Annotated in this window: 60 protein-coding genes and 1 other RNA gene (1 of these 61 running past the window's edge); 31 read left to right on the top strand and 30 right to left on the bottom strand. The window is 68.0% G+C overall.

Annotated features, from left to right (window positions below):
• From H512_RS0116250 to ilvD, 3 genes are all read left to right on the top strand, one after another.
• On the top strand, positions 1-452 hold the 3' portion of the coding sequence (locus H512_RS0116250; RefSeq protein ID WP_084798544.1) for a dihydrodipicolinate synthase family protein. Its footprint begins 454 nt before the window's first position; the window shows 452 of its 906 coding nt (coding positions 455-906); its start codon lies off the left edge, out of view; the stop codon is at positions 450-452.
• 180 nt (positions 453-632) lie between these two features.
• The gene (locus tag H512_RS0116245; RefSeq protein WP_245585433.1) at positions 633-1,916 is read left to right on the top strand and encodes an MFS transporter; all 1,284 of its coding nucleotides are present in this window, start codon (positions 633-635) and stop codon (positions 1,914-1,916) included.
• Between the two features lie 103 nt (positions 1,917-2,019).
• A complete protein-coding gene (ilvD, locus tag H512_RS0116240; RefSeq protein WP_026784341.1) occupies positions 2,020-3,732 on the top strand; it encodes a dihydroxy-acid dehydratase in 1,713 nt (570 codons plus the stop codon).
• Between the two features lie 89 nt (positions 3,733-3,821).
• Here the strand turns inward: ilvD and H512_RS0116235 are convergent, their stop codons facing one another.
• The 4 genes from H512_RS0116235 to H512_RS0116220 form a co-directional block, all read right to left on the bottom strand.
• Entirely contained in the window at positions 3,822-4,571 is a 750-nt protein-coding gene (locus H512_RS0116235; protein ID WP_026784340.1) for an IclR family transcriptional regulator, read from the bottom strand.
• A 219-nt stretch (positions 4,572-4,790) separates the two neighbouring features.
• Positions 4,791-6,755 (bottom strand): excinuclease ABC subunit UvrC, encoded by a 1,965-nt coding sequence (gene uvrC, locus H512_RS0116230; RefSeq protein WP_053239961.1) that lies wholly within the window; start codon positions 6,753-6,755, stop codon positions 4,791-4,793.
• A 147-nt stretch (positions 6,756-6,902) separates the two neighbouring features.
• Positions 6,903-7,403, bottom strand: coding sequence for a type III secretion system chaperone family protein (locus tag H512_RS0116225; RefSeq protein ID WP_026784338.1), 501 nt, complete (start codon positions 7,401-7,403; stop codon positions 6,903-6,905).
• A gap of 284 nt (positions 7,404-7,687) precedes the next feature.
• Positions 7,688-7,975: an accessory factor UbiK family protein gene (locus tag H512_RS0116220; protein WP_026784337.1), complete on the bottom strand. Its 288-nt coding sequence runs from the start codon at positions 7,973-7,975 to the stop codon at positions 7,688-7,690.
• 319 nt (positions 7,976-8,294) lie between these two features.
• Between H512_RS0116220 and lgt the strand changes: the two genes are divergently transcribed.
• The 5 genes from lgt (at position 8,295) to H512_RS0116195 (ending at position 12,904) form a co-directional block, all read left to right on the top strand.
• Positions 8,295-9,143 (top strand): prolipoprotein diacylglyceryl transferase, encoded by an 849-nt coding sequence (gene lgt, locus H512_RS0116215; protein ID WP_026784336.1) that lies wholly within the window; start codon positions 8,295-8,297, stop codon positions 9,141-9,143.
• Positions 9,140-10,213, top strand: coding sequence for a class I SAM-dependent methyltransferase (locus tag H512_RS0116210; protein WP_026784335.1), 1,074 nt, complete (start codon positions 9,140-9,142; stop codon positions 10,211-10,213). The genes lgt and H512_RS0116210 overlap by 4 nt, the downstream gene beginning before the upstream one ends.
• Positions 10,214-10,309: 96 nt before the next feature.
• A complete protein-coding gene (gene pgeF / locus H512_RS0116205; protein WP_026784334.1) occupies positions 10,310-11,080 on the top strand; it encodes a peptidoglycan editing factor PgeF in 771 nt (256 codons plus the stop codon).
• A gap of 108 nt (positions 11,081-11,188) precedes the next feature.
• Positions 11,189-11,821, top strand: coding sequence for a hypothetical protein (locus H512_RS24460; protein ID WP_053239960.1), 633 nt, complete (start codon positions 11,189-11,191; stop codon positions 11,819-11,821).
• Positions 11,822-11,971: 150 nt separating this feature from the next.
• A complete protein-coding gene (locus H512_RS0116195) occupies positions 11,972-12,904 on the top strand; it encodes a ribose-phosphate pyrophosphokinase (protein ID WP_026784333.1) in 933 nt (310 codons plus the stop codon).
• A gap of 69 nt (positions 12,905-12,973) precedes the next feature.
• Here the strand turns inward: H512_RS0116195 and H512_RS0116190 are convergent, their stop codons facing one another.
• Both H512_RS0116190 and H512_RS0116185 read right to left on the bottom strand, forming a co-directional pair.
• Complete coding sequence (locus tag H512_RS0116190; protein ID WP_026784332.1) at positions 12,974-14,185, bottom strand: AGE family epimerase/isomerase; 1,212 nt, start codon at positions 14,183-14,185, stop codon at positions 12,974-12,976.
• A gap of 100 nt (positions 14,186-14,285) precedes the next feature.
• Positions 14,286-14,798: a hypothetical protein gene (locus tag H512_RS0116185; protein WP_156899538.1), complete on the bottom strand. Its 513-nt coding sequence runs from the start codon at positions 14,796-14,798 to the stop codon at positions 14,286-14,288.
• A 276-nt stretch (positions 14,799-15,074) separates the two neighbouring features.
• On the opposite strand from H512_RS0116185, the gene H512_RS0116180 reads away from it, so the two are divergent.
• The 4 genes from H512_RS0116180 to H512_RS27080 all read left to right on the top strand — a co-directional run bounded on the left by H512_RS0116180 (position 15,075) and on the right by H512_RS27080 (position 18,064).
• Complete coding sequence (locus H512_RS0116180; protein WP_026784330.1) at positions 15,075-15,689, top strand: 50S ribosomal protein L25/general stress protein Ctc; 615 nt, start codon at positions 15,075-15,077, stop codon at positions 15,687-15,689.
• 75 nt (positions 15,690-15,764) lie between these two features.
• Positions 15,765-16,475 (top strand): aminoacyl-tRNA hydrolase, encoded by a 711-nt coding sequence (gene pth, locus H512_RS24455; RefSeq protein ID WP_053239959.1) that lies wholly within the window; start codon positions 15,765-15,767, stop codon positions 16,473-16,475.
• A gap of 91 nt (positions 16,476-16,566) precedes the next feature.
• Entirely contained in the window at positions 16,567-17,661 is a 1,095-nt protein-coding gene (gene ychF / locus H512_RS0116170) for a redox-regulated ATPase YchF (protein ID WP_026784329.1), read from the top strand.
• A 229-nt stretch (positions 17,662-17,890) separates the two neighbouring features.
• Positions 17,891-18,064 (top strand): hypothetical protein, encoded by a 174-nt coding sequence (locus H512_RS27080; protein ID WP_156899537.1) that lies wholly within the window; start codon positions 17,891-17,893, stop codon positions 18,062-18,064.
• A 99-nt stretch (positions 18,065-18,163) separates the two neighbouring features.
• Here the strand turns inward: H512_RS27080 and fliJ are convergent, their stop codons facing one another.
• Positions 18,164-18,574: a flagellar export protein FliJ gene (gene fliJ / locus H512_RS0116160; protein ID WP_026784328.1), complete on the bottom strand. Its 411-nt coding sequence runs from the start codon at positions 18,572-18,574 to the stop codon at positions 18,164-18,166.
• A 6-nt stretch (positions 18,575-18,580) separates the two neighbouring features.
• Entirely contained in the window at positions 18,581-19,933 is a 1,353-nt protein-coding gene (gene fliI / locus H512_RS24450; protein ID WP_036792194.1) for a flagellar protein export ATPase FliI, read from the bottom strand.
• Between the two features lie 400 nt (positions 19,934-20,333).
• Here fliI and ctrA point away from each other — a divergent pair, with 400 nt between their 5' ends.
• Positions 20,334-21,029: a response regulator transcription factor CtrA gene (gene ctrA, locus H512_RS0116150; protein WP_026784327.1), complete on the top strand. Its 696-nt coding sequence runs from the start codon at positions 20,334-20,336 to the stop codon at positions 21,027-21,029.
• 125 nt (positions 21,030-21,154) lie between these two features.
• Here the strand turns inward: ctrA and H512_RS0116145 are convergent, their stop codons facing one another.
• Both H512_RS0116145 and cutA read right to left on the bottom strand, forming a co-directional pair.
• Complete coding sequence (locus tag H512_RS0116145) at positions 21,155-21,439, bottom strand: hypothetical protein (RefSeq protein ID WP_026784326.1); 285 nt, start codon at positions 21,437-21,439, stop codon at positions 21,155-21,157.
• A 263-nt stretch (positions 21,440-21,702) separates the two neighbouring features.
• Positions 21,703-22,077, bottom strand: coding sequence for a divalent-cation tolerance protein CutA (cutA, locus tag H512_RS24445; RefSeq protein ID WP_053239958.1), 375 nt, complete (start codon positions 22,075-22,077; stop codon positions 21,703-21,705).
• 209 nt (positions 22,078-22,286) lie between these two features.
• Here cutA and H512_RS0116135 point away from each other — a divergent pair, with 209 nt between their 5' ends.
• Positions 22,287-23,072: an NAD kinase gene (locus tag H512_RS0116135; RefSeq protein ID WP_156899536.1), complete on the top strand. Its 786-nt coding sequence runs from the start codon at positions 22,287-22,289 to the stop codon at positions 23,070-23,072.
• An 84-nt stretch (positions 23,073-23,156) separates the two neighbouring features.
• Positions 23,157-23,699 (top strand): Hpt domain-containing protein, encoded by a 543-nt coding sequence (locus tag H512_RS24440; protein ID WP_156899535.1) that lies wholly within the window; start codon positions 23,157-23,159, stop codon positions 23,697-23,699.
• Between the two features lie 40 nt (positions 23,700-23,739).
• On the opposite strand, the gene H512_RS24435 is transcribed toward H512_RS24440, so the two are convergent.
• The 4 genes from H512_RS24435 to H512_RS25925 all read right to left on the bottom strand — a co-directional run bounded on the left by H512_RS24435 (position 23,740) and on the right by H512_RS25925 (position 26,799).
• Positions 23,740-24,885: a DUF2336 domain-containing protein gene (locus H512_RS24435; RefSeq protein ID WP_036792212.1), complete on the bottom strand. Its 1,146-nt coding sequence runs from the start codon at positions 24,883-24,885 to the stop codon at positions 23,740-23,742.
• Positions 24,886-25,054: 169 nt separating this feature from the next.
• A complete protein-coding gene (locus H512_RS0116120) occupies positions 25,055-25,492 on the bottom strand; it encodes a YqaA family protein (RefSeq protein ID WP_026784324.1) in 438 nt (145 codons plus the stop codon).
• Positions 25,493-25,519: 27 nt separating this feature from the next.
• Entirely contained in the window at positions 25,520-25,642 is a 123-nt protein-coding gene (locus H512_RS27775; protein WP_281170363.1) for a hypothetical protein, read from the bottom strand.
• Between the two features lie 23 nt (positions 25,643-25,665).
• On the bottom strand, positions 25,666-26,799 hold the full coding sequence (locus H512_RS25925; protein WP_053239956.1) for a hypothetical protein: 1,134 nt from the start codon (positions 26,797-26,799) through the stop codon (positions 25,666-25,668).
• A 196-nt stretch (positions 26,800-26,995) separates the two neighbouring features.
• Here H512_RS25925 and H512_RS25920 point away from each other — a divergent pair, with 196 nt between their 5' ends.
• Both H512_RS25920 and H512_RS0116100 read left to right on the top strand, forming a co-directional pair.
• Complete coding sequence (locus H512_RS25920; RefSeq protein WP_156899533.1) at positions 26,996-27,469, top strand: hypothetical protein; 474 nt, start codon at positions 26,996-26,998, stop codon at positions 27,467-27,469.
• Between the two features lie 108 nt (positions 27,470-27,577).
• Entirely contained in the window at positions 27,578-28,882 is a 1,305-nt protein-coding gene (locus tag H512_RS0116100; RefSeq protein ID WP_026784322.1) for a hemolysin family protein, read from the top strand.
• 188 nt (positions 28,883-29,070) lie between these two features.
• On the opposite strand, the gene H512_RS24420 is transcribed toward H512_RS0116100, so the two are convergent.
• Complete coding sequence (locus H512_RS24420) at positions 29,071-29,508, bottom strand: MarR family transcriptional regulator (RefSeq protein WP_053239955.1); 438 nt, start codon at positions 29,506-29,508, stop codon at positions 29,071-29,073.
• Between the two features lie 409 nt (positions 29,509-29,917).
• Between H512_RS24420 and H512_RS27075 the strand changes: the two genes are divergently transcribed.
• From H512_RS27075 to H512_RS0116080, 3 genes are read left to right on the top strand one after another with little or no spacing between them, the layout of a single operon-like run.
• The gene (locus H512_RS27075; RefSeq protein ID WP_156899532.1) at positions 29,918-30,088 is read left to right on the top strand and encodes a hypothetical protein; all 171 of its coding nucleotides are present in this window, start codon (positions 29,918-29,920) and stop codon (positions 30,086-30,088) included.
• Positions 30,085-30,861 carry a metal ABC transporter ATP-binding protein gene (locus tag H512_RS0116085; protein WP_245585432.1) on the top strand — a complete coding sequence of 259 codons (777 nt, stop codon included), beginning with the start codon at positions 30,085-30,087 and terminating at the stop codon, positions 30,859-30,861. Before H512_RS27075 ends, H512_RS0116085 begins: the two co-directional genes overlap by 4 nt.
• The gene (locus tag H512_RS0116080) at positions 30,858-31,727 is read left to right on the top strand and encodes a metal ABC transporter permease (protein WP_026784320.1); all 870 of its coding nucleotides are present in this window, start codon (positions 30,858-30,860) and stop codon (positions 31,725-31,727) included. Before H512_RS0116085 ends, H512_RS0116080 begins: the two co-directional genes overlap by 4 nt.
• 27 nt (positions 31,728-31,754) lie before the next feature.
• On the opposite strand, the gene H512_RS25915 is transcribed toward H512_RS0116080, so the two are convergent.
• Positions 31,755-32,558, bottom strand: coding sequence for a hypothetical protein (locus tag H512_RS25915; protein ID WP_026784319.1), 804 nt, complete (start codon positions 32,556-32,558; stop codon positions 31,755-31,757).
• A gap of 147 nt (positions 32,559-32,705) precedes the next feature.
• The gene (locus tag H512_RS0116070; RefSeq protein ID WP_053239954.1) at positions 32,706-33,281 is read right to left on the bottom strand and encodes a DUF1134 domain-containing protein; all 576 of its coding nucleotides are present in this window, start codon (positions 33,279-33,281) and stop codon (positions 32,706-32,708) included.
• A 163-nt stretch (positions 33,282-33,444) separates the two neighbouring features.
• On the opposite strand from H512_RS0116070, the gene H512_RS24410 reads away from it, so the two are divergent.
• From H512_RS24410 to H512_RS0116035, 7 genes are all read left to right on the top strand, one after another.
• Positions 33,445-33,909 (top strand): YHS domain-containing (seleno)protein, encoded by a 465-nt coding sequence (locus tag H512_RS24410; RefSeq protein ID WP_156899531.1) that lies wholly within the window; start codon positions 33,445-33,447, stop codon positions 33,907-33,909.
• Between the two features lie 123 nt (positions 33,910-34,032).
• On the top strand, positions 34,033-34,698 hold the full coding sequence (gene chpT, locus H512_RS0116060; RefSeq protein ID WP_026784317.1) for a histidine phosphotransferase ChpT: 666 nt from the start codon (positions 34,033-34,035) through the stop codon (positions 34,696-34,698).
• A gap of 233 nt (positions 34,699-34,931) precedes the next feature.
• A complete protein-coding gene (locus H512_RS0116055) occupies positions 34,932-37,685 on the top strand; it encodes a hybrid sensor histidine kinase/response regulator (protein ID WP_026784316.1) in 2,754 nt (917 codons plus the stop codon).
• On the top strand, positions 37,682-38,173 hold the full coding sequence (locus tag H512_RS0116050; protein ID WP_026784315.1) for a chemotaxis protein CheW: 492 nt from the start codon (positions 37,682-37,684) through the stop codon (positions 38,171-38,173). The genes H512_RS0116055 and H512_RS0116050 overlap by 4 nt, the downstream gene beginning before the upstream one ends.
• Positions 38,174-38,214: 41 nt before the next feature.
• Positions 38,215-38,580 carry a response regulator gene (locus tag H512_RS0116045; protein WP_026784314.1) on the top strand — a complete coding sequence of 122 codons (366 nt, stop codon included), beginning with the start codon at positions 38,215-38,217 and terminating at the stop codon, positions 38,578-38,580.
• A 37-nt stretch (positions 38,581-38,617) separates the two neighbouring features.
• A complete protein-coding gene (locus tag H512_RS0116040) occupies positions 38,618-39,796 on the top strand; it encodes a protein-glutamate methylesterase/protein-glutamine glutaminase (protein ID WP_026784313.1) in 1,179 nt (392 codons plus the stop codon).
• Positions 39,793-40,665, top strand: coding sequence for a CheR family methyltransferase (locus H512_RS0116035; RefSeq protein ID WP_026784312.1), 873 nt, complete (start codon positions 39,793-39,795; stop codon positions 40,663-40,665). The genes H512_RS0116040 and H512_RS0116035 overlap by 4 nt, the downstream gene beginning before the upstream one ends.
• 92 nt (positions 40,666-40,757) lie before the next feature.
• Here the strand turns inward: H512_RS0116035 and H512_RS0116030 are convergent, their stop codons facing one another.
• The gene (locus tag H512_RS0116030) at positions 40,758-41,327 is read right to left on the bottom strand and encodes a nitroreductase family protein (RefSeq protein WP_026784311.1); all 570 of its coding nucleotides are present in this window, start codon (positions 41,325-41,327) and stop codon (positions 40,758-40,760) included.
• A 254-nt stretch (positions 41,328-41,581) separates the two neighbouring features.
• On the opposite strand from H512_RS0116030, the gene H512_RS24405 reads away from it, so the two are divergent.
• Positions 41,582-42,625 (top strand): hypothetical protein, encoded by a 1,044-nt coding sequence (locus H512_RS24405; protein WP_053239952.1) that lies wholly within the window; start codon positions 41,582-41,584, stop codon positions 42,623-42,625.
• A gap of 241 nt (positions 42,626-42,866) precedes the next feature.
• Here the strand turns inward: H512_RS24405 and H512_RS0116020 are convergent, their stop codons facing one another.
• The 3 genes from H512_RS0116020 to ruvC form a co-directional block, all read right to left on the bottom strand.
• Positions 42,867-43,706 carry an SDR family NAD(P)-dependent oxidoreductase gene (locus H512_RS0116020; RefSeq protein ID WP_026784310.1) on the bottom strand — a complete coding sequence of 280 codons (840 nt, stop codon included), beginning with the start codon at positions 43,704-43,706 and terminating at the stop codon, positions 42,867-42,869.
• 85 nt (positions 43,707-43,791) lie between these two features.
• A complete protein-coding gene (ruvA, locus tag H512_RS0116015) occupies positions 43,792-44,409 on the bottom strand; it encodes a Holliday junction branch migration protein RuvA (protein ID WP_026784309.1) in 618 nt (205 codons plus the stop codon).
• A gap of 13 nt (positions 44,410-44,422) precedes the next feature.
• Entirely contained in the window at positions 44,423-44,938 is a 516-nt protein-coding gene (gene ruvC, locus H512_RS0116010) for a crossover junction endodeoxyribonuclease RuvC (protein ID WP_026784308.1), read from the bottom strand.
• Between the two features lie 406 nt (positions 44,939-45,344).
• Here ruvC and H512_RS0116005 point away from each other — a divergent pair, with 406 nt between their 5' ends.
• Positions 45,345-45,962 carry a DUF1062 domain-containing protein gene (locus H512_RS0116005; protein WP_026784307.1) on the top strand — a complete coding sequence of 206 codons (618 nt, stop codon included), beginning with the start codon at positions 45,345-45,347 and terminating at the stop codon, positions 45,960-45,962.
• Positions 45,963-46,020: 58 nt separating this feature from the next.
• Here H512_RS0116005 and H512_RS0116000 read toward each other — a convergent pair whose 3' ends face one another.
• The 9 genes from H512_RS0116000 to H512_RS0115965 form a co-directional block, all read right to left on the bottom strand.
• Positions 46,021-47,085: an alkene reductase gene (locus tag H512_RS0116000; protein WP_026784306.1), complete on the bottom strand. Its 1,065-nt coding sequence runs from the start codon at positions 47,083-47,085 to the stop codon at positions 46,021-46,023.
• Between the two features lie 129 nt (positions 47,086-47,214).
• A complete protein-coding gene (locus H512_RS24400; RefSeq protein WP_036792191.1) occupies positions 47,215-47,670 on the bottom strand; it encodes a GFA family protein in 456 nt (151 codons plus the stop codon).
• Between the two features lie 274 nt (positions 47,671-47,944).
• A complete protein-coding gene (locus tag H512_RS0115990) occupies positions 47,945-48,691 on the bottom strand; it encodes a YebC/PmpR family DNA-binding transcriptional regulator (RefSeq protein WP_026784304.1) in 747 nt (248 codons plus the stop codon).
• A 129-nt stretch (positions 48,692-48,820) separates the two neighbouring features.
• Positions 48,821-49,639: a TIGR00282 family metallophosphoesterase gene (locus H512_RS0115985; RefSeq protein ID WP_026784303.1), complete on the bottom strand. Its 819-nt coding sequence runs from the start codon at positions 49,637-49,639 to the stop codon at positions 48,821-48,823.
• Between the two features lie 29 nt (positions 49,640-49,668).
• Positions 49,669-50,268: a 5-formyltetrahydrofolate cyclo-ligase gene (locus H512_RS0115980; RefSeq protein ID WP_026784302.1), complete on the bottom strand. Its 600-nt coding sequence runs from the start codon at positions 50,266-50,268 to the stop codon at positions 49,669-49,671.
• A gap of 43 nt (positions 50,269-50,311) precedes the next feature.
• Positions 50,312-50,469, bottom strand: a non-coding RNA gene (gene ssrS / locus H512_RS26455) — 6S RNA.
• Positions 50,470-50,616: 147 nt separating this feature from the next.
• Positions 50,617-50,808 carry a hypothetical protein gene (locus H512_RS0115975; protein ID WP_156899530.1) on the bottom strand — a complete coding sequence of 64 codons (192 nt, stop codon included), beginning with the start codon at positions 50,806-50,808 and terminating at the stop codon, positions 50,617-50,619.
• 194 nt (positions 50,809-51,002) lie between these two features.
• Positions 51,003-51,356: a cell division protein ZapA gene (locus H512_RS0115970; protein WP_026784300.1), complete on the bottom strand. Its 354-nt coding sequence runs from the start codon at positions 51,354-51,356 to the stop codon at positions 51,003-51,005.
• A gap of 4 nt (positions 51,357-51,360) precedes the next feature.
• Positions 51,361-51,696, bottom strand: a complete 336-nt coding sequence (locus H512_RS0115965; protein WP_342663969.1) for a DUF4164 domain-containing protein — start codon at positions 51,694-51,696, stop codon at positions 51,361-51,363.
• A gap of 267 nt (positions 51,697-51,963) precedes the next feature.
• Here H512_RS0115965 and tkt point away from each other — a divergent pair, with 267 nt between their 5' ends.
• The gene (gene tkt / locus H512_RS0115960) at positions 51,964-53,949 is read left to right on the top strand and encodes a transketolase (protein ID WP_026784298.1); all 1,986 of its coding nucleotides are present in this window, start codon (positions 51,964-51,966) and stop codon (positions 53,947-53,949) included.
• Between the two features lie 93 nt (positions 53,950-54,042).
• The coding region (locus H512_RS0115955) for a type I glyceraldehyde-3-phosphate dehydrogenase (protein ID WP_026783495.1) at positions 54,043-54,608 on the top strand (566 nt) is incomplete at its 3' end.

The following is a 54,608-nucleotide window of genomic DNA, read 5'->3' as shown; positions in this document are numbered from 1 at the left end:
TCGCCCGCCTCGCCAAGGACGTGCCCAACATCATCGGCATCAAGGACACCGTCGACAACGCCAGCCACCTGCGCGAGCTGATCAACGTCGTCCGCCCCGCCCGGCCGGATTTCGTGATCTTCGCCGGCTTCGACGAATACATGATGGACGCGCTGATCCTCGGCGCCAACGGCGGCATTCCCGCCACCTGCAACTTCGCGGCCTCGGTCACCTGCGGCATCTACAGGGCCTTCGTTGCCAAGGACTACGAGACCATGTTCGCGCTGCAGCGGCGCCTGGCGCGCCTGTCGCAGGTCTACGACCTCGAAAGCCCGTTCTTCGGCGTCATCAAGCAGGCGATCCGCCTCACCGGCCTCGACATCTCCACCGAGGTGATGGCGCCGGTCCAGCCGCTGTCCGCCGAGAAGATCCAGAAGCTCGCCGCCATCCTGAAGGCCGCCGACGTGCTGTGAACCCCGCCGCCGCCCTTCGGGCGGACGGCCTTTTCCATGCCCGCCAGGAATGAGACGGCGGGGCGCCGCAATCGGGCACATCAAATGCCCATCCGATATCGCACCAGATGGCCGGTCCCAGCCGGCGGCCCCAGGGAGGGAGACCACCGGGGTGGCGCGAATGAAGGGAGTGAGACCCAAGTGACAAACCTGCAAGCCGTTGCAACCGATATTGCGGCCGTCCCGCGCGCCCGCTGGCTGCGCATCATTCCGGCGGTGATCATCGTCTACATCGTCGCCTACATGGATCGCACCAACATCGCGATCGCCATGGCCGGCGGCATGAGCGCCGAACTCGGCATGACCGCCTCCTTCGCCGGCCTCGCGGCGGGCATCTTCTTCGTCGGCTACATCTTCCTGCAGATCCCCGGCGGCCAGATCGCCGAGCGTCTCAGCGCCAAGAAGTTCATCGCCGGCACCATCGTCGTCTGGGGCGGCGTCGCCGCCCTCACCGGCCTCGTCCGCACGCAGAACGAGATGCTGCTGATCCGCTTCGTGCTCGGCGTCGCCGAGGGCGGCGTTTACCCGGCCATCCTGGCCCTGATCGGCCACTGGTTCCCCAACGAGGAGAAGGCCCGCGCCATCGCCTTCTTCCAGATGAACCTCGCCGTCGCCTCCATCATCACCGCCCCGCTGTCGGGCTGGCTGATCCAGTCGATGGGCTGGCGCGAGATGTTCGTCGTCGAGGGCGTGCTGTCGCTGGCCCTGCTGTTCATCTGGATCCCGATGGTCGCCGACAGCCCCGAGAAGGCCAAGTGGCTCGACCCGCGCGAACGCGCCTGGCTCGACGCCCGCTTCGCCGAGGACAAGGCCAAGGCCGTCGTCGTCGAGAACGTCTCGGTGCGCACCGCCGTCGGCGACGCCAACCTGTGGAAGCTGGTCGCCATCTACTTCTTCTTCCAGGTCGGCTTCTACGGCTTCGCCCTGTGGATGCCGGTCATCATCAAGCAGCTGACCGGTTCCGGCATGACCACCGTCGGCTTCCTGACCGCCCTGCCCTACATCCTGTGCATCGCCGGCCAGTTCTACATCGCCAACCGCTGCGACCAGACGATGAACCGCCGCCTCTACACCGCCATACCGATGATCGGCTTCGCCATCTGCCTCACCCTGTCGGTGCTGCTCGAAGGCAACATGTGGCTGTCCTACGGCATGATCGTGCTGTGCGGCTTCTTCCTGCAGGCCTATGCCGGTCCGTTCTGGACGCTGCCGCCGCTGTTGTTCCCGTCCAACGTGGTCGGCGGCGTCCGTGGCACCATCAACGCGCTCGGCAACCTCGGCGGCTTCATCGGCCCGTTCCTGGTCGGCTACCTGACCACCACCTTCAGCAAGGACGTCGGCCTGTCCTTCCTGATCGGCGCCTTGGTGATCGCCTCCGTCCTGCTCTACACCCTGCCGAAGGTGACGTCGAAAGCCCCGCGCTGACCCTTCCTCCGGCGTTTTGAAATCCAGACTGCGTCAGAACAAAGAAAAGGGCATTTCCGGTGATTTCATGCGCCGGAAATGCCCGGAAAGAGACGGCTAGAAAATGTCCCAGAAATGTCACTTCGCCCGCGACCTGTGGTCGCAGCTCGACGCGCTCCGGCTCGGCATGAACTACTCGGTGGAAGACACCGGGAAGCCGCAGGTGCTGATCGACGACTGCTTCGGCGAGAGCCATCCGGGCAGCTTCCACCTCGAAAAGCTCGGCTACGAGGCGATGCTCGGCGTCCATGAAACCGGCGGCCGCGCCGTGCGCCACCACGTCACCGACATCTGCGACGGCTGGGGCCAGGGCCACGACGGCATGAACTACATCCTCGCCTCGCGCGAGATGATCGCCAACATGGTCGAGCTGCATGCCTCGGTCGTCCCCTACGACGCCGGCGTGCTGCTGTCGAGCTGCGACAAGTCGATCCCCGCCCACCTGATCGCCGCCGCCCGCCTCGACATGCCGCTGGTCCACGTGCCCGGCGGCTCGATGCGGCCGGCCCCCAACATGACGACTTCGGACCTCGGCGGCGCCACCGCCCAGTTCAAGAAGGGCGAGATCGGCATCGACAAGATCCAGAACCTGCAGCGCTGCGGCTGCCCGACGGCCGGCGCCTGCCAGTTCATGGGCACCGCCAGCACCATGCAGTGCATGTCGGAAGCCCTCGGCATGGCCCTGCCCGGCAACGCGCTGGCGCCGTCGACCATGTCCGAGATCACCCGCTACGCCCGCATGGCCGGCCATCAGGCGCTGGTGCTGGCCGAGAAGGGCATCACCTCCTCGCAGATCCTGACCCGCGCCGCCTTCGAGAACGCCATCAAGGTGCACGCCGCCATCTCCGGCAGCACCAACGCGCTGATCCACCTGCCGGCCATCGCCCACGCGCTCGGCTGGGAGCTGACGCCGGACGTGTTCGACCGCATCAACCACGAGATCCCCTATCTCACCAACGTCCAGCCGTCCGGCCGCTACGTCACCGAACTCCTGTGGTTCGCCGGCGGCATCCCGATGGTGCAGTGGATGATCCGCGACCACCTCGATCTCAACGTCATGACGGTGACCGGCCGCACGCTGGGCGAAAACCTTGAGGTGCTGCAGAAGTCGGGCTTCTTCGAGAACAACCTCGGCTATCTCGCCAACTTCAAGCTGGAGCGGCAGGACCTGATCCGCGATCCGGAGAAGTCCAAGATCGGCGCCATCGCCGTGCTCAAGGGCAACATCGCCCCCGACGGCGCGGTGATCAAATACTCCGCCTGCAGCCCGAAGATGCACCAGCACACCGGCCCGGCCAAGGTGTTCGGCTCCGAAGAGGCGGCCCAGGAGGCCATCATCAACAACCGGATCGATCCGGGCGACGTGATGATCATCCGCTACGAGGGTCCGCGCGGCTCCGGCGCGCCGGAAATGCTGATGACGACCGACGCCATCGTCTTCGACGCCCGTCTCAACGGCTCGGTGGCCCTGGTCACCGACGGCCGCTTCTCCGGCGCCACCCACGGCCCGTGCATCGGCCACGTGTCGCCGGAGGCCGCCGACGGTGGGCCGATCGCCTTCATCGAGGATGGCGACCTGATCGAAATCGACGTCAAGGCGCGCAAGCTCAATGTCGTCGGCCTCGATCGCAAGCCGGCCAGCGCCGAAGAGGTCGAAGCCGCTTTTGCCAGGCGCAAGGTCGGCTGGACCGCTCCGGACTTTTCCGACCGCAAGGGCGTCTATCGCCAGTACACCCAACACGCAGCTTCGTTGATGGCCGGCGCCTACATCCGCTGACCCCCATAGCGGATTGGCGCCGATCACAGGCAACAGCGAAGGAAGGCCCGCCCCGCGCGGGCCTTTTTCGCGTCCGGCCGCTGAGATGATCAGTGCCGATGGCTGGCGGCGATCCGGCCGGCGGTGGCGACCACGGTTGCGGCCACCGCGTCGAGATTGGCGAGATCGATCTGCGACGACACGCCGGACATGCTGATGGCCGCCGTCACCTCGCCGGCCGCGTTGATCACCGGCGCGGCGATGCAGTAGACGCCGTCGTTGTCCTCGGCGTTGTCGAACGCCCATCCCCGCTGGCGGGTTGCCCTGAGTTCCTCGCGAAACGCCTCGGCGCTGACGATGGTGGTGTCGGTGCGGCGCACGAACTGGATATCCGCCAGGATGGCGTCCAGCTTGTCGTCCGGCAGCCAGGCGAGCAGGGCCTTGCCGAGGCCGGAGCTGTGCAGCGACAGGCGGCGCCCCACCCAGCTGCGGATGACGATGGCCGTCGGGCTCTCCAGCTTCAGCACGTAGATCGCCGACGATCCCTCCAGCACGCCGAGATGGCAGGTCAGCTGCGTCCGGTCGCGCAACTGCGACAGCGGCTCCATGGCGGCGCGCTTGATGTCGAGACCTTCCTCGACCTTGTTGCCAAGCTCGTACCACCGGAGACCGAGCGCGTAGCGCCCCTCCTCCAGGCTGACCAGCCCATGCGCCAGCAGCGAGGCCAGCAACGACGACGAGGTGCTTTTCGGCAGCCCCGTCGCCTTCTGGATCTGGGTGAAGCTGGCGCGGCCGTGTTCGGCCAGAAAGGCGAAAATCGCCATCGCCTTGTCGATCGCCGGCGTCTGTGTGGTGACCAAGTACGAACCCCTTGAAATGCGTCGGTTATCCTGTTCGGTGGAACGAACACTAGTCCCGAACGGCACGGCGATCCATTAGGGAACACGCCAAGGGGGGCGAAGCCGGACCCGACGCGCCGTTACCTCACGGGCAAGGCGCAAGAGGCGTTGCGCAGACGAGATTATTGGCTGGGCACCCGATAGCCGAGAGAATGAAGCGGGCGCGGCCGGGAATGCGCCTCAGCCTTTGCGGAAATAGTCGTGGATGGCTTTTGCCGTGGCGGCCGAGATGCCCGGCACCTTCTCGAGGTCGGGCAGCGCCGCCCGCTCGATCTCCTTCAGCGTGCCGAAGTGGTTGAGCAGCGCCCGCTTGCGCGTCGGGCCGACGCCGGGGATCTCCTGCAGGCCGCCCTCGGAAATCTGCTTCGAGCGCCGCGCCGCGTGGCTGCCGTTGGCGAAGCGGTGTGCCTCGTCGCGCAGGCGCTGGATGAAGTAGAGCACCGGGTCGCGGGTCGGCAGCATGAAGTCGGGCCGGCCGGGTACGAAGAAGCGCTCGCGGCCGGCGTCGCGGTCCGGCCCCTTGGCGACGCCGACCAGCGGCACGTCGGTGAGGCCGAGTTCGTCGATGATCGACTTGACCGCCGACAGCTGGCCGGCGCCGCCGTCGATCAGCACCAGATCGGGCCACGGCCCGAAGCCGTCCTCGTCGCGCGCCGCCTCGGTGCGGCTGCCGTGCTCCTTGACGAGGCGGGAGAAGCGCCGCGTCATCACCTCGCGCATCATGCCGAAGTCGTCGCCCGGCGTGATGTCGGTCGAGCGGATGTTGAACTTGCGATACTGGTTCTTCACGAAGCCGCCGGGGCCGGCGACGATCATGCCGCCCACCGGGTTGGAGCCCATGATGTGGGCGTTGTCGTAGACCTCGATGCGCTTGGGCGTCTCGGCAAGGCCGAACACCCGGCCGACGCCCTCCATCAGCTTCAGCTGGCTCGACGTGTCGGCCATGCGGCGGGCCAGCGCCTCGCGGGCGTTCTGCACCGCCTGGTCGACGACGTCCTTCTTCTCGCCGCGCTGCGGCCGGAGCACCTCGACGCGGCGGCCGGCCTTCTCGCTGAGCGCCTCGGTCATCAGCGCCATGTCCTCGAAGGCGTGGCTGACCAGCACCAGCGACGGGCACGGCTTGTCGTCGTAGAACTGGGCGATGAACGAGGACAGCGCCTCGCCGGCCTCGGCACCGCCAGCCCGCGGGAAGAAGGCGTGGTTGCCCCAGTTCTGGCCGGTGCGGAAGAAGAACACCTCGACGCAGGTCTGGCCGCCCTCCTGGTGGACGGCGAACACGTCGGCCTCCTCGATGCCCTGCGGGTTGATGCCCTGGTGGCTCTGCACGTGGGAGAGCGCGGCGAGGCGGTCGCGGCAGACGGCCGCCCGCTCGAAGTCCAGCGCCTCGGCGGCGGCGTTCATCTCGGCAGCCAGTTGCTCCTTGATCTGCCGGCTCCGGCCCGACAGGAAGGCCTTGGCCTCGGCCACCAGCTCGGCATAGCCGGCGGCGTCGATCTCGCCGGTGCAGGGCGCCGAGCAGCGCTTGATCTGGTAGAGCATGCAGGGCCGCGTCCGCGTCTCGAACTCGCCGTCCGAGCAGGTGCGGATCAGGAACGCCTTCTGCATGGCGTTGATGGTGGCGGTGACCGCCGACGCCGACGCGAACGGGCCGAAGAAGCTGCCCTTGCGCGAACGGGCGCCGCGATGCTTGACGAGCTGCGGCGACGCATGGTCGCCGGTGATCAGGATGTAGGGGAAGCTCTTGTCGTCGCGCAGCAGCACGTTGAAGCGCGGCCTGAGCTGCTTGATCAGGTTGGCTTCGAGCAGCAGCGCTTCCGTCTCGGTCTTGGTGACGACGAATTCCATCGACGCCGTCGCCTGCACCATGCGGATGATGCGGGTCGGAAGCTGGCCGAGCCGGGTGTAGTTGGTGACGCGCTTCTTGAGGCTCTTGGCCTTGCCGACGTAGAGCACGTCGCCCGACGGCGACAGCATGCGGTAGACGCCGGGGCTGTTGGGCAGGAGGCGCACCATCGCCTGCACCACCTCGACGCCGCGCCGCGTCTCCGGCGTCGTCAGGTCGATGTCGCCGGCCTCCTCGGCGGTCTCGATCTCCGGCGGCGGCAAGTCCTCGGTGTCGGGCGTGATGTCGGTGTCGTCGGTCATGAACTCGGTCGGGATTCGTGGGGTAGGCCGGCCATCATATCAGCGTTGGCCGCGTCAGCCGATGGCGGCATCATCAGCGGTATCATCAAAAGAAAGGTCCCGGCAGAGCCTGCCGGGACCGGAATTCGTTCGGCGGCGGAAGACCGCTCAGGCTTCGCCCACCGTTTCCAAGAGCGCGTGGTCGAGCGCTTCCTTCGCGTTGCGGCCGCCGCTTATCACGAAATCGAAGGCGAGACGATGGCGCTCGCAGATCTCCACCGCCGTGTCGATCAGCACTTCCATCTGCTCGGCCGTCGCCTCGGCCTGCCCGGCCAGCAGCAGCGTGTTGCGATACATCACCACGCCCTCGGCCTGCCAGATGTCGAAATGACCGATCCACAGTTGCTCGTTGACCAGCGCCAGCAGGCGGATCACCTCGTTGCGGCGGGCGACCGGCACCTTGATGCCAAAGGCGCAGGCGACGTGCAGCGCCTCCATCTCGCCGAGCCAGGACACGGCGACATGGTAGTCCGTGGCCTCGCCGGCGATCGAGATGGCGATCTCGTCCTCGTCGGCGCGCTCGAACGACCAGTCGTTCTGCACGGCGATGAGTTCGATCTCGTCCACGGGATTGGCGGTTCGCTCGGGGTGCACGTCGATGAGGGTCATTTTGACCTCCAGGGTTGCCGCTGCGGAACAGCGTGCCTTGCCGATACCGATGCCGGCCATGACTGCGTCCACCAGGCAACACCACCCGTTGAAACGCCGACGCCGACACCTTTGGGCCGTCGGGACGGACGCACCGCCCCTCGGGCAACGCCGGAACGGTTACAGCCGTTCCGGAATGCAGCAACCCGAACATGCGCCACCGGACGGCCGACGGCGCACGAATCTCACGTTGAGATCAGAATAGGCCCGAAGCGGCCCCGACCGGAAGCCCCCGGCGGCTGTCCTCAAGGGGTTTCGACCGTCTCGACCTCGGCTTCGGTGTGGGCAAGCCGCTTTTCAAGGTCGGCGACGCGCGCCGACAGGCGCTCCACCTCGGCCAGCGCCCGCGTGGCGATCTCCTGCACCGTCTCGAGATCCTCGCGGCGGACGAGATCGAGTTCGGAGGCGAAGCGCTCGCCCTGGGCGCGGAAGGCCGAGGACACCTCGCGGCCCGCCGACTGGGCGAGACCGGCGGCATCGTTCATCAGCTTGGCGAATTCGTCGTAGATACGTCCCTGCGGGCCTGTCGTCATGTCGGTCGCTCCCCGTTGGCGGGTGATGATATCCTATTTGGCCCCTCGTCCCTTTTCCTTCAAGCACAAGATAAACGGCCCGAGCAATGGACGAGCCGCGTCACGCGGCGTCCGGCGCCAGCGCCGCCGCGTGGCAAGCGGCGCTTCGCGGCGGGTTGAACTCCGAAATGCGGCTTGCCGGGCCGGCGCCGCGGGCGGGAGGCCCACCGGCGATTGAGGTGGAGAACGAATAGCAGCTTGACGACGGGCTGAACGCCCATCAATCCTCGGCGGCGGGGATTTCGCGGCGCGCCCGCCGCCGCCCGCCAGAAGGACCACGATGCCGTTTCTCGCCCTGCCCTTCCCGCCGATCAGCCCCGTCCTCGTCGAACTCGGACCGGTGTCGATCCGCTGGTACGGGCTCGCCTACGTCGCCGGTCTGGTGTTCGGCTGGTGGTACATCATCCGCATGGTCGAGGCCGACCGGCTGTGGAACGGCCTCAAGCGGCCGAAGGCCACCGACATCGACGACCTGCTGGTCTGGATGACGCTCGGCGTCGTGCTGGGCGGCCGCATCGGCTACATCCTGTTCTACAATTTCGACGCCTATCTCGAAAATCCCTTCGAGATCCTGCGCATCTGGCACGGCGGCATGTCGGTGCACGGCGGCTTCATCGGCACGGCGCTCGCCCAGTATCTGTTCGCCCGCCGGCGCGGCCTCAACGTGCTCACCGTGTTCGACCTGACGGCCGCCGCCGCGCCGGTCGGCCTGTTCTTCGGCCGCCTCGCCAACTTCGTCAACGGCGAGTTGTACGGCCGCGTCACCGACGTGCCCTGGGCCTTCGTCTTTCCCAATTCCGACGGCCTGCCCCGCCACCCGAGCCAGCTCTACGAGGCCGGGCTCGAAGGGCTGCTGCTGTTCGCCCTGTTGACGCCGCTGGTCTGGAAAGGCGGCATCCTCAGGCGGCCGGGCCTCGCCGTCGGCATCTTCGGCCTCGTCTACGCCGCCGCCCGCATCCTGGTCGAGACGGTGCGCGAGCCCGACCCGCAGGTCGGCTTCCTCTTCGGCGGCTTCCTCACCATGGGCATGCTGCTGTCGCTGGTCACCGCCCTCGTCGCCGCAACGCTGATCGCGCTGGCGCTCTCCGGCCGGACCGGCAGCGCGCCCGGCCGGGAGCCGACGTCGTGAGCGGCCTCGCCGGCAAGCTCGCCCGGCTGATCGCCGCCGTCGGCCCGATCTCGGTCGCCGACTACATGAGCCTGGTACTGTCCGACCCCGAGCACGGCTACTACACCACCCGTACCGCCATCGGCCTCGACGGCGACTTCATCACCGCGCCGGAGATCAGCCAGATGTTCGGCGAGCTGATCGGCATCTGGTGCGTCGCCACCTACGAGGCGCTCGGCCGGCCGAAGCGGCTGACGCTGGTCGAGCTGGGGCCGGGCCGCGGCACGCTGATGGCCGACCTCTTGCGCGCCGGCCGCATCGATCCCGGTTTCGCCCGCGCCGTCGAGGTGCATCTGGTCGAGATCAGCCCGGAGCTGCGCCGCCGCCAGGCCGAGCGCCTCGCCGGCCTCGCCAGCCCGGTTTGGCACGACCGCATCGACGACCTGCCGGCCGGACCGCTGATCGTCGTCGCCAACGAGTTCTTCGACGCCCTGCCGATCCGCCAGTTCATGCGCACCGGCCGCGGCTGGCGCGAGCGGGTCGTCGGCCTCGACGCGGACGGCAACCTCGCCTTCGGCATCGGCGCCGCCGCGCCCGATCCGGCGCTGCTGCCGGCCGGCGCCCTCGAGGCGCCGGAAGGCGCGGTAGCCGAAATCAACCGGCCGGCCGAGGCGATCGTCGAGACGCTCGCCCACCGCCTCGTCCAGCATGGCGGCGCCGCGCTGATCTTCGACTACGGCCACCTCAGGAGCGGCTTCGGCGAGACGTTGCAGGCGGTGCGCGCCCATCGCTACGCCGATCCGCTGCGCCAGCCCGGCGAATGCGACCTCACCGCCCACGTCGATTTCGACCGTCTCGCCCGCGCCGCCGCCGCCGGCGGCGCCGCCGTGCTCGGACCGGTGACGCAGGGCGATTTCCTGCTGGCGGTCGGCCTCGCCGAGCGGGCCGGCGCGCTCGGCGCCGGCAAGGACGCCGCCGGGCAGCAGGCCATCGTCGCCGCCGTCGAGCGGCTGGCCGGCCCGGAGGAAATGGGCACGCTGTTCAAGGCGATGGCGCTGACCCATCCGCCGATGCCGCTGCCGGGGTTCTGATTTCATCTTCTTTTCAGGCGCCCGCCCGAAAATGGTCGAGATTGCATCGTCCCTTGGCGACGAACCCACCGTCCGAATGCCTTCCGGAACACATCGATGATCGTCCGCTCGCCCGTCCTCTCGGCTCTCCCCGGCATTCGCCACGGCTGGTTCACCCGCGAGGGCGGCGTGTCGGGCGGTCCCTACAGCAGCCTCAACACCGGCTACGGCTCGCAGGACGACCGCGCCAACGTCACCGAGAATCGCGGCCGCATCGCCGATGCCATCGGCGTCCGCCGCGACCGGCTGGTGACGCTCTACCAGGTACACTCTCCCGACGTCGTCGAGGTCACCGAGCCCTGGGCCTGGCAGGACAACCCGGAGGCCGACGCCCTCGTCACCCGCCGGCCCGGCATCGCGCTGGGCACCAGCCACGCCGACTGCGGTCCGGTGCTGTTCGCCGACGCCGAAGCGCGCGTCATCGGCGCCGCCCACGCCGGCTGGAAAGGCGCCTTCACCGGCGTGCTGGAGGCGACCGTCGACGCCATGGTCCGGCTCGGCAGCCGGCGCGGCGACATCATGGCCTGCCTCGGCCCGACCATTTCCGCCGCCGCCTACGAGGTCGGCCCGGAGTTCGTCGCCCGCTTCCGCGACGCCGGCGAGGCGATCGACCGCTGGTTTACGCCGTCTGAGCGGGCCGGCCACGCCATGTTCGACCTGCCGGGCTACATCGTCTTCCGACTGGAGCGGGCCGGTGTGCTCGTCACCGACCTCGGCCTCTGCACATTCTCCGACGAGGCGCGCTTCTTCTCCTACCGCCGCATGACGCTCAACCGCGAGCCCGACTACGGCCGGCACCTGGCGGCGATCGCCATCGAGGGCGGCTGACGCCCCTCCCTCAACCAAGGGATAGGAAACGCGAAAACGGTTTTCAGGCGGACGGAAAAATGCTCTAACGGCACACGCCATAGCATGTGATTTGCCGGGAGGCGATGGATGGGTTTTCTGAGCGGAACGAAGCGCGCCGGATCGTTCCGGCTGCCGGGCGTGCTCTGCGTCGCCCTTCTCGCCTCCGTGCTCGCCGCCTGCCAGTCGTCCGAATCCGCCCGCTCGAAGCCGGTGGCCACCGCCGGACCGACCGTGCCGGCGCCGCCCGGGGCGACGCTGCCGGCCGTGCCGGCCGTGCCGGCCGCCGTCGCCACCTTCTCCTTCGACCAGATCAAGGGCGTGCCGACCAACAAGCAGGACATACTGGCCCGGTCGATCGCCAAATACGCCCAGACGCGCAACCTGCATCTGGTGCGCCGCGCCGACGCCACCGCCACGTACCACGTCTGGGGCTATCTCTCCGCCGTCGGCGGCGACGTCGGCACCAACGTCACCTATGTCTGGGACATTCTCGACCAGACCGGCAACCGCGTGCTGCGCTTCTCCGGCATCGAGATCACCGGGGCGGCCGACGCCGACCCGTGGGCCAGCGTCGACGCCGGCGTGCTCGACACCATCGCCGCCCGCACCGTCGAGGACGTCTACGCCTGGATCAACCGCCTGCCCCAGCCGTCCGCCGCCGGAGCGCCGGCCGCCTCGGCGGGCGCCGCTGTGGGAACGTTGCCCGCCGGCACGCTCTGAGCCTTGCGGAACGCAAGCCGGCTAGGATTCGCGTCATCGCGTGTTTACGCGACGGTGCGGCACTGCTAAAAGGCGCGCGAAACCAGCCAGCCGGTCGCCGCTCCCGTCCTCTCATGGGGGCGGCGAGGTCTTTTCGCGAGGTCGACGTTCATGAAACTTGTCGCTGGAAACTCCAATCCGAAGCTGGCCGAGCAGGTCTCCGAATATCTGGAGCGGCCGCTCACCAAGACCTCGGTCCGGCGCTTCGCCGATCAGGAGATCTTCGTCGAGATCCTGGAGAACGTACGCGGCGAGGACGCCTTCGTCCTCCAGTCGACGAGCTACCCGGCCAACGACAACCTGATGGAACTGCTGATCATCACCGACGCGCTGCGCCGCTCGTCGGCCAAGCGCATCACCGCCGTGCTGCCCTATTTCGGCTATGCCCGCCAGGACCGCCGCTCGCAGGGTCGCACGCCGATCTCCGCCAAGCTGGTCGCCAATCTGATCACCAACGCCGGCGTCGACCGCGTGCTGACGCTCGACCTGCACGCCGGCCAGATCCAGGGCTTCTTCGACATCCCCACCGACAACCTGTTCGCAGCCCCGGTGTTCGTGCGCGACATCAAGGAGCGCTACGCCACCGACAACGTGGTGATCGTGTCGCCGGACGTCGGCGGCGTGGTGCGTGCCAGGGCGCTGGCCAAGCGCATCGACGCGCCGCTGGCCATCGTCGACAAGCGCCGCGAGCGGCCCGGCGAATCGGAGGTGATGAACATCATCGGCGCCGTCGAGGGCCGCGACTGCATCCTGGTCGACGACATCGTCGATTCCGGCGGCACGCTGTGCAACGCCGCCGACGCGCTGCTGATGAAAGGCGCGAAATCGGTCACCGCCTATGCGACGCACGGCGTGCTGACCGGCGGCGCCATCGCCCGCATCACCGCCTCGCACCTCAAGGAAATGGTGTTCACCAACTCCATCCAGCCGACCGAGGACTTCGAGGCCAGCCCCAAGCTCAGGTGGATCTCCATCGCCCCGCTGATCGGCGAGGCCATCTCGCGCACCGCCTCGGAGCAGTCGGTGTCGAGCCTGTTCATCTGAGGCGCTCACGCCCCACGCCGCCCGGAACAGCCGCGTCACTGCGGCTGTTTTCATATCCAGCCGGAGCCCTCACCCCGCAAGCCGCTCGATCATCTCGAAGCAGGCGCGGGCATTGTGGTAGGGGCACTTCCAGGGACCGGCGAGGCAGGCGTCGGCATCCTCGGCCGCCGTGCAGGGCCGGCCATCCGGCCTGAGCTTGGCGTGCCATTCGCCGTGCTGCCGATCGACCACCCTGTCGCGGATGAAGGCCCAGACCTCGGCCGCCGCCGTTCGGAAGGTCGCGTCGCCGGTCATCTGATAGGCATTGTAGAAGCCGACCAGCGCCTCGGCCTGCGGCCACCAGTGCTTGTTGGCATCGACGAGGCGGCCGTCGTGATCGGCCTCGTAGTAGAGGCTGCCGTCGCTGTCGCGGCCCTCGGCGAGCGTCCGCTCGGCCATCAGCACGGCGACGGCCCTGACGCGGGCGAGCAGCGCCGCGTCGCCCAGCACCTCGGCCGCCTCGACCAGCAGCCAGCTTCCCTCGATGTCGTGGCCATAGGAGACGTGGCCGTCGAGCGGCCGCCAGTCCCTGTCGAAGAACAGCCGGAAATGGTCGGTGCGGTTGTCGACGATGCGGTCGAGCGTGACGGCGATCAGCGCCGCCTGCCGCCCCTCAAGCTCCGGATCGCGCCATACCCGCAGGAGGTTGGTATAGGCTTCCATCACGTGGAGATGGGTGTTCATCGATTTGGGGCTGTTGAGATCCTTGTCGGAGAGGCGCATGTCGTCGAGCGGCTGCCAGGCGCGGTCGAGCGCCTCGATGTAGCCGCCGCCTGCCCGGTCGGCGGCATGCTGTTCGATCAGCCGATAGAGGCCGATGGCCAGGTCGAGGCTGTCGCCGCTGCCGGTGGCGCGGGCGTGCTCGGACAGGGCGTAGATGCCGAAGGCCTGGGCGTAGATCTGCTTGCGGTCGGAGAGCGGCAGTCCATCGGCGTCGAGCAGCCAGTAGAGGCCGCCATGCGCCTCGTCGAGGAAATGCCGCTTCAGATAGTCGAAAGCCCAGTCGGCGGTCGCCCGATAGCCGTCGCCGAGCAGCCGCGTTGCCGTGGCAAAGGTCCAGAGAATGCGGGCGTTGACCACCGAGGAGCGCGGCGCGGCCGGATCGACGACGCCGTCGCAGCCGGCGGCGCCGAAGAAGCCGCCTTCCGGATCGCGCATCCGGCCCTGCCAGAAGGGCAGGATGTTGCCGGTAAGCTCGGCGCGGATTTCCGTCGCCCAGGCCCCGTTGTCGCTTTCCGCCATCGCCTCGTCGCTCCTGTCCAGCCGCTCCGTCCGTCCTAAACGTTTTCGGATGGATTTCCAGCCCCGACCGGAAAGCCGCTACGGCAATGGCTGAAGCCGCTCAGTGCGTCACCGCCGACTGGAACAGGACGTAATTCTTCCTGGCCTGCTGGTAGTTTATGGCCGAACTGACGATGGTGATGAGGAAATGGCCACCGGAACCGGGCGGCAGGCGCTCGGACATGAAACCACAATGAAAGAAATCGGCGACGAAGCCTTCAGCCGGCGTTGGCCGGTAATGGGTTGGCCGCCCTTTTCGATCGATGGCGGCCGGATATTCGCAGGAGTCGTAACTGCCGATGCTCCGGCATTTGATCGGCAGACGCGGCTCATTTTGTCTGGCGCGGATTTCGGCTTTGGTCGGTGCCGGCAGGTCATGCATATGCAGGCTGACGATCGAGCCTTTCCCGCAGATCTTGGGCGACATGCAGTAGAAGAAGATGGTTCCCGTTTCCCGCATCGTGGTCGACCAGCCCTGGAATTTCTCCGAAGGTACCGGCGGCGGGTCTTTGGCGAGGGCTGGAAAGACGGCGAAAAGACAGAGGAGCGCAAAAGCTGCATCAAGGAATTTCATATCGGGCTCGTGCGGAAGCAGCGCTTTTAGCGGGACATTTGTAACCGGGAGTAGAGGGTGAATCCATCCACGACCTTTGTCGAGGCTATACCTGCCTCCCACAACGCCCCTGCCCGACAAGGCCCATATCTCCCTGAAATCCCCGCCTTCCCTTGCCTTCTCCGGCCGTTTCCGCTATAGCGCGCCCATCCGCGCCGACCCCCCTGGAGGGAGCGCCGGATCGGCGTCGGCCGCGTGGCCGCCGCTGCCAGCAATCCGATTATGAAAGCACGAGAAATGGCTCAGACCTACGAGCTCGTCGCCTCGCTGCGCGACCGGGTGGGAAAGGGGTCCGCCCGCACCCTGCGCCGTGAGGGCAAGACGCCCGCCGTCGTCTATGGCGACAAGCAGCCGCCGCTGTCGATCGCGGTCGACACCAAGGAAACCTTCCTCAAGCTGCACGCCGGCGGCTTCCTGACCCACGTCGCCACCCTCAAGGTGGACGGCCAGGAGATCAAGGTCCTGCCGCGCGACTACCAGCTCGACCCGGTGACCGACACCCTCGTCCACGTCGACTTCATCCGCGTTTCCGACACCACCAAGCTGACCGTCAACGTGCCGGTGCACATCGTCGGCCAGGACAAGTCGCCGGGCATCCGCCGCGGCGGCGCGCTGACCATCGCCGCCCACGAAGTGGCGCTGCAGGTCTCGGCCAACGCCATTCCCGAGTTCCTGACGGTCGATGTCGGCGGCCTCGACATCGGCGACGCCGTGCACATCTCCGCCGTCGCGCTGCCGGAAGGCGCCAAGCTGGTCGACCACGACGACTTCGCCGTCGCCACCGTGGCCGGTTCGGCCGCCTCCGCTTCGGAAGAAGCGGCCGAGGCCGCCGCCGAGGCGCCCAAGGCCTGATCGCAACGGCCCTTGGGCTGACGTTCGGGGTTCCGGTCTCGCGGCCGGAACCCCTGATCATTTCGGGAGGGGCGCTTGCTCATCATCGCGGGTCTCGGCAATCCCGGCGCCAAATATGCGTCGAACCGCCACAACATCGGCTTCATGGCGGCCGACGTCATCCACACGCGCCACCGCTTCCCCGCCTGGCGGAAGAACTTCCAGGCCGAAGTGTCGGAAGGGTTGATCGACGGCGAGCGCGTGCTGCTGATGAAGCCGCAGACCTACATGAACGAGAGCGGCCGCTCGGTGGGCGACGCTGTCCGCTTCCTCAAGCTTGCGCCGTCCGACGTCGTGGTCATCCACGACGAACTCGACCTGCCGCCCGGCAAGCTCAGGATGAAGGTCGGCGGCGGCCACGGCGGCCACAACGGCCTGCGCTCGATCTCCTCGCAGATCACCGACGGCTACCGCCGCATGCGCCTCGGCATCGGCCATCCCGGCGACAAGGCGCTGGTCCACGCCCACGTGCTCTCCGATTTCGCCAAGGCCGACCGCGACTGGCTGGTGCGCCTCCTCGACGCCATCGCCGACAACGCCGGCGAGCTGACCAAGGGCGCCGACAACACCTTCGCCAACCGCGTCCACCTCGTCACCGAGCCGAAGGCCGAGCGGAAACCGAAGGCGGACGCCAAGACGGACGGCAGTCCGGCCGCGCCGGCCGACACACCCCCGGCCGAACCTCCGCCGAAGAACGCCATGGCGGCGGTGCTGCGCAGCCTGCTCGCCCAGAAGACCCGGCGCTAACCGGACCTCCGGGACAATTTCCTTGACGGACGGCGACGGGCTTCCCTAACACCTCGGCCAACCTCTCGCTCCAGACGAAAGTCAGATCACCATGGGTTTCAAGTGCGGCATCGTCGGCCTGCCCAACGTCGGCAAGTCCACGCTCTTCAACGCGCTCACCAAGACCGCCGCCGCCCAGGCGGCCAACTATCCCTTCTGCACCATCGAGCCGAACACCGGCGAGGTGGCGGTGCCCGATCCGCGCCTTGTCGCCTTGGCCGACAAGGCCAAGTCGGCGCAGATCGTGCCGACCCGCATCACCTTCGTCGACATCGCCGGCCTGGTGCGCGGCGCCTCCAAGGGCGAGGGCCTCGGCAACCAGTTCCTCGGCAACATCCGCGAGGTCGACGCCATCGTCCACGTGCTGCGCTGCTTCGAGGATGGCGACATCACCCATGTCGAGGGCCGCATCGATCCGGTCAGCGACGCCGAAACGGTGGAAACCGAGCTGATGCTCGCCGACCTCGACAGCCTCGAACGCCGCGTCGTGCCGCTCAGGAAGCGTGCCCAGGGCGGCGACAAGGACATCAAGGAGCAGGTCGAGCTGATGGACCTGGCGCTAGAGGCGCTGCGCGACGGCCGGCCGGCCCGCACCGCCGTTGTCCCCAAAGGCTCGGAAGCCGGCTTCGCGGCGCTCAACCTTTTGACCGCCAAGCCGGTGCTCTACGTCTGCAACGTCGAGGAAGCGGCCGCCGCCACCGGCAACAGCCAGTCGGCGCGCGTCTTCGAGATGGCCGACAAGCAGGGAGCGAAGGCCGTTGTCATCTCGGCGGCCATCGAGGCGGAAGTCGCCCAGCTCGACGACGCCGAGCAGAAGGAATTCCTGGAGACCCTCGGCCTCGACGAGCCCGGCCTCGACCGGCTGATCCGCGCCGGCTACGACCTGCTCGGCCTGATCACCTATTTCACTGCCGGCCCCAAGGAGGCCCGCGCCTGGACGATTCCGAAGGGCACCAAGGCGCCGCAGGCGGCCGGCGTCATCCACACCGATTTCGAGCGTGGCTTCATCCGCGCCCAGACCATCGCCTTTGAGGACTACATCGCCTACGGCGAGGTGAAGGCCAAGGAACTCGGCAAGGCGCGTGACGAAGGCAAGGAATACGTCGTGGCAGACGGCGACGTCATGCTGTTCAAGTTCAATACCTGATCGCCCCGCCTTCGCCACATTTCTGACGCCGCCGTGGAACTTCCGCGGCGGCGTTTGCGTTTTGTCTCGGTCTCCCATTGGCGTTTTCGACCGAAACACCGCGTTAACCGTTCCTTTACCGGGATGAACCCTGGATGAACGGCGGGTTCGGGGGCCGTTCAAGCCGGCGGCAATAAGGTGACATCATGGCGCGGAAGGGGCCGCGCCACTGGAACAAGGGCAGCACGCCATGGCCCGCAGAACCAAACTCGTCAGTTGGATCGTCATCGCGCTGGTGGCGCTGACCACCGTTGTCGCCGCCCGCACCCTGCCGGTGCGGGTGTGGCCGGGCGCCTTTTCCGTCACGGTCGAAATCTCGGCAACGGCCGGTGCCGGCGTCGCCACCGTCTGGCAGGCGCCCTGAGCCCGCCGATCCGCGCCGGCTGAAACGAAGAAGGCGGACATGCTCCCGCATGCCCGCCGCAAATCCGGGTTCCTGGCCACCGTCCGGCAGCGGACGGCGTCAGGCGTGATAGGAGCGCCGCGCCGCCACCTCGTCGAGCGCATCCTGCTCGGCGGCATCCTGGGCGGTCCGCTCGCGCAACTGGTCGCGCTCTTCCAGGAGTTCGATCTTCTTCATCTCCTCCACCGCCTCGCTGAGCGCCGCCTGCGCCGCGTCGAGCTGGCCGCGGAGATCATTGGCCGACCCCATGAGGTTGTCGCGCCGGGTCATCGCCGCCTTGGCGAAGGTCGGATAGGCGAAATGGGTAATGTCGGTGATGCCGGTGCGTTTCTGCTCGGTGAGAATCTGCTCGTCCAGCTCGGCGGCCATGCGCTCGAACTCGGCGATCATCATTTCGATCTGCATCACCTGCCGACGCTTCTCGTCGACCTGGAACCGCTTGAGCCGGATGAGACTGTTGCGCGACTTCATGTGAGTTTACTCCCCGGAATGCGTGTATCGTAGACCGACAGTGCTTTCCAAAAGGTGAGCAAGATCGCGATAGCCGTCGTGCCGGCGGGTGCACTCACCCTTTCCCTGCGTCAGGAAGGCTTCGAGCGGGCCGGAGACGTCGATCGACTGGTCGACCTCCGGGTTGCTGCCGCGCCGGTAGGCGCCGAGGCGGATCAGCTCCTCCATGTCGGCGAAGGTGGCCATCAGGCGCTTGGCATCGCGAATCATCGGCCGGATCTCCTCCTCGACGCAGCCGGGCATGGTGCGCGACACCGTCTTCAGGACGTTGACCGCCGGATAGCGGCCGCGCTCGGCGATCGCCCGCTCCATGACGATGTGACCGTCGAGAATGCCGCGCACCGCGTCGGCCACCGGCTCGTTGTGGTTGTCGCCGTCGACCAGCACGGTGAACAGGCCGGTGATGGTACCGCCGCCCACCGGACCGGGGCCGGCGCGCTCCAGGAGGCGCGGCAGTTCGGCGAACACCGTCGGCGTGTAGCCCTTGGAGGTCGGCGGCTCGCCGGCCGACAGGCCGATCTCGCGCTGGGCCATGGCGAAGCGCGTCACCGAATCCATCAGGCAGAGCACGTCCTGCCCGGCGTCGCGGAAGTGCTCGGCGATGGTCAGCGTCAGATAGGCGGCCTGCCGCCGCATCAGCGCCGTCTCGTCGGAGGTGGCGACCACCACCACCGAGCGGGCGAGGCCGTCCTCGCCGAGGTCGTCCTCGATGAACTCCTGCACCTCGCGGCCGCGCTCGCCGACCAGGCCGATCACCGACACGTCGCAGGCCGTGTAGCGGGCCAGCATCGACAGGAGAACCGACTTGCCGACGCCCGAGCCGGCGAAGATGCCCATGCGCTGGCCACGGCAGCAGGTGGCGAAAGTATTGAGCACGCGCACGCCGAGGTCGATCGGCTCTCCCACCCGCGCCCGCTCGGCCGCCTGGGGCGGCGAGGCGCGGAGCGGCATCTCCGTCGGGCCGGACGGTAGCGGCCCCTTGCCGTCGATCGGCTCGCCGAAGGCGTTGACCACCCGGCCGAGCCAGCCGTCGGACGGCCGCACCGACGCCGAGGCGGCGACGATGGTCGCCTTGGCGCCGAGCCGCACGCCCTCCATCGAGGCGAACGGCAGGCAGAGCGCCCGGCCGTCGCGGAAGCCGACCACCTCGACCGGCACCTGGGCGCCGCCGAAGCCGGAGACCGACAGCCGGGCGCCGACGCTCATCTCTTCCACCGGGCCGGCCACCTCCACCAGCATGCCCTGCACGCTGGAAACGCGCCCGTAGATTTCCAGCGGGCGGAGGGCGGCGATTTCGGCGGCGAGCCGGTCGAGCGACATGGCTGTGGTTTCCGGGCAAATGTTTCCGCGATGATTCGGATTTGCCCGGAGAGTGTAACGCTTCGTTAAGGTCCGGCGTTAATACTTTGCTTAAGGATGCAAGGGCGCCCGGCGCCGGCAAAAAGGGTGTGGACAAGGAATCTTCATGGAGTCGGCAGAATCGCTTAGACAAATTTCTTAATTTGCTGGGTGAGGACAACCGAAGCCGATTTCTCGTTGATTCTGAATGGCCTGCCCGGACTTTTGTCGGATTTCCCTTAAAAGGCTTGCGGCCGAGAATCATTGTTTGTTAACCATTCGGCACTAGCCTTGGCTCCGATAGCTTATGTCCGGCGGAAGACCGGATTTGCGCTTCCGACAGAAGGTCGGGCCCAAGGCCCTAGAAAAAGGGGATAACGGAATGCGAGTTTTGCTGATCGAGGACGACAGCGCGACCGCACAGAGCATCGAGCTGATGCTGAAGTCCGAGAGCTTCAACGTCTATACGACGGACCTTGGCGAGGAAGGAATCGACCTCGGCAAGCTCTACGACTACGACATCATCCTCCTGGACCTTAACCTTCCGGACATGTCCGGCTATGAGGTGCTCAGGACTCTGCGCGTATCGAAGGTCAAGACGCCGATCCTGATCCTGTCCGGCCTCGGCAACATCGAGGACAAGGTGCGCGGTCTCGGCTTCGGCGCCGACGACTACATGACCAAGCCGTTCCACAAGGACGAGCTGATCGCCCGCATCCATGCCATCGTCCGCCGCTCCAAGGGCCATGCCCAGTCGGTGATCGTCACCGGCGACCTGATCGTCAACCTCGACACCAAGACCGTCGAGGTCAACGGCAACCGCGTGCATCTGACCGGCAAGGAATATCAGATGCTGGAGCTGCTCTCTCTGCGCAAGGGGACGACGCTCACCAAGGAGATGTTCCTCAACCATCTCTACGGCGGCATGGACGAGCCCGAGCTGAAGATCATCGACGTGTTCATCTGCAAGCTTCGCAAGAAGCTCGCCAACGCCACCGACGGCCGCAACTACATCGAGACGGTCTGGGGTCGCGGCTACGTCCTGCGCGAGCCCGACGAGATCCAGGAAGCGGTCTGAACGAACTTCCATCGACGAGCGGCGGCGCGTTCCACCCCTTTTCGCGCCGTCCGTCATGTTGCCCCGGTCTTCGCGCCGGGGCTTTTTGTTTTTCAAGGACCGATCTGTCGGAGTTGAACTGGGGCCTATTTGTTTTCCAGGAAAATCTGTTCGCGCAAGAAGACAAACAAGCCACGCACGTTGACGAATATGATGACGGCAAACCAGCTCAAGTTTAGACAGATGATCGCCGACGACCAAATCAAGAAAGTAGACCAGGCAGGCAATCCGGCATAACCGGAAAGAAAAATCACTACTCCGGAAACAATCAAAAGCAAGAGTGCAAGCCTAAGGATTCCGCCCCTCCCTGCTGCTATGCATCCACCAAGGGCGGCACTGATGAGGGAGACACCTATCACATACATGAACATGCTGTTTCATCCATGGATTACTTAAATCAGCACGGATCTTGAGATCGAAACCATAGGTTCAGAAAAGGGCCGGACAGCCTGAACGGCTTCGTCACATCGTGACGAAGCGATAGGGAGTAGCCGCGCGAGAACACAACTCTAGGCTAAGTTTCATTCATCATTAGCAATGAAGCGGGTCATGGAATATAGCGTATTTCTACGAAGTGATTAACAAGGTAAACGGGAAGCGTTCAAGTTCGGGCCTTGTCGCAAAACAACCCCTCCTACTCCACCGGCTTGAACCCCTTCGGCAGCGACGTGCTGTCCTCGCCGCCGGTCTCGGCGCGGATCCAGGCGGCGACGCCGCGGCCGGCACCGACCAGCGCCAGCACCTCGATCGCCGGCTGCTGGTAGGGATGGTTGGCGACGATCGCCGTGTAGAGCGATTCCACGAAGTCCTCGCGCGTCTTGAGGGTGAGCAGCACCTCGCTGTCTTCGTTGATCTCGCCCATCCAGCGGTAGATGCTGCGCACCCCCGGCACGACGTTGGCGCAGGCGGCGAGCCGCCGCTCGACGACCAGCCGGCCGATGGCCAGCGCCGTCGCCTCGTCCGGGCAGGTGACGTTGACGAGACGCAGATCCTCGACGGATTTCGACATGGTTCCTCCGGGGCTCTTCCGGCTGCTCGGCATATCGGCGGCCGGCGGGAATCGCAGCCGGCGCCGATACGTTTCCTTTTGCACGGGGCCATGCTAGAGCATATCCCCCGAAAGTGGACCCCCATTTGCGGCGGGCGCCGGCCGGAAGGCCGCGATCCCGAATGTTCCGGCTCGCCGGACGTTCGGCCAGACATGACGCGACGGAACCGATGCCGCAGACCAGACGCGCCTCCTTTGAGCACCTCGCCTTCGTCGCCAGCGATACCACCGAGGCCCGCGACGCTCAGGCACGCCTCATTGCCGAGTACGGCAACGTCGCACCCGAAGACGCCGACACCATCGTGGCGCTGGGTGGCGACGGCTTGATGCTGCAGACGCTGCACCGCTTCATCAACACCGACAAGCCGATCTACGGCCTCAACTGCGGCTCGGTCGGCTTCCTGATGAACGAGTTCCGCGTCGAGGGCCTCCGGGAGCGGCTGGCCGATTCGGTGGTCACCGCCCTGCACCCGCTCGCCATGGAAGCGACGACGGTGACCGGCGACATCCATCTCGCCCACGCCTTCAACGAAGTGTCGATGATGCGGCAGACCTACCAGGCGGCCAAGCTGCGCATCTCCATCGACGACACCGTGCGCCTCGAGGAGATGATCTGCGACGGCGTGCTGGTGTCGACGCCGGCCGGCTCGACCGCCTACAATCTCTCCGCCCACGGCCCCATCCTGCCGATCCACGTGCCGCTTCTCGCCGTCACGCCGATCAGCGCCTTCCGGCCGCGCGGCTGGCGCGGCGCCGTCATCCCCGACCGCTGCGCGATTGCCATCGACGTGCTGGAGAACGAGAAGCGGCCGGTGTCGGTGGCCGCCGACCATCAGGAGGTGCGCGACGTGCTGCGCGTCGCCGTCAAGGCCGACGTGCGCCAGCGCAGCCTGATCCTGTTCGACCGCAACCACGGCTGGGAGGAGCGCGTCCTCACCGAGCAGTTCCGCACCTGACCCCACGCAACGTTTCCTTAAGCGCCGCCGACGACAATCGGCTGTAGCGGCCCGATGGTCGTGCAGTCGACGGAACCCACGCCGATGACCAGACCTTCCGACGCCACCGAATACATCGAGGCCAAGAACGACCTTCGCAAGAAGGTGCGGGAGATCCGCCGTCGTTCGCCGGCCGACGATCCGGTGAAGCGGGCCGAGGCGGCGTTGCAGATCCTGTCGGCGCATTTCGACGACTGGATGCTCGACGAGGTCAAGTCGATGTTCGAGACGCGCGACGCCTGGGCCGCCGTCGATTATCGCGAGGGCGAGGAAAAGCGCGCCTTCCACCGCGCCGTCCACGACATCAAGGGCCAGTCGACGACGCTCGGCTTTCCGCTGGCCACCCGCGTCGCCAGCAGCCTGTGCTCGCTGCTCGAACGCATCACCGACCGCGCCCTGGTGCCGGTCGACCTCGTCAACCAGCACGTCGACTCCATCCGCGCCATCGTCCGCGAGCGCGCCAAGGACGAGCAGAACCGGGTGGGCGCGGCGCTGACGCAGACGCTGCTCGACGTGACGGAAGCCTATCTCGCCCGCCACGGCCACGTCGAGGAAGACGACGACGGCGTCATCATCCGCGATCTCTGACGCGCGGACCGCTCCGCTTTCCGATTGTCGATTTCCCGCCTCAGGCGGCGTCGCGGCGCCGCGACGCCAGCATGTCGCGCGCCGCCGTGCGGGCGCCCTCGGCGGCCAGCCGCCGCAGCATGGCCAGGAGGTCGTCCACCTCGCCCGGCGCGAATTCCTGGTAGCGCGTCAGGATGCGCTCGATCATCCGCCGGCCGAAGCGCGGCTCGTCGCCGTCGCGGCCGTCGTAGTCAAGGTCGCGCCAGACGTCGAGGGCGGCGAGGAAGGCGGCGTGGCTGCGTTCGGGCAGCCCCGCACGACCGAACAGCGCCCTGAGCGCCGCCGGCCGGCCGTCGATCAGCAGCGCGTAGACGCGCGGCGCCGGCAGGCCGGACAGGCGGGCGAGCGCCGCCTCCAGGAAGCGGATGTGGCCCTCGCACATGGCGCGGATGAGCAGCGCCGTGGTGAGCTGCCCCGCTGCCCTCAGGTGCTCGACGAGCGCGACGAGTTCCGCCTCGTCGGCCGAACCGGCCAGGAACACCGTCGCCTTGTCGCAAGCCTCGCGCAGCACCACGCCGGCCCGCTTCGGCGCCATCCAGGCGCGGCCGACCAGGAAGCGGTTCAGCTTTTCGCCCAGCGCCGAGATCAGCGATTGCCGCACGGCGAGCGGCAGGTCGCGGCGGGCGAACAGCGCCTCGCGGACGTCGCCGTCGCCACCCAGCCGGGCGGCGATCGTCGCGAAGGCGTCGCCGTCGAGATCGGCGCCGTCGTTGGCAAGCATGGCCAGAACCGCGCCGCGGTCGCCCTCGGCGGCGATGGCGTCCGCCACCTCGAAGGAAATCCAGGGACGGCTGGCGATCGCCGTCTGGATCGACGGCGCGCCGAGCGCCACCGCGGCCGTGAGTTCGGCGTCGATCAGGCAGGGCGAGCGACGGAAGATCGGCTCGGCGATGGCCGGCAGATCCTGCGACAGGGCGACGATCAGGTGACGCGGCGCCGTCTCGTGGATCGACAGCGCCTCGGAGAGCGCCCGGCGCACGTCCGGCGACGGGTCGTCGACGAGCAGCGTCAGCGTCGCCTCGATCACCTCCCGCCCTTCAAGCGTCAGCTCGCCGTGGACGTAGCTCCTGACCAGCGCCGGCACGGCCGAAGCCCTGGCCGGGGCCGGAGCCTTTTCCATCCAGTCGATGAGCCGAAAACGCCCCATGCGTGACATCCCGTTCCGATGCGGCGCCGGCGCGACGGCACCGGCGACATTGGATGGGATGTTCCCACGCCGACCCTTAAGGATTGGTTCACCATGATCGGCGAGCGAGGCCACCGGTTGGCCGGGCCGCCGGTTTGCCTCTGGCCTCAGCGGCATGATACCGCGCACCCTAAGTCGCGCTCAGGGTTGCCGCCGTCAGCACCAGATAGCGCCCGACCTTGGCGACGGTGACCAGGGCGAGGAAAACGGCAAAGGGCTCCCGTGCCACCCCCGCGACGACGGTGAGCGGATCACCGACGATCGGCATCCAGCTCAGGAGCAGCGACCATTTTCCATAGCGATGGTACCAGCCCTGCGCCCGGTCGATCGCCGCCGGTCCCACCGGAAACCAGCGCCGCTCCCGGAAGCGCTCGACGCCCCGGCCGAGCAGCCAGTTGACGGCCGAGCCGGCCACGTTGCCGATGCTGGCCACGGTGACCAGAGCCCAGACGGGCTGGATATCGGCCAGCAACAGCCCGACCAGCGCCGCCTCCGACTGCATCGGCAGGACAGTGGCGGCGACGAAGGCGGTCAGGAACAGGCCGGTGTAGACGACAAGGTCGATCATGCCGTCGCACCGCGTTGGAAAGTGATCTCAGGCACCGGCAATCGTCACCCGCAGCTTCATCGAGTTGAGAAAGGCAAGGACGCCCGGTCCGGGATGAATGAACGCTGCCTCGATCGGACCGATCCGGCGCATCAGCGCCGCGACGATCATGCCAGGCGAGAGGATGAAAGCCGTCAGCCGTCGTTCAGGAACCTGGCGAGGTCGAGCGGCCCGCTCGTCTTGAAGCCGCGATCGAGGATCTGGCCCGGTTGGCTGGCCCTGAGCGCGGCGCTGGTCTCCCCGGCGTCGGACACCGCGGAGGACAGCGTCGTGCTGTCGTCGGCAAGCGCGGCGTGGAACAGATTGGGCGCCAGGCTGAAGCCCTGCCAGAAGCTGGCGGCGGCGGGGGCGGCCGTGGCGCCGTCGGCGCGATAGATCGCCGCGAAGGCGTTCGACGGGGCCGCCGCCGTCCAGCCGGACGTTGGATCGCCGCCCGACGCGGCGAGCGCCGACAGCGCCGATTCCGCCTCGGCGACGCGCCGCGACGCGCCACCGCCGGTCTCGGCGTCGGTGTAGCCGAGCGCCGGGTCCCAGCGGGTGGCGACGGGCTCCTCCGCCCGGTCGAGCCGGGCGACGACGTGACCGGCGTCGACGGCCACCGGCGCCGCGTCGCCGTGCCGGCTGGTCAGGCTGGCGTAGACCTCGGCCACCGAGCGCTCGCGGCCGTTTTCGTAGAAGATCGCCGGGTTGGCCCGCGCCGCCTGCGGCAACAGGTCGGCGGCGCTCGACGTCGGATCGCTGCCGGCGGCGCCGATCAGCGCCGACGCACCCTTGGCGCCGAGGAAATGGGCGATGTAGAGTTCGCCGGCCGTCGCTTCGCGGCCGATGTCGCTCCTGAGGGATTGGGCATTGCGGCGGGTCAGGGCGCCGGCCATCAGCGAGGAGATCTCCGGATCCTCGCGCAATGCCAGGATCTTCTCGCGCGCCGCGGCATCGGCCACCTTGTAGCGGCCGCTGGCGGTTCTGGTGATCTCGGCGCTGTACTGTCCGAGCCCCAGCGACGGCCCGTCCTCCTTCAGCGTCTGCAGCCAGGTGCTCTCGACGAACTGGAACAGGCCGGTCGCCGACGAGGTCGGCGCCTTGGCATCGGGCTGCAGCGACGACTCGCGCCGCGCCGTGTCGAGGAGATACTGAAAGGACGTGCCGGTACTGTCGCTCGCCGCGTCGAACGCCTGCTCGATACGGTTCGAAATGCCTGTTGACGTGGTCGGCGGCGCCGTCGTCTTCTGCGCCGGCGTCGCGTAGACCCACTGGAAGACCGGATTCATGGGCGTTCCACCAGCAACGGCCGGCCGGCAATCCGCAGGGATCTGGGAAGACGGCGTTGACCAGGCTCGATTAGTCCTTTGTTAAGTATTTTCCGCCGCATTGGTTAAGGATTGGTAAATGTCGCTGGTCTTCCGGTTACTTGACGGAAACATTGGGAAAGACTTGGCAAACCGGCCGGCATTGCTGCGGCCGGTCATGACGGCTGACGACCGGCCGCCCGGCGGCGCTTTCACCGTCGCCACCGCCGATCCGGACAAGGCACGCGCCGCCGTCGAAGCCGGCGCTCGCGGCGTTCTCATGGCGATCACCGACGATTTCGCGCCGGCCGACCGGATGGCCGTGACGTTGTCGGTAGCCGAGGCCGAACTGGGGCTCGCGGACGGCGCTCTCTCGCTGATCGTCGAGATCGCCGGCCCCGGCGGCGCCCTGCGCCTCGCGCACCGCAGCCCCGTGCCGGGGCGGCTCGCCATGCTCGGCATCGATCTCGAAGGCTTCGGCCGCGGCGCGGCGGGCGGCGCCGACGCCCCGCGCCTGACCGCCGCCGGTCTGGTGGCGCTCGCCGCCGCGGCGCACGGCCTGCCCGCCTATCTCCGGGGCAGCGGCAGCCTGATGCCCGACGGCCGCCCGGCCTTCGCCGGTTTCACCCACCTCCTCGTCGCCGGGAACTGACCGGCCGGCAAGAAAGTTGAAGCCTCAATCTAGCGGGAACGCGGAACTCCCTGTATTTTCCGCGGCAATGCAACTTGCGACGGAGCAGCCGGGCGAAGCCCGCACCCCATGGGTTACCTGTTTGAAATCGGCGTCATCTTCATCCTCCTCATCCTGAACGGCCTGTTCGCCATGTCCGAACTGGCGGTGGTGTCCTCCCGCCGTCCCCGCCTCGAAGCGATGGCCTCCAAGGGCTCCAAGGGCGCGGCGACGGTATTGAAGCTCGCCGCCGATCCCGGCCGCTTCCTGTCGTCAGTGCAGATCGGCATCACGCTGGTCGGCATCCTGGCCGGCGCCTATTCGGGCGCCACGCTGTCCGAGCCGCTGTCGCGCCTGCTGCTGTCCTGGGGCGTGTCGGCCTCCGCCGCCTCGCCGCTGTCGATCGCCCTGGTGGTCGGCCTGATCACCTATTTCTCGCTGGTCATCGGCGAACTGGTGCCCAAGCAGATCGCGCTGGCCAACCCCGAGGCCGTTGCCTCGCTGATGGCCCGGCCGATGCTCGGCATCGCCTTCATCGCCGCGCCGGCCGCCTTCGTGCTGGAGCGATCGAGCCGGCTGATCATCGCCTCGCTCGGCCTCAAGGCGACCGGCCAAAGCTCGGTCACCGACGAGGAGATCAAGGCGGTGATCGCCGAGGGCACCAGCTCGGGCATCCTGGAGCCGGAGGAAAAGGAGCTGATGGCCGGCGTCATGCGCCTCGCCGACCGCTCCATCCGCGCCGTGATGATCCCGCGCCCCGACATCACCGGCATCGACCTCGATTGGGACGACCGCCGCATCATCGAGGCGCTCGCCAATTCCTCGCACTCGCGCTATCCGGTGTTCACCGGCTCGATCGACATGGTGCAGGGCGTCATCCAGGCGAAGGACCTCCTCGACCAGCACCTCAAGGGCGAGCCGCTCGACATCCGCAGCCGCATCCGCCAGGTCGACATGGTGCCCGATACCGCCTCGGCGCTCGACGTGCTCGACACGTTGCGCCGCTCGCCGCTGCAAATGGTGATGGTGATCGACGAATACGGCTCGGTCGAGGGCATGGTGACGGCCGCCGACATCCTGACCGCCATCGTCGGCAACCTCGGCGGCGAGCCCAGCGAAGAGGTGAGCGAGATCGTCGAGCGCGTCGACGGCAGCTGGCTGATCGACGCCGACCTCGGCGTCGATCTGGTGGCCGAGAAGATCAACTGCCAGGGACTGAACGATCCCGATCGCGACTACGAGACGCTGGCCGGCTTCGTGCTGTCGGTGACCAAGGCCATCCCGGCCACCGGCGACGTCGTCGACTGGCGCGGCTGGACCTTCGAGATCGTCGACATGGACGGCCGGCGCATCGACAAGGTGCTGGTCACCGCGCCGCAGTCGCCGCAGGGCTGACCGGCGCCATCATCGGGCCTCCACCGGTTCGGCGGCACCGACGCCACCGGCCGCCCCGGCGGAGGTGGTGCCTGCGTGTCTTCCGGGAACACGAACATCATCACGGCCCGCGCAGGCGGGCCGTCACGGGTCGAACCGAAAGCCGGGGAGGCGGCGAGGAGCCGCCGGGCGGAAGCCTGCCGGGACCCTCAGTCGTCGCCGGGCCGGGCGCCGATCTGCTCGACGATGCCGGCGCAGGCGGCGGCGCAGGCGCCCACCGCCTCGCCGCCGACGGCGTCGCACAGACGCCGGACCAGCTCGGCATAGGCCGCCTCGATCGGCGTGATGGTCTTGCAGCCGTAGTCGGTCAGCGACACCAGCGTCTTCCTGAGATCCTCGAACTGCTGGGCGCGGCTGATCAGGTCGCGCGCCTCGAGGTCGCGCAATATGCGCGACAGGCTCGATGCCCTGACGAAGGTGTTGGCAGCCAGCTCGGAGGCGATCATCGGCGAACGCGATTGCAGCTCGTGCAGTACCCGCCATTGCGGCTCGGTGAGGCCGGCCGCCTTCATGCTAGGTCGCAGCATCTCGATAACCGACTCATAGGCCAGGAGGAAGGTTTTCATGAGGTCGGGTTTGGCCGCCACGGCTGCCTCCCCTGCATTTTGACGGACGACGGAAAGGAGGGAACTGGAGACCACTTGCTACAACCTTGGGAGACTCGTGTCGGTTTTATCCTACTATACAACAGGGCCAGAGATTTCAAGTATGCGCATCGCACATATACGGAATAGCTTTTCCACCGCCAAAGGCTTTCCGAAGGTTTCTATGCAACTCCGTATGAATGAAAATTGTTTCCTGAAGAGTGTCATAATTAAATTTACATACAGGAAAGAACCAGAGTGATCTTTCCGGGAGATTAATATTTGCCGGCCGGCAGCCTTGATAGATTCCAAAGTGCCGGTATTCAGCCGGTCGACGAGACGGTTGACCAGCAAAACGTTATACTATAACGGTTCGCTCACCTCCGATCGCCGCCGAGTAGCCAGGGCCGCCATGCCGCCAGATCCCCTCCGTTCCCTGTCCTCGCCGCCCGCCGAAGCCGGTCGTCCGGCGGTCGTCGCCGTACGGCCGTCGGTGCTGCGGCTGGGGCTCGGCGCCCGCCTAGCCGGCGCGGCGGCCTTCGTCGCCGGCATCTGGGCGCTGATCGGCTGGGTGCTGCGGTGACGGCCATCCGGCACCAGCCGGCGCCAGACGGCGCGACGCTCGCCTTCCTGAACGCCACCATCGGCTACGACGGCCATCCGGCGCTGCACCACGTCTCGGCCACCTTCGCTCCCGGCACGCTCACCGCCGTCGTCGGACCCAACGGCGCCGGCAAATCGACGCTGCTCAAGGCGGCGATCGGCGCCATCCGCCCCATCGGTGGCGAGGTGGCGGTGAGCGGCTGCCGGCGGAACGAGATCGCCTACCTGCCGCAGTTGGCCGAGATCGATCGCGCCTTTCCCTTGCCGGTGTTCGACTTCGTCGCCATGGGCCTCTGGGGCCGGCGCGGCGCCTTCGGCGGCTTCCGCCGCGCCGACGACGAGGACGTCGCCCGGTCGCTGGCCGCCGTCGGTCTGGCCGGCTTCGAGGGGCGGCTCCTCGACACGCTGTCGGGCGGCCAGCTGCAGCGGGTGCTGTTCGCCCGCCTCGCCCTCCAGGACGCGCCGCTGATCCTGCTCGACGAGCCATTCACCGCCGTCGACGACCGCACCACCCACGAGCTGATGGACGTCGTCGCCGGCTGGAATGCCGAGGGCCGCACGGTGGTCGCCGTACTGCACGATCTCGATCTGGTGCGCCGGCGCTTCCCCCGCGCGCTGCTGGTCGCCCGCCGGCTGATCGCCGAGGGCGACACCGCCGCCGTGCTGACGCCCGACCATCTCGCCGCCGCCCGCCACCACGTCGAAGCCTGGGACGAGGCCGCCCCTTTCTGCGAGGCCGAGCACACGCCATGACCGCCGCCGACCTCCTGTCCGCCTTCACCGAATTCGCCTTCATGCGCCGGGCACTCGCCGGCTGTCTGGTGCTGTCGGTGGCCGCCGCGCCGCTCGGCGTGTTCCTGATGCTGCGCCGGCTGTCGCTGACCGGCGACGCCATGGCGCACGCCATTCTGCCGGGCGTCGCCGCCGGCTACCTCCTCGCCGGCCTCAATCTCTGGGCCATGACGGCCGGCGGCCTGGCTGCCGGCCTCGCCATCGCCCTGCTGGCCAGCGCCGTGACGCGACTGACGCCACTCCGCGAGGATGCCTCGCTCGCCACGCTCTATCTCGTGTCGCTGGCGCTCGGCGTCATCCTGATCTCGGCGCGCGGTTCGGCGGTCGACGTCATGCACCTGTTGTTCGGCTCGGTGCTGGCCATCGACGATACCGCCCTGGTCTTCATCGGCATCGTCGCCTCTCTCACCGTCGTTGCCTTCGCCGTGATGTGGCGGCCGCTGGTGCTGGAATGCGTCGATCCCGGCTTCCTGAAGGCGGTCGGCGGCCACGGCGCGCTGGTCCACGTGCTGTTCATGCTGGTGATGGTGCTCAACCTGATCGCCGGCTTCCAGGCGCTCGGCACGCTGCTGTCGGTCGGGCTGATGATGCTGCCGGCCGCCAGCGCCCGCTTCTGGACGCGGTCGCTCGGCGCCATGACGGCGCTGGCCATGGCTTTCGCCGCCGCCGCCTCGGGCATCGGCCTCGCCGCCTCCTTCGCCGCCAACCTGCCGTCGGGACCGGCGATCATCGTCGCCGCCGGTGCGATCTACGCCCTGTCCATCGCCCTCGGGCCGTCAGGCGGCCTGATCGCGCGAGCGCGGCCGGCACGCCACCGCACCGGCTGACCGATCGCACGCATCAGGAAACGGCCGTCAGGACGATGAGCCGGAATGCGGCGCGTCGCCCTGCCCCGGCGGTTCGCTTCCCTTGGCCAGCGCCGATTCGATGCGCTGGCGGGCGACGGCGTTGCGGGCGCGCAGGATCTTCAGCCGATGGGCGAGATCGTCGATGCGGGCCTCCTCGTCGGCGGCGGCCGGCGCCGGCCGCTCGGTCTTGGCGACGAAGTCGACGTGGATGACCGGCGCCGCCGGTTGCGCCGGCACCGGCGCCGACGGCGGCGTCATCGTCAGGTCGGCGATGGTTTCGGTCAGCACGGCGATGCGCGCCTCGGCCTCGACCAGCGCTATCTTCATGTCGGCGGCCAGCGATTCCGCCTCGTCGCGGCTTTCCTCGGCCTCGCTGGCATGGAGGGCGATCTGCCGCTGCAACTCGCGCCGCTCGGCATCGACCCGCGCCACCGCCTCGTGGGCGTAGCGGGCGATGGAGCGCGCTTCCTCGAGGCGCTTCTCGTAGTCGGCGATCGCCGCCTCGAAGCCGGCTTTCTCCGCCGTCAGCGCCCGCGCCAGCGTGCGGTCCTCGGCACTGCGGAGTTCGGCGATGGCAGCCGCCTGCCGCGCCCGGTCGAGTTCCACCGTAACGCGCGCCATGCGGGCGGCCATCTCGGCGCGCACGGCATCCTTGGCCGCCGCCATCTCGGCCACCGAGCGCGGCAACTGCTGGTCGAGCCGGCGGCGATAGAGGCGGACGGCACGCGCGTTGATCGCCGGCATCAGCAGCAGCGCCCCGAGCCCGGCCGTCAATACGCCCGCCAGAAAGATCAGCACCGTCTCGATCACGTCACGCCATCCCGAGGCGGCACCGAGACCGCCCTCCCTTCAGTTGTCGCGCAGGGTGACGGAAATGGTCAAGGGCGGAACGATCGGTCACCCCCGTCCGGTGGCGAAAAAAGCGCCGGGAGACCTGCCTCCGGCCGTAACGGCGGCTCAGAACGGGTTCCAGGTCGCCTGCGGCGTGAACTTGAGATAGCCGACATTGACGCCGAGCCGGGCGCCGACGCCGGTGCGCACCGGCACCAGGGTGATCTGGTCGGAGGTGAGCGCGGTGAGGCCGAAACCGCCGATGAAATAGGCCGAACCGGCGACGCCGCCGAACCGCCGGTAGATCGACTGCAGGGACGGCAGGTTGTAGACGAGAATCATCGTGCGGGCGCCGTCGCCGCCAACGTCCAGGCCGAGCGTCGGGCCCTGCCAGTAGACCGGCACCGAGCCGGCGTTGCGCGTGTAGAGCGTGCCCTCGCCGTAGCGCAGGCCGCCGAGAAAGGCGCCGGAGCCCTCCTGACCGAGGATATAGCCGTTGGGCTGGCCGTAGCTGGAGGCCGCCCGCTCGATGGCCGAGGCGAGCCCGCCCGACATCTCGCCGAAGAACTTGTGGCCGGTGTTGACGAGTTCCGATGAGGAATAGGTCTGCTGCATCTGCTGGGCGGCGGCCGGCAGCGACGGCGCGGCCAGGAGAGCCAGCAGGAGGAAGGGCAGCGCTTTCAGCACCGACAGACGCGACATCGGCAATCCTCCGCCTGTCGTCCGCCGCGAACCGGAGCGGCCGGCGGCGAGACGATCCGAACATTAACCTCGCCGACACTCCGTTAAGGCAAGATGAACGGGAGGGTCGACCGGTGACAGCATGATCATACCGACGAATCAGACATCACCGCGGCGAGATTGGGTGAGTTTTACCGCTCGCGCCATTGTCTTGTCGCTGTTTTTCCTCATCTCCGGCGGGCCGTCGCAGGCGCTGGACGAAAGGATCGTGTTCGATCCCTACACCGGCCTCTCCATCGGCGGCTACGACCCGGTGGCCTATTTCGTCAGCGGCGGCGCCGTGATCGGCTCCGCCGACTATGAGGAAGTCTACGGCGACACCTACTGGCACTTCGCAAACGAAGGCAACGCCGCCGCCTTCCGCGCCGCGCCGGCCGCCTATATTCCCGGCTTTGGCGGCTATGCCCTGGCGGCGGTGGCGCGCGGCGTCGCCCAGCCGGGCAACCCGACGCTGTTCGCCATCCACCGCGACCGCCTCTACTTCTTCGCCTCCGACGACGAGCGGCGCGCCTTCCTCGCCGATCCCGAAACGATGATCGCCGCCGCCGCCGCCCGCTGGCCGGAGGTGCTGAAGCTCCTGGCCTATTGATGCCATGGCGGCTTCCCGAGCTTGTGACCGTCGGCGGCGGGCGCTATCCATGGGCGCATCTTCGCGTGCGATTCGTCGGCAGGCCCTGCCCGTCGTCCGGCCCCGAACCCAATGGAACCGACCATGTCCGACCTGGCCAAGCTGGAAGCCCTGGATTTTGCCGCCCTGCTCTGCTCGCGCGTCTGCCATGATATCATCTCGCCGGTCGGCGCCATCACCAACGGGCTCGAAGTTCTCGACGAGGAGAACAACGAGGAGATGAAGGCTTTCGCCTTCGACCTCATCCGCAAGAGCGCCCGCACCGCCTCCTCGAAATTGCAGTTCGCCCGCCTGGCCTTCGGCGCCGCCGGCTCGGTCGGCGCCGAGGTCGACCTCGGCGATGCCGAGACCGTGGCCAAGCGCTACATGGAGAGCGAGAAGGCCGACATCGACTGGCAGGCGACGCGCCGCCTGCTGCCGAAGAACCAGGTGAAGCTGCTGCTCAACCTCCTGCTGATCTCGCTTCAGGCCATCCCGCGCGGCGGCCGGGTGGTGGTGCGCGTCGAGGGCGACCTGCCGCACCCGGTGCAGCGCATCGAGGCCACCGGCGCCGCCTCGCGCATTCCGCCGCGCGTCGCCGAGCTGCTGGCCGGCGACCTCGGCGACCACCTCGACGCCCATGCCATCCAGCCCTACTACGCCGGCGAGCTGGCCCGCGCCGCCGGTCTGGTCATCACCATCGCCAAGGACAACGACACGGTGATCTTCGAGGCGAAGCCCGCGCCCGCCGATCTTTCCGCCGCCCTCTGAGGCCGAGCGAGCGTCGGCCGGTCCGGCATTGATGACCGCCGGCCGCTCCGCGGGACGCGACGGTCCGCCGGCATGCCTTTCGGCAGGCCCACATCGCCGGGATCCGGCGTTTATTGCCCACACTTCAATCAATATTAACAGTTTGACGGGACACTTCCCCCAAAGCGGCTGGTAGAGCGGGCGCCTTTTCAGGATGCGGCGCTTCCGGTTCGACCTTCCCGAGGGGGTGAAGTATGGACGACCTTTTGCGTGAATTCCTCACCGAGACAAACGAGTCGCTCGATACCGTGGACGTGGAATTGGTGAAGTTCGAGCAAGAGCCGAACAACGCCCGCATTCTGGACAACATCTTCCGCCTCGTGCACACCATCAAGGGCACCTGCGGTTTCCTCGGCCTGCCGCGCCTCGAGGCGCTGGCCCATGCCGCCGAGACGCTGATGGGCAAGTTCCGCGAGGGCGCCGCCGTCACCGAGGAGGCGGTGAGCCTCGTCCTGCAGACCATCGATCGCATCAAGGGCATCCTGGCCGAACTCGAAGCCAACGAGGGCGAGGAGCCCAAGGGCGACGACCGTGACCTGATCTCGCTGCTCGAAGCCATGTCCATGGCCGAGGCCGCGCCGCGCAAGGAGCCGCCCAAGAAGGAAAAGAAGGAAACCGCCGGCACGCTGGTGGCGCAGGTGCTTGAACGCGAGCTGCGTCCCGGCGAAGTGTCGCTCGATGAGCTGGAGCGCGCCTTCCGCGAGACCGCCGTCGAGCTGCCGGCCGCCGCCGAGCCGGCCGTCGAGGCGCCCGCCCCCGCGCCCGCCGGCATCGATTTCGCCCGCGTCGCCGCCGAGATCGAGGCGCGCATGAAGCAGGCGAGCCCGGACGGCAAGACCGAGAAGGCCAAGGCGGCCGAGGACGGCGACAGCGAGGCCAAGGCCGACAAGGGCTCGGTGTCGAGCCAGTCCATCCGCGTCAACGTCGAGACGCTCGAACACCTGATGACCATGGTGTCCGAACTGGTGCTGACCCGCAACCAGCTCCTGGAGATCGTCCGCCGCCACGAGGACAGCGAGTTCAAGGTGCCGCTGCAGCGCCTCTCCAATGTCACGGCCGAGTTGCAGGAAGGCGTCATGAAGACGCGCATGCAGCCGATCGGCAACGCCTGGCAGAAGCTGCCGCGCATCGTGCGCGACCTCGCCCAGGAACTGAACAAGCAGATCGAACTGGAGATGGTCGGCGCCGAGACCGAACTCGACCGCCAGGTGCTGGAACTGATCAAGGATCCGCTCACCCACATGGTGCGCAACTCGGCCGACCATGGCCTCGAGCGTCCCGACGACCGCCGCAAGGCCGGCAAGATCGAGAAGGGCACCATCCGCCTCGCCGCCTATCACGAGGGCGGCCACATCATCATCGAGATCGCCGACGACGGCCGCGGCCTCAGTCTCGACCGCATCCGCCAGAAGATCATCGAGAACGGGCTCGCCACCGAGACCGAACTCGAGAAGATGACCGAAGGCCAGATCTACAAGCACATCTTCGCCCCCGGCTTCTCCACCGCCGCCAAGGTGACCTCGGTGTCCGGCCGCGGCGTCGGCATGGACGTCGTCCGCACCAATATCGAGACCATCGGCGGCACCGTCGACCTGAAGTCGGTGCAGGGCAAGGGCACCACCTTCACCATCAAGATCCCGCTGACGCTGGCCATCGTCTCGACGCTGATCGTCGAGAGCTGCGGCGACCGCTTCGCCATCCCGCAGCTCTCCGTCGTCGAACTGGTGCGGGTGCAGAACAACTCCGAGCACCGCATCGAGCGCATCAAGGACACACCGGTCCTTCGTCTCCGCAACAAGCTGTTGCCGCTGGTGCCGCTGGCCGGCCTCCTCAAGGTGGACGTCTCGGCCGAGAAGAGCGAGGACGAGGGCTTCATCGTCGTCATGCAGGTCGGCAACGTCACCTTCGGCCTGGTGGTCGACGGCGTCTTCCACACGGAGGAAATCGTCGTCAAGCCGATGTCGAAGATGCTGCGCCACATCACCATGTTCTCGGGCAACACCATCCTCGGCGACGGCTCGGTGATCATGATCGTCGATCCGAACGGCGTCGCCAGCGCCATCGGCACGGCCGTCGCCACCGACACGCTCGACAGCCATGCCGACGCCGACGCCTCGCGCGGCATCGACAACGACGCCAAGATCTCCATGCTGCTGTTCCGCGCCGGCTCGCCCGAGCCGAAGGCGGTGCCGCTGTCGCTGGTCACCCGCCTCGAGGAGTTCGAGATCGAAAAGATCGAGCATTCCAACGGCCGCGACCTCGTGCAGTACCGCGGCTCGCTGATGCCGCTGGTCTACCCGAACTACGAGGTCCGCCGCCGCGAGGAAGGCACCCAGCCGATGCTGGTGTTCTCCGACGCCGGCCGCTCGATGGGCCTCGTCGTCGACGAGATCGTCGACATCGTCGAGGAGTCGCTCAACATCCAGGTCGGCTCCGACGTGCCGGGCGTGCTCGGCTCGGCGGTGATCAAGGGCAAGGCCACCGAGATCCTCGACATCGGCCACTACCTGCCGCTGGCCTTCGAGGACTGGTTCAAGCGCAAGGAAATCTCGTCGGCCGCGCTGACGCGCAAGCTGCTGTTCATCGACGACAGCGCCTTCTTCCGCAACATGCTGGGGCCGGTGATGAAGGCCGCCGGCTTCGACGTCACCGTCTGCGCCTCGGCCACCGAAGCGCTCCGCCTGCTCGGCGAAGGCGCCGCCTTCGACGTCATCGTCTCCGACATCGAGATGCCCGTGGTCAACGGCTTCGAGTTCGCCGAGATGCTGCGCCGCGACGCCCGCTTCAAGCACACGCCGATCATCGCCCTGTCGGCGCTCTGCACGCCGGCGTCGATCGAGCGTGGCCGCCAGTCCGGCTTCGACGAGTACGTTGCCAAGTTCGACCGCCCGGGCCTGATCGCGGCCCTCAAGGAAATCACCAGCGCTGACTATGGGATCGCAGCATGACCGCCAACAGCCATACCCCCGGTGCTGCCGCCAACGACAGCCACTCCGGCCAGATCCAGTATGTCACCGTGTTCATCGGCGGCCAGCTGTTCGGCCTGCCGATCCACAAGGTGCATGACGTCTTCGTGCCGGAGAGCATGACGCGCGTGCCGCTGTCGGCGCCGGAAGTGGCCGGCGTGCTCAACCTGCGCGGCCGCATCGTCACGGCGATCAACATGCGCCGCCGTCTCGGCCTGCCGCAGCGCGAGGGCAACCACGGCATCATGGCCGTCGGCATCGAGTATCGCGGCGAATCCTACGGCCTGATCATCGACGAGGTCGGCGAGGTGCTGAACCTCGACGCCTCCGGCCGCGAGGCCAACCCGGCCAACCTCGATGGCCGCTGGGCGGAGATTTCCGGCGGCGTCCACCGCCTGTCCGGACAGCTGATGGTCATCCTCGACGTCGAGCGCGTGCTCGGCCGCATGCAGGGCGACATGGCCGCCTGACGACCCTTGAAGCCGGCGTCACCGCCGTGAGGAGTGAAACAATGAAGACCTGTCTCGTGGTCGACGACTCGAGCGTCATCCGCAAGGTGGCCCGGCGCATTCTCGAGGATCTGTCGTTCACCATCCTCGAGGCCGAGGACGGCCAGCAGGCGCTTGAGAAATGCCGGGAGACCATGCCCGACGCCATCCTGCTCGACTGGAACATGCCGGTGATGGACGGGCTGGAATTCCTGGCCCAGTTGCGCAAGCTCGACGGCGGCGACACGCCGAAGGTGGTGTTCTGCACGACGGAGAACGACGTCGGCCACATCGCCCGCGCCATCCGGGCCGGCGCCAACGAATACATCATGAAGCCCTTTGATCGCGAAATCGTCGAAGCCAAGTTCCAGGAAGTCGGGCTGCTCTGACCGTTCAAAGATCGATGCGAAACTGGAGACCGATTGAATGTCGGCCATCGCCCGCGCGCCTTCTTCTTCCGGAGCCGTCACCGATCCCATCCGCGTGATGGTCGTCGATGATTCCGTGGTCATTCGCGGCCTTCTCGGCCGCTGGCTCGACGAGGAGCCGGGCCTCGCCGTGGTGGCCAGCCACCGCAATGGCCGCCTCGCCGTCGACGACGTGCTGCGCTCCAACCCGGACGTGGTCATCCTCGACATCGAGATGCCGGACATGGACGGTCTCACCGCCCTGCCCCTCCTGATCGAGAAGAAGAAGAACCTCGTCGTCGTCGTCGCCTCGACGCTGACCCGCCGCAACGCCGAGATCTCGCTGAAGGCCCTGTCGCTCGGCGCCGCCGACTATGTGCCGAAGCCCGAATCCAATTCCGGCGTCACCACGTCGGCCGAATTCCGCCGCGAGCTGATCGAGAAGGTCACCAACCTCGGCCAGCGGGCGAGGAGCCGCGGCCTGCCCGGCCATGCGCCGGCCGGCCGGCCGGCGTCGCGCCTGCCGCAGGGCGCCGGTGCCCCGCCCGCCCCCCACGGCGCGCTCCGGGCCTCCCGCCCGTCGAGCTTCACCATCCGCCCCTATTCGTCGGCGCGGCCGCGCATCCTGACCATCGGTTCGTCCACCGGCGGGCCGCAGGCCCTCAACACGCTGTTCGGCGAGATCGGCTCGGCCATCGGCATGGTGCCGGTGGTGCTGACCCAGCACATGCCGCCCACCTTCACCGCCATTCTCGCCGAGCACATCACCAAGGCAGCCGGCCGGCCGGCCGCCGAGGGCCGCGACGGCGAGGTGATCCAGCCCGGCCGCATCTACGTGGCGCCCGGCGGCAAGCACATGCTGCTGGCCAAGAACGGCAACGACGTGGTGGTGAGGCTCAGCGACGCGCCGCCGGTCAACTTCTGCAAGCCGGCCGTCGACCCGCTGTTCAAGTCGGTGGTCGACATCTACGGCACGGCGACGCTGGCCGTCGTCCTCACCGGCATGGGCGCGGACGGCGCCGAGGGCGTGCGCCGCATCGGCGAAGTCGGCGGCAGCACCATCGCCCAGGATGAGGAAAGCTCGGTGGTCTGGGGCATGCCCGGCGCCGCCGCCCATACCGGGATGTGCTCCGACGTTCTGCCGCTGCACGACATCGGCCGCAAGGTGTCCAAGATCCTCCTCGGAGGCCGCCCATGAACCCGGCCGAGTACGACTATCTGCGCCAGTTCCTCAAGAGCCGGTCCGGACTCGTCCTGTCGAACGAGAAGCAGTATCTGATCGAGAGCCGCCTGTTGCCGGTCGCCCGCAAGACCGGCCTGCAATCGATCGCCGCGCTGGTCGCCAAGCTGAAGGAGCCGCGCGAGACGGCGCTGGCCGAGGCGGTCGTCGAGGCGATGACCACCAACGAGAGCTTCTTCTACCGCGACAAGACGCCCTTCGAGCACTTCACCCAGGTGATGATGCCGGAACTGTTGAAGTCGCGCGCCTCGCAGAAGAAGATCCGCATCTGGTGCGCCGCCGCTTCCACCGGCCAGGAGCCCTACACGCTCGCCATGTGCCTCAAGGAAATGGAGGCCAAGCTCGCCGGCTGGCGCATCGAGATCCTCGGCACCGACATCTCCAACGAGGTGCTGGAGCGGGCGAGGTCCGGCACCTATACCCAGTTCGAGGTGCAGCGCGGCCTGCCGATCCAGCTGCTGCTGAAATACTTCACGCAACAAGGCGAGAGCTGGACCATCTCGCCGCAGCTGCGGTCCATGGTGCAGTGGCGGAAGTTCAATCTGCTGGAGAGCTTCGCCGCCTTCGGCCAGTTCGACATCGTCTTCTGCCGCAACGTGCTGATCTACTTCGACCAGACGACCAAGGTCGATATCCTCGGCCGCATCTCGAAGATCATGGCGCCGGACGGCTACCTGGTGCTCGGCGCCGCCGAGACGGTGGTCGGCCTCACCGACGCCTTCAAGCCGGCACCCGAACGGCGCGGCCTCTACGTGCCGGCCGCTGCCGCCGCCGCCCAGCCGGCGCCGCGCCTCTCGGCACTGGCCACGGCCGGCCGCGTCGGCTGATCCGGCCCCGCTCTTGTCGATGACGGCGTCGCGGCTCCCCGCGGCGCCGTTTTCCATTGCGGGCGGTCATCCCCTGCCCGCCGCGCCGGCCGTCAATCGCCGAAGCGGCTGACGATATCCTCCAGCGCCGGCCGCGGCCGATCGGCCGGCTTGAGGGTGGGCGTGCCGATGTGAATGAAGCCGACGATGGTCTCGGCGTCGGTGAGGCCGAGGGCGGCGCGCGCCTCGGCGTCGTAGGCCGGCCATTCGGTCAGCCAGCAGGCGCCGAAACCCATGGCGTGGGCGGCGATCTCCAGGTTGAGGCAGACGGCGCCGGCCGAGTAAATCTGCTCGATCACCGGGATCTTGACGTGCTCGGCGGCGCGGCCGACCACGGCGATTACCAGCGGCGCCTTGGCAAAGCGCTGCCGCTCCTCCTCCAGCCGCGCCTCGGAGATGTCCGGCTGGCGCGCAGCGGCGATCGCCGCAAGGCGTCGTCCGGCCTCCACCCGGCTCTCGCCCTCGAAGACGATGAACCGCCAGGGCGCCAGCTTGCCATGGTCGGGCACCCGCGAGGCAATGGTGAGCAGCGTCTGAAGCTGCTCGGCATCGGGGCCGGGAGCAACAAGCAGGGCGGCCGCTACGGAGCGGCGGGTAAGCAGCAGATCAAGCGTCGGGTTCATGGGGCATCGGCTCCGGACTGAAGCATCGGACGGGCAGGATCCGATGCGTCGACAAAAGACGGGAGCGGCAGCCCGGATGCCTCCGGGCGTCCGCCGCTCTGAGTTGCGGTGAGACCGGCATATCCGCTTTCCCTGTATATTGAAATACCTATGGCACGGCCGGTGGCCCGCCGGGCCGCCGGACTTGAAATGAACACGATGATCGGCCAAGACTGGCGGTCATGATGACGATGGCCGAAGGGAGACGGCAGGGCATGACGCGGCAAGCCACCTCGATCCGGTGGACCTTTGTTGTTCTCGCGTTGATGGCCGTTCCGGCCCTCGCCCAGGACGCGCCGCCCGGCGGCCCCGGCGACCAGCCGATGCCCGGCTTCATGCAGCCCGGATCGGGGCCGCTCCAGCTGATGCCGCCCGACGCCGGCCCGCAGCCGTTGCCCGAGGCGGCGACGCCCTATGCCCCGAGCACCGCGCCGGCTATCGAAAATAAGCCGCTGGCCACCGTCGCGCCGCGCGACACGGCGACGCTGTCGCTGACGGCGCGCCTCACCCCCGACGGTCCGCCGATCGGCGCCGGCGTCGTCTGGCGCATCTTCGCCGAGGCGCAGGGGCCGGACGGCAGCCGCGAGCTGGTGGCCGAACGGCACGGCGGCTCGGCCGACTTCACGCTGAAGCCGGGCGGCTACTTCGTCTATTGCGGCTTCGGCTATGCCGGCACCACCGCGCATGTGACGGTTGGCACCGGCCTCAAGGCCGATTCGGTGGTGCTCAACGCCGGCGGCGTCCGCCTCAGCGCCGTCACCGCCAAGGACCGGCCGCCGATCGGCAAGGACGACCTCAGCTTCGACATCTTCTCGCAGGAGCTGGATTCGCACGGTGAGCCGAAGGCGGTCGCCCTCGACGTCGCGCCGGGGCAGATCGTCCGCCTGCCGGCCAAGACCTATAGCGTGGTGGCCAGCTACGGCGACGCCAACGCCCGCACCACCGCCGACATCGACGTCAAGGCCGGCAAGCTCTCCGACGTCACGCTGACCGAGAAGGCCGCCAAGATCACCCTGAAGCTGGTGAGCAGCGAAGGCGGCGAGGCGATCGCCGACACCCGCTGGTCGATCCTGACCCAGGCCGGCGACCTCGTCACCTCCGGCGTCGGCGCCTTCCCTTCCTTCGTGCTGGCCGAGGGCGACTACACCGTCATCGCCAACCACGAGGACGGCCAGTTCCAGCGCGTCGTCACCGTGGTGTCCGGCGAGAACGCCGACGTCGAGGTGCTGGCCGCCGGCGGCCAGAAGCTCTCCGACTGATCTCTGCCACAGTCTCGTTCCGGCGACTCATCCGAGTCCATGCGGGGTCATCGTGACTCAGGTGGAGTCATGACGATTCCCCGGCGGCCAGGAGATCCCGGCCGGCCGCCCCTCCGCGCCTCGTCCGGCAACCCGACCGAGTCCATGCGGGTTCATCGCGACTCAGGCGGAGTCATGGCGAGTCGCCGGCGGCCATGGTCCGCCATGGACGCCAGCGCGCGCCGGGACCAAGTGAGCCGCATCACTCCCCGACGAAGCGGTCGAAGGCGTCCTTGAAATCCGGATGCCAGCGCGACAGCGCCGGCCGGTCGTGGATGATGTCGCCCATCGCCCAGGCCATGCGCTTCTCGTCGAGGGAGCGCGGCGTCTCGTTGTCCGGGCAGAGGATGTAGAAGTCGCCCTTCTCTAGCGCCGACAGCATGAAGTCGACCACCTCGTCGGCGTGCCAGGCTCCGGCCGGCTTCTCGGCCTTGGGGTCGGCGGCGGTGAGGCCGGTGAACGTCCAGCCGGGGATCAGCAGATGCGCCGACAGCCGACCGCCGCGGCCGCGCAGCTCGTAGGCGAGTTGCTCGGTCACCACCTTCACCGCCGCCTTGGAAGCGTTGTAGGCGGCGTTGCCCGGCGGCGTGGTGATGCCCTGCTTGGAGCCGGTGTTGATGACGTAGCCGGGCCGGCCGGCCTCGACCATCCTCGGCACGAAGGTCTGAACGCCGTTGACGACGCCCCAGAAATTGACGTCGAACAGCTTCCGCCAGTCGCCGTAGTTCTCGAAGGTGCCGCCGCCGGTGCCGATGGCGGCGTTGTTCATCAGCACGTCGACGCCGCCGAACCGGCCGAAGGCGGCATCGGCCAGCGCCTCGACCGCCGCCTTGTCGCCAACGTCGGTCGGCACGGCGATCGCCTCGCGGGCACCGGCCGCCCTGGCCGCCGCCGCCGCGTCGTCGAGTTCGTCCGCCAGCACGTCGGCCAGCACCAGCCGCATGCCGCGCCCGGCAAGGCGCAGCGCCGCCGCCCGGCCGATGCCGCGCGCCGCGCCGGTGATCACCGCGACATTGCCCGTTGTGATGATGTCGTCGGACATGGATTCCTCCCCCGAAAGCCGTGTAGCTGCCGGCCACGGGGCCGGCCTCTTCTTGATATGGGATACGCCGCTGCCGCCGGAAGCGTCAGCGCGCCAGTTCCCTGAGGCCCTGGCGGATCAGCTGCGTGGTGGTCGCCTCGGCGCCGGCCGCCTTGGCCGCCGCCTGCACCGCCGCCGCCGCCTGCAACTGCGCATAGCCGAGGTTGACCAGCGCCGACACCGCCTCGGCCACCGGCCCGGAGACGCGCGCCTCGGCGACGTCGGCGGCAATGCGGATCACTGAAGGGTCGGCGTCGGCAAAGGCCGGCGCCTTGTCCTTGAGTTCGCTGGCGATGCGCTCGGCCACGCGTTTGCCGACGCCCGGCGCTCGTGAGATGGCCGTGAGGTCGCGCATGGCGATGGCGGTGGCGAGCTGCCCCGGATCCAGCACCGACAGCACGCCGAGCGCCACCTTGGCGCCAACGCCCTGCACGGTCATCAGCAGGCGGAACCACTCGCGCTCGATGTCGTTGGAGAAGCCGTAGAGGCGGATCATGTCCTCGCGCACCATAGTCTCGATGGACAGCGTCGCCGCCTCGCCGGCCTTGGGCAGCCTTTGCAGCGTCCGCGCCGAGCAATAGACCTGGTAGCCGACGCCGTGGACGTCGAGGATCATCCAGTCGTCGCTGAAGCTGTCCACCACGCCCTTGAGCTTGCCGATCATCATCCCCTCCCCGTCAGCCGGCCGCCGCCCGCATCAACCGCCCCACCGCCGAGCCGCGATGATGGGCGTGCGTCAGCGCGATGGCCAGCGCGTCGGCGGCATCGTCGGTCTCGAAGGTCGCCTTGGGCATCAGCACCTTGACCATGACGCGGATCTGCCCCTTCTCGGCGTGGCCGGCGCCGACGATCGCCTTCTTCACCGCGTTGGGCGCGTATTCGGCCACCGGCAGGCCGCGCCGGGCCGGTGCCAGCAGCGCCACGCCGCGCGCCTGGCCGAGCTTCAGCGTGGCGCCGGCGTCCTTGTTGACAAAGGTCTGTTCGATGGCCGCCTCGTCGGGCTGGAACTCGTGCAGCACGGCGTCGAGGCCATCGTGGATCTGCACCAGGCGCGAGGCGAGGTCGAGGTCGCCGTCCGAGGTGACGGAGCCCGAGGCGACGAAGCGCACCGAGTTGCCGAGGCTGTCGATGACGCCCCAGCCGGTGCGCCGGAGGCCGGGATCGATGCCGATGATTCGCGTGACATTGGTCATGACGGCACGCTATCCAGACGTTCATGGTTTGTACAGATGGATCGGACGGCTATTCCCATCGTGGCGTCCGCGCAACAGGCCCGAACCGGACGGACACCCGTCCGGCTTTGCGGTTGCACCCGACGCCGGCCATGCTATCGATCCCTCGGTTTGAATGGCCATGAAGAGGCATCGCCTTGCCGTCGTAATGCCGGTCTCGTCCTGCAGCACCCGCTTCATCGGAAGCTCCGGCTTCCGAACGGCTTATCATGTCCATCGGGTGGCGGATCGAGACCGGCCTGGCCTTGCCGCCGTCGGCGCCCCGCCGCACGCCACCTGACCTGATCCGCGCATCCGCCAAGCCGCGCCCGCCTCGCCGGGCCTCGTCCGCCACGCCGCTGGACTTCCTTCACAGGAAGACCCCGGCATGTCCGACCGCCTGTCCGTCCGCTGGACCGTCGTCGCGCGCGACTGTCCCCGCCCCGTCTTCGCCTGCCCGGCCTGCGGCGGCGACCGTCCATTCCATTCAAGCGGCAAGATCCGCCTCAACGCCAACGGCAAGCGGCTCGATGCCTGGCTGATCTACAAGTGCGACGGTTGCGACCGCACCTGGAACCGGCCGATCATCGAGCGCCGCCTGGCGGCCGGCGTACCGCCGGGCGATCTCGCCGCGTTGAGATCGGGCGACGCCGCCTTCGTCCGCCGCCTCGCCTTCGACCTTGCCGCCCTCCGCCGCAAGACGCCGGTGATCCTGCAATCCGGCCGGGTGGATGTCGAGAAGGTGGTGACCGGCGGCGATGCCGGCGCGACGGGCGTCGATATCATCCTCGCGGTGCCCCATCCTGTCGGCCTGCGTCTCGATCGCCTGCTGGCGACCGGCCTCGGCCTCAGCCGCAGCCGCATCGGCGACCTGATGGACACGGGCCGGCTTGAGGCCGCCGGCGGCGGCAACGCGCTGAAACGGCCGCCGCGCGACGGGCAGAGCGTCCGGCTCGATCTCGCCGGCATGGGAGATCGGCAGGCCATCCTGACCGCCGCCGGCTGAAACGAACGCCCCGCGACGGTGCCGCCGCGGGGCGTTCGCCTTCATTGACAGCGCCCGATCAGGCGACGGCGGCATCGAGCGCCGGATAGTCGGTGTAGCCGGTGGCGCCGTCGGCGTAGATGGTCTCCGGCACCAGCCGATTGCGAACCGAGCCGGCCCGGAAGCGCTCGACGAGATCGGGATTGGCGATGAATTCCTTGCCCCAGGCGACGGCGTCGGCCCGGCCGGCCGCCACCTCGGCGGCCGCCTCCTCGACGGAGAAGCCCTCGTTGGCGATCAACGCGCCGCCGAACGCCTCCTTGAGGTACGGCGTCAGGCGATCCGGCCCCAGATGCTCGCGGGTGAAGATGAAGGCGAGGCCGCGCCGGCCCGCCTCGCGGGCGACGTGGCCGAAGGTGGCCCTGGGGTCGCTGTCGCCCATGTCGTGGCTGTCGCCGCGCGGGGCGAGATGCAGACCGACGCGGCTGGCGCCCCACACGGAGATCGCCGCGTCCACCGCCTCCAGCATCAGCCGGGCGCGGTTCTCGATCGGGCCGCCGTAGGCGTCGGTGCGCGTGTTGGTCTTGTCCTGCAGGAACTGGTCGAGCAGGTAGCCGTTGGCGCCGTGAATCTCGACGCCGTCGAAACCGGCCTTCTTGGCGTTCTCGGCACCCCTCCGATAGGCCTCGATGATGGCCGGAATCTCGGAGATATCGAGGGCGCGCGGCGTCGGATAGGGGCGGATCGGCCGAAGCAGGCTGACGTGGCCGGCCGGCTGGATGGCGCTCGGCGCCACCGGCAGATCGCCGTCCAGCAGCGACGGATCGGAGATGCGGCCGACGTGCCAGAGCTGCATGACGATGGTGCCACCGTTCCGGTGCACTGTCTCGGTGATCGGCTTCCATGCCTCGACCTGGGCGTCTGAGTAGATGCCCGGCGTGCGGGCGTAGCCGGCGCCCTTCGGCGTGACGATGGTCGCCTCGGTGAGGATCAGGCCCGCCGACGCCCGCTGTTCGTAGTACGTGCGCATCACCTCGGTGGGAATGCGGCCGTCGGTGGCGCGCGCCCGCGTCAGCGGTGCCATGACGATGCGGTTGCGGAGTTCGAGCGCGCCGAGGCGCACGGGATCGAAAAGGGTCGGCATGGCTGGAATCCTTGCGGCGAAGGCGGGCGATCGCGAGATCAGGGTATATGCACGCAGTCCTAGCCGCGGCCGGCCGGCCTGGCTAGGGGCCGGCCGGTCAACTTTTCCGTGAAGTCGGGGCGAAGGCGCTCAGGTGTCGTGGTCGGGGTGCTGGCGCGAAACGATGTCGGCGAAGAAGCCGTCGGCCCGCGCCTGCTCCTCCGGCGTCCGGGTCGGCAGGCCGGCGAGGCGGGAGAACCAGCTCAGCCGGTGTTCGAGCCCCACCTGGATGGTCGGCGGGATGCGTTCCGGCTCGTCGAAGGCGCCGATGGAGAGCTCCAGCGCCGGCCCGCCCCAGTCGTAGGCAAGCGGCGTGCCGCAGGCCGAACAGAAGCCGCGCCGCACCTTGTTGGAGCTATGGAACCAGGCCGGTTCGCCGCGCGTCCAGCTCAGATGTCCGGCCGGCGCCGACACCAGCGGCGCGAAGAACGAGCCGAAAGCCTTCTGGCACATCCGGCAATGGCAGATGCTCGCCCGCCCGAGCGCCCCCTCGACGCGGAAGCGCACCCGCCCGCACTGGCAGCCGCCGGAATGTCCCTCGTCCATGCCGCACCTCCTGGGAGAGGATAGCACGGTGCGAACCAAGCCGCTGCGGCACCAGCAACGATGACAGCAGCTTTCTGACGTCCGCCCCCAGGAGATTCGGTTCGGAAATCCCCTATCCGCCTCTCGCCTTGTCCTGCCCGGGATACTACGCCTCCGCGTAGGATCTCGGACCGAAAGGGCACGAGGCTTATATGGAGCAACGCCGAGACGAAAACGCCCGCCGCCCCCCCCCCGAAGGCGGCAGCGGGCGCTAAATTCCGCCGACGAGCCGGGATCAGCCGGCCAGCTTGGCCGCCACCTCGTCGGAGACTTCCATGTTGGTGTAGACGTTCTGCACGTCGTCGTCGTCTTCGAGCAGGTCGACCATCTTCATCAGGCTCTGCGCCTTCTCCTCGTCGAGCGGCGACATGGTTTTCGGCTTCCAGATGATCTTGATGGACTGGGCAGCGCCAAGCGAGGCTTCCAGTGCCTTGTTCACGTCGTTCAGCGCCTCGAAGGCGCAGTAGATGAAGTGGCCTTCCTCGTCGGACTCGACGTCGTCGGCGCCGGCCTCGATGGCGGCTTCCACCAGGGCGTCGTTGGAACCGGCCGACAGCGGATAGCTGATCTCGCCGAGCCGGTCGAACATGAAGCCGACCGAGCCGGTCTCGCCCAGCGCGCCGCCGGCCTTGGTGAAGATCGAGCGCACCACCGAGGCGGTGCGGTTGCGGTTGTCGGTCAGCGCCTCGACGATGACGGCGGTGCCGCCCGGACCGTAGCCCTCGTAGCGCACCTCGTCGAAGTTCTCCGTGTCGGCGCCGGCCGCCTTCTTGACCGCCCGGTCGATATTGTCCTTGGGCATGTTCTCGGCGCGGGCATTGAGGATGGCGAGACGCAGGCGGGCGTTCATCGCCGGATCCATGCCGCCGATCTTGGCCGCCACGGTGACTTCGCGCGCCAGCTTGGCGAAGATCTTCGACCGCTTGGCGTCCTGCGCACCCTTGCGGTGCATGATGTTCTTGAATTGTGAATGACCGGCCATAGTGCCTCCTCTTGGCAACCGCGAAAGGGCGCGGGGCGCGGCGCGCCTCCCGCGACCATCGATCACGGCACATATCCACGAATGGGCCGCCTTATAGGCGTTTGTTGGCCCCGAATCCAGCCGGGGCCGTCACCAAAACGTCGGCAGCGCCTCGGCGAGGCGGCCGCCGATCCGCACCGGGCCGATCGCCTCGGCCAGGCCGGTGACGTCGCTGACGTCGACGGCGACGCCGCACAGCGTCGGCTCGCCGAGCGCCGGCTGGAAGCGGGCCGTCGGGATCTTGCGCAGGAAGCGGTTGATCGGCTCGTCCTTGTCCATGCCGAGCACGCTGTCGTAGTCGCCGGTCATGCCGGCGTCGGAGAGGTAGGCGGTGCCGCCGTCGAGGATCTGATGGTCGGCGGTCGGCACGTGGGTGTGGGTGCCGACCACCAGCGAGGCGCGGCCGTCGAGATGGTGGCCCATCGCCTGCTTCTCGGATGTCGCCTCGGCGTGCATGTCGATCAGCACGGCGTCGGCCATGTCGCCGAGCGGACAGGCGGCAAGCTCGCGATCGACGGCGGCGAAGGGATCGTCGAGCGCGTCCATATAGACGCGGCCCATGACGTTGACCACCAGCACGCGGGCGCCGTTGCGGGCGATGCCGACGGTGGCGCCGCGCCCCGGCGTGCCGGCCGGATAGTTGGCGGGACGGAGAAGCTGCGGCTGCCGCTCGATGAACACCAGCGCCTCGCGCTGGTCCCAGGCGTGATTGCCGCTGGTGACCACGTCGGCGCCGGCGTCGAGGAAGTCGCGGCAGATCTCCTCGGTGATGCCGAAGCCGCCGGCGGCGTTCTCGCCGTTGACCACCACGAAGTCGAGCCCGTAGTCGGCGATCAGCCCCGGCAGGATGTCGGAAATGGCATTGCGGCCCGAGCGGCCGACCACGTCTCCCACGAACAGCAGGCGCATTGTCCGGCGTCCTCCCCGATAGTCCAGGTTCACCGGGCGAAGCGGAAGACGTCGCGCTCGGTAACGATCATGTCGAGCGGCGCGTCATGGGGCTCCATCGGCACCGCCGCCACTTCCTGCACCGAGAAGGCAATGCCGATCAAGCGGGGAAAGCGTCCCATTGCCCTGAGACCGGCCACAGCGCGGTCGTAGAAGCCGCGGCCGTAGCCGGCCCGCCCGCCCTGGCGGTCGAAGGCGGAGAGCGGCATCAACAGCGCGTCGGGCAGGATTTCCGGAGCCTCCGGTCCCGGACCGCGCGTGCCGAAGCCGAGCGGCGCCAGCGGTTCGCCCGGCCGATAGCGGCGGAACACCAGCCCCGCCTCCACCATCACCGGCAGCCCCACCGGATGGCCGCGGCCGTCGAGCGCCGCGATGGCCTCGGAGAGATCCACCTCGCTGAGGATCGGCAGAAAGGCCGATACCGCCGCGCTGGCGGCGAGATCGAGCGCCAGCACGGCACCGGAGATCGCCGCCGATCCCTCGGCGCGCACTGCTTCGGACAGGCCATCGCGACGGCTGAGCGCCAGCTTCCTGACGCGCGCCTTCTCGGCGGCGACAAGCGCACGGGAGAGGTCGGAGGCGGCATCGATGGAAATGGCGGCCTCCCGGCTGCATGAACGGGGGAAAGAAAGTGTGGCGCCCGCGAACGACCGTCGGAAGTGCGATCCCGGGAAACCTACAACGTAGGTGGGCGCCGTTTGCCCGAACCCTCGAGTCCGGGCGGGGACAGCTCCCTTCAGGATCATTAAGGCCCCGGGGATATTGATTCCTAACGGGAAGCGCAGTCACGCCACGCTCCCTATATAGGCGAGACCGCCGCTCCGGCAAAGGGGGGCCCGGCGGACAAAAAATGCGGTGGTCGGCAGACGGACGGCGAACAAAAAAGAAGGGCGGCAGGAAGACCTGCCGCCCAGTCGCTGCGCGGATCGCAGTAGCCGTTACCGTCCGGCCGAGATGGCAACCAGGATGACGAGCATCCCTGCCGTTCCGGCCAGGGCAAGCACGATCAGGGCGGGGTAGCCGAACAGCGCCACCGCCCCTATGCCGATCACCAGGACCACGACCATGACGGCCAACACCACCCAGGCGCTGAGGCCGCGATTGTCCGCTGTCGGCTCGTAACTGGCCATGAAACTCCCCTGAAAAATCCTGTCGGGCTCCATATATGGAATTATCCGTAGCGAGGCAACGGTGCTTTCGCCGCATCAGCCCTGCGCGTCCCGCATGGGCACCGCCCCTTCTCCTTGAAGGTGCTCTGATTTCGCCGCCGCTACCAGTAGACGAAAGCCCAATGCCGCCGGTTCCCCGCCGCGACGGATTTCGCTCAGATCATCTTCTCGGCCGCGGCCTCGATGCGGGCGGCCGCCTCGACCACCTTCTCGGCCAGGCGGCGCTCCACCTCGCCCTGCCGCTCCAGCAGCGCGTCGCGACTCTCCCGCAGCGACCGCACCTCGGCTTCGAGGCCCTTCAGCTTGCGCTCGGTCTCCGACAGCTGGTCGAGCACGGTGATGGCGCTCATCACGGTCAGCCGCTGGTCGCCGATCTCGCCGAACACGCCGCGGATTTCGTTGAGGATGGCGTCGAGCCGGCTGGCGAGGCCGTAGAGGTGCTCCTCCTGGCCGTCGTCGCAGGCCATGCGGTAGGTCTTGCCGGCAATCGTCACCGTCACCTGGGACAAGGGATCAGCCTCCGTGGGTATCGAGGACGGAGCGGATCGACTCCATGGCGGCGACGAGACGGCGCGACACCTCGCGGTTGGCGTCCTCCAGCCGGCCGGCCTTGGCGAGCGCGTCGTCGAGGTCGCCGGCAAGGCGCGACCGGTCCTCCCCGAGGCGGAACAGCTCGTCCTCCAGGCCGGAAATGGTGCGCTCGCCGGCAAGGCGCCGCTCCACCGCAAGTTCCAGGCGCCCGAGCGCCTGGTCGAGCCTTTCAAAGGCCGCGTCCAACGACGCCGCTCCGGCCATGACCGCCTCCGGATGCTCCACCGGTGCGACGGGAAAATCGTCCGGAGAACTCATCGCTTGTCTGGTCTGGTTGCCATAAACGGTGAGACGTGACAACGGTCCGTTTGGGGGCGATCTGGGAAAATACCAGCTTTTCCATTTTTTGGCCCGCAAGCGCCGTGGCTGCGGCCGGTTGTCATTGACAGATAGTACCGCCCTGCTATTGATCGGCCGCTTTAGCCGAAAGACGTAATGGCGTGGCGTGTCTGCCGGAAGATACGTATTTGTCCGTCGTTCGGCCCGCCCAAGGAGATTCCGGCCAAATCCCGTCAGGAAATAACAATGACTGACTCCGCCCGGTACAAGAATATGGCCAACGCCATCCGCGCTCTTGCGATGGATGCTGTCGAAAAGGCCAAGTCCGGCCACCCCGGCATGCCGATGGGCACGGCCGATATCGCCACTGTTCTTTTCGGCGACGTGCTGAAGTTCGACGCTGCCGCGCCGTCCTGGCCCGACCGCGACCGCTTCATTCTGTCGGCCGGCCACGGCTCAATGCTGCTCTATTCGGTCCTCCACCTGATCGGTGTCGAGGATGTCAGCATGGACGACCTCAAGAGCTTCCGTCAGTGGGGCTCCAAGTGCGCCGGTCATCCCGAATACGGTTACGCCCAGGGCATCGAGACCACCACCGGCCCGCTCGGCCAGGGCCTTGCTATGTCGGTCGGCTTCGCGCTCGCCGAGCGCATGCTGAACGCCCAGTTCGGCGATGATCTGGTCGATCACCGCACCTACGTGCTGGCCGGCGACGGCTGCATCATGGAGGGCATCAGCCACGAGGCGATCTCGCTGGCCGGCCATCTCAGGCTGAACAAGCTCTGCCTGATCTGGGACGACAACGGCATCTCCATCGACGGCCCGATCTCGGTGTCCGAGAGCGGCGACATCCCGGCCCGCTTCCGCGCCGCCGGCTGGAACACCGACGCCGTCGACGGCCATGATCCGGCAGCCATCCTCGCCGCCCTCGAACGCGCCAAGACCTCCGACAAGCCGGTGCTGATCGCCGCCAAGACGACCATCGGCTTCGGCGCGCCGACCAAGGCCGGCACCCACGCCGTCCACGGCGCCCCGCTCGGCGCCGAGGAGATCGCCGGCGCCCGCGCCAAGCTCGGCTGGCCCTATGCGCCCTTCGAGATTCCGGCCGAGATCCTCGCCGACTGGCGTGCCGCCGGCAAGCGCGCCGGCAAGGACCGCGCCGCCTGGATCGCCCGCTACCAGGCCCTCGACGCCGCGACGCGCGCCGAGTTCGACCGTCGCATCGCCGGCGACCTGCCGGCCGCATTCTTCGACGCCATGGCCGCCTACAAGGCCAAGCTGGTCGCCGAGCTGCCGAAGGTCGCCTCGCGCAAGGCGTCCGAGATGGCGCTCGAGGTGATCAACCCGGTGGTGCCCGAGATGGCCGGCGGCTCGGCCGACCTCACCGGCTCCAACCTGACCAAGACCAAGGGTCAGCAGGCGGTGAAGGCACCCGACTACAAGGGCAGCTACATCCACTACGGCATCCGCGAGTTCGGCATGGGCGCCGCCATGAACGGCATCGCCCTGCACGGCGGCTTCATCCCCTACGGCGGCACCTTCCTGGTGTTCTCCGACTACGCCCGCCCGGCCATGCGCCTGTCGGCGCTGATGCACCAGCGCGTCGTCTACGTCATGACCCATGACTCCATCGGTCTCGGCGAGGACGGCCCGACGCATCAGCCGATCGAGCATCTGCCGTCGCTGCGCGCCATCCCCAACATGACGGTGATCCGGCCGGCCGACGCCTACGAGACGGCCGAGGCCTGGGAGTTCGCGCTCACCCACAGGAAGGGCCCGACGACGCTGGCGCTGTCGCGCCAGAACCTGCCGGCCATCCGCTTCGAGGTCAGCGCCGACAACAAGGTCGCCAAGGGCGCCTATGAGGTCGCCGCCGCCGACGGCCTGCCGGAAGTGTCGATCTTCGCCACCGGTTCGGAGGTCGCCATCGCCCTCGACGCCAAGAAGCTGCTCGACGCGGCCGGCCATCCGGCGCGCGTCGTGTCGGTGCCGAGCTTCGAGACCTTCCGCGCCCAGTCGGACGCCTACCGCGCCGAGGTGATCGGCGTCGCCAAGGTGAAGGTCGGCGTCGAGGCCGCCCTGCGCATGGGCTGGGACGAGATCATCGGCTCGGACGGCATCTTCGTCGGCATGACCGGCTTCGGCGCCTCGGCGCCGATCGAGCTGCTCTACGAAAAGTTCGGCATCTCCGCCTCCCGCATCGTCGAGCTGGCCCTCGCCAAGCTCGGCTGAGACAATCGGGGGAACGGTCCGGAACCCGCCGGGCCGTCCCCGTCCCCAACGAGGATCGGGTGAGACGCCCGCCTCAGCATCAGGAGACAGACAATGGCAGTAAAGGTCGCCATCAACGGCTTTGGTCGCATCGGTCGCAACGTTCTTCGGGCGATCGTCGAGTCGGGTCGCAACGACATCGAGGTGGTCGGCATCAACGACCTCGGCCCGGTCGAGACCAACGCCCACCTGATCCGCTTCGACAGCGTGCACGGCCGCTTCCCGCATGAAGTGACGACGGGCGCCGACTGGATCGACGTCGGCACCGGCAAGATCAAGGTCACGGCCATCAAGGACCCGACGACGCTGCCGTGGAAGGACCTCGGCGTCGACGTGGCGATGGAGTGCACCGGCATCTTCACCGCCAAGGACAAGGCGTCGATGCACCTGACCGCCGGCGCCAAGCGCGTGCTGGTCTCGGCTCCCGCTGACGGCGCCGACCTCACCGTCGTCTACGGCGTCAACCACGACAAGATCACCAAGGACCACATCGTCCTGTCGAACGCCTCGTGCACGACCAACTGCCTGTCGCCCGTCGCCAAGGTGCTGAACGACGTCATCGGCATCGACACCGGCTTCATGACGACCATCCACAGCTACACCGGCGACCAGCCGACGCT

Source organism: Pleomorphomonas koreensis DSM 23070 (assembly GCF_000425185.1).
Taxonomy (GTDB): Bacteria; Pseudomonadota; Alphaproteobacteria; order Rhizobiales; family Pleomorphomonadaceae; genus Pleomorphomonas; species Pleomorphomonas koreensis.
Note: the sequence above shows the minus strand (reverse complement) of the source record. Positions and strands in the feature narration are given on the sequence as shown.

Coding starts and splice junctions, on each gene's coding strand:
- ilvD (WP_026784341.1), top strand. CDS start 2,020: ATGTCCCAGAAATGTCACTTCGCCCGCGACCTGTGGTCGCAGCTCGAC.
- uvrC (WP_053239961.1), bottom strand. CDS start 6,755: ATGACCGACGACACCGACATCACGCCCGACACCGAGGACTTGCCGCCG.
- H512_RS0116225 (WP_026784338.1), bottom strand. CDS start 7,403: ATGACCCTCATCGACGTGCACCCCGAGCGAACCGCCAATCCCGTGGAC.
- H512_RS0116220 (WP_026784337.1), bottom strand. CDS start 7,975: ATGACGACAGGCCCGCAGGGACGTATCTACGACGAATTCGCCAAGCTG.
- lgt (WP_026784336.1), top strand. CDS start 8,295: ATGCCGTTTCTCGCCCTGCCCTTCCCGCCGATCAGCCCCGTCCTCGTC.
- pgeF (WP_026784334.1), top strand. CDS start 10,310: ATGATCGTCCGCTCGCCCGTCCTCTCGGCTCTCCCCGGCATTCGCCAC.
- H512_RS24460 (WP_053239960.1), top strand. CDS start 11,189: ATGGGTTTTCTGAGCGGAACGAAGCGCGCCGGATCGTTCCGGCTGCCG.
- H512_RS0116195 (WP_026784333.1), top strand. CDS start 11,972: ATGAAACTTGTCGCTGGAAACTCCAATCCGAAGCTGGCCGAGCAGGTC.
- H512_RS0116190 (WP_026784332.1), bottom strand. CDS start 14,185: ATGGCGGAAAGCGACAACGGGGCCTGGGCGACGGAAATCCGCGCCGAG.
- H512_RS0116185 (WP_156899538.1), bottom strand. CDS start 14,798: ATGAAATTCCTTGATGCAGCTTTTGCGCTCCTCTGTCTTTTCGCCGTC.
- H512_RS0116180 (WP_026784330.1), top strand. CDS start 15,075: ATGGCTCAGACCTACGAGCTCGTCGCCTCGCTGCGCGACCGGGTGGGA.
- ychF (WP_026784329.1), top strand. CDS start 16,567: ATGGGTTTCAAGTGCGGCATCGTCGGCCTGCCCAACGTCGGCAAGTCC.
- H512_RS27080 (WP_156899537.1), top strand. CDS start 17,891: ATGGCCCGCAGAACCAAACTCGTCAGTTGGATCGTCATCGCGCTGGTG.
- fliJ (WP_026784328.1), bottom strand. CDS start 18,574: ATGAAGTCGCGCAACAGTCTCATCCGGCTCAAGCGGTTCCAGGTCGAC.
- fliI (WP_036792194.1), bottom strand. CDS start 19,933: ATGTCGCTCGACCGGCTCGCCGCCGAAATCGCCGCCCTCCGCCCGCTG.
- ctrA (WP_026784327.1), top strand. CDS start 20,334: ATGCGAGTTTTGCTGATCGAGGACGACAGCGCGACCGCACAGAGCATC.
- H512_RS0116145 (WP_026784326.1), bottom strand. CDS start 21,439: ATGTTCATGTATGTGATAGGTGTCTCCCTCATCAGTGCCGCCCTTGGT.
- cutA (WP_053239958.1), bottom strand. CDS start 22,077: ATGTCGAAATCCGTCGAGGATCTGCGTCTCGTCAACGTCACCTGCCCG.
- H512_RS0116135 (WP_156899536.1), top strand. CDS start 22,287: ATGCCGCAGACCAGACGCGCCTCCTTTGAGCACCTCGCCTTCGTCGCC.
- H512_RS24440 (WP_156899535.1), top strand. CDS start 23,157: ATGACCAGACCTTCCGACGCCACCGAATACATCGAGGCCAAGAACGAC.
- H512_RS24435 (WP_036792212.1), bottom strand. CDS start 24,885: ATGGGGCGTTTTCGGCTCATCGACTGGATGGAAAAGGCTCCGGCCCCG.
- H512_RS0116120 (WP_026784324.1), bottom strand. CDS start 25,492: ATGATCGACCTTGTCGTCTACACCGGCCTGTTCCTGACCGCCTTCGTC.
- H512_RS27775 (WP_281170363.1), bottom strand. CDS start 25,642: ATGATCGTCGCGGCGCTGATGCGCCGGATCGGTCCGATCGAGGCAGCG.
- H512_RS25925 (WP_053239956.1), bottom strand. CDS start 26,799: ATGAATCCGGTCTTCCAGTGGGTCTACGCGACGCCGGCGCAGAAGACG.
- H512_RS25920 (WP_156899533.1), top strand. CDS start 26,996: ATGACGGCTGACGACCGGCCGCCCGGCGGCGCTTTCACCGTCGCCACC.
- H512_RS0116100 (WP_026784322.1), top strand. CDS start 27,578: ATGGGTTACCTGTTTGAAATCGGCGTCATCTTCATCCTCCTCATCCTG.
- H512_RS27075 (WP_156899532.1), top strand. CDS start 29,918: ATGCCGCCAGATCCCCTCCGTTCCCTGTCCTCGCCGCCCGCCGAAGCC.
- H512_RS0116080 (WP_026784320.1), top strand. CDS start 30,858: ATGACCGCCGCCGACCTCCTGTCCGCCTTCACCGAATTCGCCTTCATG.
- H512_RS0116070 (WP_053239954.1), bottom strand. CDS start 33,281: ATGTCGCGTCTGTCGGTGCTGAAAGCGCTGCCCTTCCTCCTGCTGGCT.
- chpT (WP_026784317.1), top strand. CDS start 34,033: ATGTCCGACCTGGCCAAGCTGGAAGCCCTGGATTTTGCCGCCCTGCTC.
- H512_RS0116055 (WP_026784316.1), top strand. CDS start 34,932: ATGGACGACCTTTTGCGTGAATTCCTCACCGAGACAAACGAGTCGCTC.
- H512_RS0116050 (WP_026784315.1), top strand. CDS start 37,682: ATGACCGCCAACAGCCATACCCCCGGTGCTGCCGCCAACGACAGCCAC.
- H512_RS0116045 (WP_026784314.1), top strand. CDS start 38,215: ATGAAGACCTGTCTCGTGGTCGACGACTCGAGCGTCATCCGCAAGGTG.
- H512_RS0116040 (WP_026784313.1), top strand. CDS start 38,618: ATGTCGGCCATCGCCCGCGCGCCTTCTTCTTCCGGAGCCGTCACCGAT.
- H512_RS0116035 (WP_026784312.1), top strand. CDS start 39,793: ATGAACCCGGCCGAGTACGACTATCTGCGCCAGTTCCTCAAGAGCCGG.
- H512_RS0116030 (WP_026784311.1), bottom strand. CDS start 41,327: ATGAACCCGACGCTTGATCTGCTGCTTACCCGCCGCTCCGTAGCGGCC.
- H512_RS24405 (WP_053239952.1), top strand. CDS start 41,582: ATGACGCGGCAAGCCACCTCGATCCGGTGGACCTTTGTTGTTCTCGCG.
- H512_RS0116020 (WP_026784310.1), bottom strand. CDS start 43,706: ATGTCCGACGACATCATCACAACGGGCAATGTCGCGGTGATCACCGGC.
- ruvA (WP_026784309.1), bottom strand. CDS start 44,409: ATGATCGGCAAGCTCAAGGGCGTGGTGGACAGCTTCAGCGACGACTGG.
- ruvC (WP_026784308.1), bottom strand. CDS start 44,938: ATGACCAATGTCACGCGAATCATCGGCATCGATCCCGGCCTCCGGCGC.
- H512_RS0116005 (WP_026784307.1), top strand. CDS start 45,345: ATGTCCGACCGCCTGTCCGTCCGCTGGACCGTCGTCGCGCGCGACTGT.
- H512_RS0116000 (WP_026784306.1), bottom strand. CDS start 47,085: ATGCCGACCCTTTTCGATCCCGTGCGCCTCGGCGCGCTCGAACTCCGC.
- H512_RS24400 (WP_036792191.1), bottom strand. CDS start 47,670: ATGGACGAGGGACATTCCGGCGGCTGCCAGTGCGGGCGGGTGCGCTTC.
- H512_RS0115990 (WP_026784304.1), bottom strand. CDS start 48,691: ATGGCCGGTCATTCACAATTCAAGAACATCATGCACCGCAAGGGTGCG.
- H512_RS0115985 (WP_026784303.1), bottom strand. CDS start 49,639: ATGCGCCTGCTGTTCGTGGGAGACGTGGTCGGCCGCTCGGGCCGCAAT.
- H512_RS0115975 (WP_156899530.1), bottom strand. CDS start 50,808: ATGGCCAGTTACGAGCCGACAGCGGACAATCGCGGCCTCAGCGCCTGG.
- H512_RS0115965 (WP_342663969.1), bottom strand. CDS start 51,696: ATGAGTTCTCCGGACGATTTTCCCGTCGCACCGGTGGAGCATCCGGAG.
- tkt (WP_026784298.1), top strand. CDS start 51,964: ATGACTGACTCCGCCCGGTACAAGAATATGGCCAACGCCATCCGCGCT.